Source organism: Nocardia sp. JCM 34519.1 (genome assembly GCF_020361265.1).
Taxonomy (GTDB): Bacteria; Actinomycetota; Actinomycetes; order Mycobacteriales; family Mycobacteriaceae; genus Nocardia; species Nocardia arthritidis_A.
In genome coordinates this window covers 1-56,399 of sequence record NZ_JAIRBR010000009.1, presented here as the reverse complement: position 1 = coordinate 56,399, position 56,399 = coordinate 1, and the positions used below count along the sequence as shown (strand labels likewise).

The following is a 56,399-nucleotide window of genomic DNA, read 5'->3' as shown; positions in this document are numbered from 1 at the left end:
GTAATCCGGCCCGCGATAGCGGCCGACCCGGCCGCCCGGATGGTCGGCGCGCTCGAACACCGTCACCCGGCGGCCGGCGCCGGTGAGATAGAGCGCGGCGGACAGCCCGGACAGCCCGGCGCCGACGACGACAACGTGATCCGCCGGTCCCGCGACGGTTTTCATGCGGCACTCCGAATCATGCTGCGGTGTGAAGGAATTGATTTATTCGGCGGAATCCTGCGCCGGCGCCTGCGCGTACACCAGGCTGTCGAACACCGATGCCGCGGTTCGCCTGCGCCGCTTGGGCATACCGATCGCGCGGCGCGTCGGGAAGGCGCCGCCGATCACCACCCGGCGCTCGAACGCCGCCATCTGGCCCGCGTTCTGCTCGTCCTCCGCGGGCGGACATGCTCCGACTACGACCACCCGGTCGCTCGGTCCTACAACGGCCCTCATGCGGCCCTCCTTGTCGCGGCCAGTGCCATGGCTCGCAATCGTTCCTTGGCGGCCGGGGTAGCCGAGCTGGCTTCCATTGCGGCCAAACCTTTTTCGGTGAGTTCGGAAATGCGCAGCTCCACCTCGTCGACCGCGCCGAGGTCGACGAGCACCGCGCGCAGGCGCTCGACCTGCTCCTGATTCAAATCGGTGCCGATACTGGTCCGCAGCAGCGTCGCCGCGGCCGGATCGCGCGCGTCGGCGCGGCGCAGCGCTTCCGCGAGCAGAACGGTGCGCTTGCCCTCGCGCAGATCGTCACCTGACGGTTTTCCGGTGACCTCCGGATCCCCGAAGACGCCGAGCAGGTCATCGCGTAGCTGGAACGCGATGCCGATATCGGTGCCGAAGGTGCGGTAGGCGGCGATCAAATCCGCGTTCGCGTCGGCGATCGCGGCACCGAGGTGCAGCGGGCGTTCGACGGTGTACGCGGCGGTTTTGTAGCGGTTGATGCGCAGTGCGGCCTCGACCGATTCGTCGCCGCCCGCCTCGCCGAATATGTCGAGCAGCTGCCCGCCCAGCACCTCGGTGCGCATCGCCGCCCACACCCGGGCGAACCGGCCGAGCGCCGCCGGATCCAGCCCGGCGGTGTGCAGCATATCGTCGGCCCAGGCCAGCGCCAGATCGCCGACCAGGATGCCGACGCTGGTGCCGTAGTGCGCCGCGGTGCCGGTGAGCCGGCGTTCCCGGTGCCGCCGCTCGAAATCGACGTGCACGGTGGGGAATCCGCGACGGGTGCGCGAGGAATCGATGATGTCGTCGTGGATCAGCGCACACGCCTGCACCAGTTCCAGTGCGGCACAGGCGGTGAGCACCGACTGCGCCTGCGGACTCGCCGGATCGCCGCCCGCACCGAGCCAGCCTGTCCAGGCGAAGGCGGGCCGGGTGCGCTTGCCGCCGCGCAGCACGAACATCTCGAGTTCGGCGGCCGCTTCCTCGAACACCGGGCCGAGCTCGCGCACGAGCTCGCGCCTGGTGCTGAAGAAGGCGGTGAGCGCGTCCTCGACGGCGGCCACGAATTCCGGGGTGCCCGGAATCGGCCCCGGGGCTGCGGGGCCGGTCGTAGGGATCCGAGTCGGTGTTTCGGGTCCGGCGGACAGGGGAGCCTCCATGATCGTATGGCTGTCGGCGGCGCGCGACGTTCCAAAGGTGCGGATGTTTTGGGTAGGGCGAAAGACTGCCCGCTCGAAGGATACGCGTACCACGCGGACGGCTCGACGGTGCGCCGACCTGTTCCCACTACACTGGTTTGGTGACATTCGACAACGTGCGGGGACGTGCGACCCCAGGCCTGCCGTCCACGGCGCGGCCGAACGTCTCCCACACGCCCTCGGTGGTGCAGAGCCTGCGCACCCATGCGAGCCGGTCCGTGCCGTTCTCGGTGGAATTCAACCCGCCGCGCGACGCGGCGGGCGAGGCGCGGCTGTGGCGCGCGGTGCGCCAGTTCGAACGCATGCATCCGGCGTTCGTCTCGATGACATACGGCGCGGGCGGGTCCACCAGCGACCGCACCGTCCGGGTCACCGGTGAGCTCGCGCAGGAGACCACCCTGCTACCGGTGGCGCATCTCACCGCGGTCGGGCACAGCGTCGCGGAGTTGCGTTCGCTGGTGGGCGGTTACGCCGACTGCGGCATCCGCAACGTGCTGGTGCTGCGCGGCGATCCGCCCGGCGATCCGCTCGGCGAGTGGCGCAAACATCCGGAGGGTGTCGCCTACGCCGAGGAACTGGTGCGGATCGTGCGCGATCTCGGCGACTTCCATGTCGGTGTCGCCTCGTTCCCCCAGGGCCATCACCGTTCGCCGGACCTGGATCACGACACCAGGTACCTGGCCGCGAAACTCCGCGCGGGTGCGGAGTATTCGATCACCCAGATGTTCTTCGAGGTGGACCACTATCTGCGGCTGCGCGACCGGATCGCCGCATTCGATCCGGTGGAGGGCGCCAAGCCGATCATTCCGGAGCTGATGCCGATCACCTCGCTGCGCACCGTATCGCGCGCCGAGGAGCTGTGCGGGCGACCGCTGCCCGCGGCCGTGATGGAGCGGCTACACCGCGCGGCGGGCGACGATCCGGAGGCGAATCAGGCCGCGGTGCGCGAGGTCGGCATCGAGATCGCGACCGAAATGGGTCAGCGCCTGATCGCCGAGGGCGCACCCTGCCTGCACTTCATCACATTGAACTTCGCCAAGGCGACCAGCGAGGTGCTGACCAACCTCGGCTACGGAGTCACCGCCGCCCCACTCAGCGCCTGACGGGACTTTTGGAGCGCAATCGTTTTCGAAGTTTCGCCCGGCGGTGCGTTGAGGTGGCCGAAACCGTCGCGGGTGTTGTGGTCTCGGCACTGGCGTTCCCGCATAGGCTTTCGGTTCCCGCATTGGTATCAGCTTCCCGCGCTTGCGATTGCGAACGCGGGAAGCTGATTGGTTTGCGGGAGTTCGGGTTATGCGGCGCGGGCGGCGCGCAGGCCCCAGGCGTCGGCGAGGAGGCGGTGGGATTCCAGGCGGTCCGCGTGGCGGTGGGTGACGCTGGTGACCAGGAGTTCGTCTGCGGCGGTGACTCGCTGGAGTGCGGCTAGGCGCTCGACGACGGTGGTGGGGGAGCCGACGAACTGGGTGGCCAGGCGGTCGTCGACTAGTCGCAGCTGTTCCGGGGTGAGCGGTGCGGCCGTATCGGGGTCGAGGTATTCCGATGCGCCCGCGCCGGTGCGGATGCTGTGCACCCAGTGGCCGTAGCTGGAGGCGAGGTGCCGCGCGGTCGAATCGTCCTGCGCTACAACCACATCCGCTGATACCACGACATACGGACGATCCAGTCGCGCGGAGGGCTGGAAGGCGGCGCGGTAGGCGTCCACCGCGTCGAGCGCGGTGCCCGGCGATACGTGATACGCCGCGGCGAACGGCAGCCCGAGACGCCCGGCGAGTTCGGCGCTCTCGCCCGCCGAACTGCCGAACAGCCACAGTTCGACCTGTGCGCCCTCACCCGGAACCGCATGCAGCGCAATGTCATTCGTCGCGACGTAACTGCCGTCGAGCAGGGCGCGCACCTCGTCGAGTTGCTCGGCGAAATCGAGCGATTGCGCGCCCGGCTGCTGCAGGGCCTCCAGCGAGGCGATGAATTTGGATCGGTCCGTGATACGCGCCGGATCGAATGGCGGCGGCACCACGACACCGTCCCGGACCCTGGTGCGCCCGGTATCCGCAACGGGCCGAGCGGCTTTCGGACGGCCGCCCTCCGCGCCGAACTGGGTGCGCCGGTGCCCCGACCGGCCGAGGCCGAGATCGAGTCGCCCCGGATACAACGCATCGATGGTGCCGAACGCCTCGACGATGGACGCGGAGGTGTGATGGCCGACCTGCACCGCGGCCGAACCGACCCGGATCCGCGAGGTGGCCGCCGCGACCAGACCGATCAGCGTGATCGATGACGAACTGGCCACCGCGACGAAATGATGTTCGGCCAGCCAATAGCGGCGGTAACCCCACTGCTCGGCGTGCCGCGCCAGATCGATGGTGTTGCGAATCGCCTCTCGCGCGGTGGATCCCGCGCTGATCGGCGACAGATCGAGGATGGATAGCGGAACGGTCATGCCTGCGGCCCCCGCGGATTCCGCTCGCCCGCCTCGATCGCGACCCGCAGCCGGTTCTCCGGGGGCGCCAGCGGGCAGGTCGCGAAATCGGTGAAGGCGCAGGGCAGATTGGCGGCCCGGTTGAAGTCGAGCAGTACGGTGCCGTCCGCCTCCGGCGCGCCGATCGCCAGCGACCGCGCCGCGGGATAGGTGGTGACCCCGCTCGTCGCATCGGTGAACAGCAGCCGCAGATCGTCGACGGGACCGAAGGCGAGCACCCGCTCGCTGGTCCCACCGACCGTGAAAACGACGGTGCCCGAGGCGATGTGGTGATGTTCCAACCCGTCGACGACGGCGCCGGTGGTCACCGTATGCGCCTCGGCGAACGGTTCGAAGCGCCCGCGGATCACCCAGCGCGGGTCCGGCGCGTACGCCGGAATACCGTCGAAGGTGAGCAGGCCGGGCGCGGCCGGATCGTGCACCCGCACCGCGTGGCGGCCGGTGCGGCGGATCACCTCCAGCACCCGATTCTCGTGCAGCACACTGAGTCCCGGCGCGCCCTCGGCGGGCTGGATGATGCGCACGCCCGCGATGCCGACGCCGTCGTACTCCAGCCGGTCGGCGGGGCGGGCGGTGATGAACACCTTGTCATCGGTGACCCACCAGGTGCCCGGCACATCGGGCAGCTGTTCCGGTCGATCGGTGAGCCAATGCAATCCGGTGAGGCTCAGGAAGCCGAGCGGGTCGCGCAGCTGATCCTCGCGCGCATGATGCCAATTCGCCCACTCGGTCTCGAAAAGTGTTGTGGTGCTTGCGGTCATGACGCTCGTGCTCCTTCGTGGACGGATTCGCGGTGGTGGGGATGCGGTAGGCCGAGGTGGTCGCGCAGCGTGCTGCCGGTGTATTCGGTGCGGAAGCTGCCGCGCTCCTGCAGTTCCGGGACGACGCGGTCGACGAATTCGTCCAGCCCGCCCGGGGTGAGGTGCGGCACCAGGATGAAACCGTCGCTGGCGTCGGACTGGACGTAGTCGTCGATCTGCGCGGCCACCTGGGCCGGGGTGCCGATGAACTGCTGGCGCGCGGTGACCTCGATGATCAGCTCACGGATGGACAGGTTTTCGGCCGCCGCCTTGGCCCGCCACGCCTCGGCGACCGCGCGCGGATCCTTGGCGTGCCGGACCCGGCCCCTGGTGATGTTCACATTGTCCTCGGGCTCCAGCTCGGGCAGCGGGCCGTCCGGGTCGTAGCCGGAAAGGTCACGCCCCCAGACCTGTTCGAGGAAGGCGAGCGCGGTCTGCGGACCCACCTGCTGCAACCGGATGTGCCGCGCCCGCTCCTGCGCCTCCTCGGCGGTGTCGCCGAGGACGAAGGTGGCGGCGGGCAGGATCTTCAAATCGTCGGCGCGGCGGCCGTATTTGGCGAGGCGGCCCTTCATATCGGCGTAGAAGCGCTGGCCGGCCTCGAGGGTGCCGTGGCCGGTGAAGATGGCATCGGCGGTGGCGGCGCCGAATTCGCGGCCGTCATCGGAATCGCCCGCCTGCAGCAGCACCGGATGTCCCTGCGGGCTCGGCGGCAGCACGAAGCGTCCGGCGATATCGAATTGCGAACTGTGGTAACGGGTTTCGGGTATCTCCCGGGCGAAGACGCCGCGCTCGCGGTCGACGACGAGCGCGTCGGTGGGCCAACTGTCCCACAGCGTGCGCGCGGCATCCACGATTTCGGCGGCCCGGCGGTAGCGCTGGTCGTGCGCGAGATAGCCGCCGCGGCGGAAGTTCTCCCCGGTGAACGCGTCGGACGAGGTGACGACATTCCACGCGGCGCGCCCGCCGGACAGGTGATCGAGCGAGGCGAATTGCTTTGCCACCTCGAATGGTTCGTTGAAGGTGCTGTTGATGGTGCCCGCGAGACCGAGCTTGTCGGTGACCCCGGCCAGCGCGTTCAGCACGGTGAAGGTGTCCGGCCTGCCGACCACGTCGAGATCGTGGATGCGGCCGCGATGTTCGCGCAGGCGCAATCCCTCGGCCAGGAAGAAGAAGTCGAACAGTCCGCGTTCGGCGGTGCGGGCCAGATGTACGAAGGATTCGAAATCGATCTGGCTGCCGGATTCCGGATCGCTCCACACGGTGGTGTTGTTCACGCCGGGGAAATGGGCGGCCAGGTGCACGGTTTTACGCGGTTTCGCGGTCACGACAGAGCTCCTCGCTGGCTGGTCGCGTAGCGGCTGACCGGTCGGGGTAGGCCGAGCCGGGTACGCAGGGTATTGGCGGACAAGGGTTTCCGGGCCAGCGCGGGCAGATGGTGCAGCGCGGCGGCGAGTGCGAGCGGGCGCAGCGTCACGCCGTCGACCGGTACGGCCGCGAGCAACTCGCCGAGCTCGGCGGGGGTTCCTATGTGCCGCAAGGTATTCGGGACGGGCTCGGCCGTCCACCGGTCGAGTTCGGCGACCTCGGCCCGCGCCTGTCCGGCCGTTTCGGCGAGGTGGACGTCGAGGTCGAGTAGCACTTGGACGGTGTCGGGGTCGCGGCCCGCGGCCGACAGCGCCGTGCGCAGCGCCGCGCGCCAGGTGCGGGCGTCGTCGAGATCCGTTGCGGCGATGCGGATCAGATCCGCCCGGTGCACCGCGACCCCGGTGCTGTGCGGTCCCTCGGCGCGGATCGCGACGATCGACTGCCCCTGCGGGGAGCGCGGGGTGATGGACGGACCCTTCACCGAGAAGTTGTCTCCGGCGAAGTCGATGTAGTGCAGCCGGTCCCGGTCGATGAAACGGCCGGTGGACAGCTCGCGGATCTCCGCGTCGTCCTCCCAGCTGTCCCAGAGCCGGGTGACCACCTCGATCGCCTCGTCGGCCTCGTGCCACAGTGCGGGCTCGTCCTGAACGCCCTTGCGGCCGAAGGCCTTCGCCTGCTCCGCACCCGCCGAGACGGTGACCTCCCACCCCGCCCGGCCCAGCGTCGCGAAATCCAGGCTCTGGATGGCCTTGGCGAGATGGAACGGCTCGGTGTGCGTCACCGGCGCCTGTGGCAGCAGCCCGATGTGGTCGGTGGCGGCCGCGACTCGCGCCGCGATCGCCACCGCGTCGAGCCTGCCCTTGGCGACGTCGGACCCGCCGGGCTGCAACCCGAACGAATCGGGCAGGAAAACCGCGTCGACGCCCGCGTTTTCGGCGGCGGTGACCGCGGCGACCCAGTAGCCGCCGGTGAACAGATCCTCGGCGCGCGAATCGGCGCGGCGCCAGGATGCCGGATGGCCGCCGGTCCCGGCGAGCTCCACCGCCAGGAATAGATCGGAATCTGCCATCAGTAGCGTCCTTTCCAAGGGAGTTCGGCCTCGCCGGGATGACCCCAGACGAGCTGTCGCAGCGCGGCGGGGTCGGCGGACCCGGCGAGATCGGGTGCGAACAGCGCCGCGCGCTGCCACAGCGCCAGGCCGGAGGCGTCCGCACGTCCGGATCGAGCCGAACGCCAACGGTTCCGGATGCGGGCGAGCAGTGAATTCGGCATCAGGAAGGTCCTTTCGCGACGACGGGGACGGCCGCGAGCAGTTCCCGCGTGTACGGGTGGCCGGGCCGGTCGAAAATGTCGGCCGTGCGCCCGGATTCGACGATCCGGCCGTGCCGCATGACCGCGACACGGTCGCTGATCCGGCGCACCACCGCCAGATCGTGCGAGATGAACAGGTAGCTCAGCGCCAGTTCGCGCTGTAGCCGGTCGAGCAGGTCGAGGATCTGCGCCTGGACCGAGGCGTCGAGGGCGGAGACCGGTTCGTCGAGCACCAGCAGGTCCGGCCGCAGCGCGAGCGCCCGCGCGATGGCGACGCGCTGACGTTGCCCGCCGGACAGTTCCGCAGGTCGCCGCGCCGCGAATTCGCTTGGCAACGCAACCTGTTCGAGCAAGTCGCGCACGCGCGCCCGCCGAGCCGTCCGATCGCCCACCCGGTAGGCGCGCAGCGGCTCGGCGATGATCGTCTCGACCCGCCAGCGCGGATCCAGTGCGGCGTAGGGATTCTGCTGCACCACCTGGAACCGGCGGCGCAGTTGACGCAGCCGCGCGCCGCGCAGCCGGGTCAGATCCCGGCCGTCGAAGCCGACGCTGCCCGCGTCGGGGTCGGTGAGCCGCAACGCGATTCGCGCCGTCGTCGATTTACCGGACCCGGACTCGCCCACCAGCGCCAAGGTTTCGCCGCGATCCAGCTCGAGGCCGATGCCGTCCACCGCGGTAACCGCTCTCGCGTGGTAACGCTTGTGCACGTCCCGAAGAGTGAGCAGGGGTGCGGCCGAGCGGTCGCGCGCCGGGCGATACCCGCCGGGCGCGAGCCCGGGCGAGGCCGCGAGCAGCCGCCTGGTGTACGGATGCCGAGGTTCGGCGAGAACCTGTGCGGTCGGCCCGGATTCGACGATCTCACCCTTGTTCAGGACGATCAGCCGGTCGGCCCGCTCGGCGGCGACGGCCAGATCGTGCGTGATGAGCAGGACCGCCGCGCCGCGGGTGCCGGTCTGCTCGGTGAGCCGGTCCAGTACGCGGCGGGCGACGGTGGCGTCGAGTGCGCTGGTGGGTTCGTCGGCGATCACCAGATCGGGCGAGCAGGCGAGGGCGGCCGCGATGAGCGCGCGCTGGCGCTGCCCGCCCGACAGCTCGTGCGGATACTGCGCGGCCCGCAGCTCCGGCCGGTCCAGTCCGGCGTCGGCGAGCAGTTCGAGCGCGCGCAGCCGAGCCGTTCGCTTGTCCGCGCGCCGGTGCACCAGCAGCGCCTCCGCCACCTGATCGCCGACGCGCCGAACGGGATTCAGTGACAGTCCAGGATCCTGCGGCACGAATCCGATGCGGGCGCCGCGCAGTTCGCGCATGGCGCGCTCGGATCCGGTGTCGACCACCGTGCCGTCGAAGGTGATTGTGCCGCCGTGGATTTCGGCATTAGACCCGAGCAGGCCGAGCACCGACTGGGCGAGTGTCGACTTGCCGGAACCGGATTCGCCGATCAGCGCGACGATCTCACCGCGCGCCAGCGTCATGGATACGCCGGTGAGCGCGGGCACCGGACCTCGGTCGGTGTGATAGCGGACCTCGAGTCGCTCGATCCGCAGCAGCGCAGGGTCGGGCGCGTCGGTCCGAGATCCGCTGTGGTGCTGTGCGGCCGATGTACTCGCAGGCCCGCTCACGGCGGATGCGTCGCCTGCGAGCGGCTCGATGGCCGCTGCTTCGATCGCGAGTTCGCTCATGACGGCCCGCTCCTTCCCGCTGCGCGGCCCAGGCGCTGGGCGGCCAGCACGACCGCGACGATCACCAGGCCGGGCAGTGCGGTCAGCCACCATGCTGTCGCCAGGTAGTTCCGGCCATCCGAGATCAGCGACCCCCATTCGGGCGTCGGCGGTTTGGCGCCGTAGCCGAGGAAGCTCAGTGCCGATACCGAGAGCACCGCCATGCCGAATTCGACGGCGGCCAAGGCGAGTACGGGCTGATACGAGTTCGGCAGCACATGCCGGAAAAGCACCGCGTACCAGCGCACTCCCGACGCGTGCGCGGCCTCGACGAACGGCGCCTGGCGCACCCGCAACACCTCCGATCGCATCACCCGCGCGAAATTGGCGATCAGTGAAATGCCAACGGCGAGAGCGACTTTCCCGGTACCGAAGCCGAGCGCTGTCACCAGCGCCAGCGACAGCAGCAGCTGCGGAATGGACAGCAGCACGTCGACGAACCGCATGATGACGGAATCGACGACGCCGCCGATCGCGCCGGACAGCAACCCCAGGAACGACCCGGCCACCAGCGCGAGGCCGACAGCGGTGAGCGTCGCGGTGAGCGAAAGCCCCGCTCCGTGCACCATGCGTGTGTAGAGATCGCGCCCGAGATTGTCCGTGCCGAACCAGTGCCGCGCGCTGGGCGCCTGGAACTTCTCCCGCGGCACGCCGACCAGCGGGTCGCCCCCGGCGAAGAACGAAGGGAACAGCGCCCAGCCGACCGCGAGCAGAGCCACCGCCCCTGCCAGGGCGGGACCTACCTTGGCGCGCAACGGCTTCCGGCCCAGCGCCGGTCGACGCAGGCTCGGCAGTGCGATGCGCGGCCGCTCGTCGAGCACGTCAACCATGCGAGCGCACCTCCTCGGTCGCCGCCGGGAATGTGCCCGCGGCCCTGCGGAACCGGCCGCCGATGCGCGGATCCAGCAGCGGGTAGGCCAGGTCCACCACGAGATTCACCGTGACGAACACCGCCGCGGTGAGCAGCACGATGCCCTGCACCACCGGAATGTCCTGGGCGAGCACGGCGGTCTGGGTGAGCCGCCCGACGCCGTACCTGGCGAAAACCGTCTCCACCACAACGGATCCCGCGAGCACATTGCCGACCAGCACGCCCGCGATGGTGAGCGCGGGCACGCCGGCCGGACGCAGCACATGCCTGCGCTGCACCCATCGTCGCGATCCGCCCTTGGCCAGCGCCACTTCGGTGAACGGTTGCCGCCACGTGGTTTCCAGCCCGGCGGTGAGCACCTGTGCGATCACCGCGCCGATCGGGATGGCGAGCGTGATCGCGGGCAGTACGGTCGCGGCGAGACCGTGTCCGCCGAATGCGGGCGCGAGCCGCAGCCGGAACGAGAACACCTGCAGTAGCAGCAGTCCGGTCCAGAAGGTCGGCACCGCGACACCGAGGGATGGCAGCGCCTTCAGCGCTTCGCGCGGCAACGGCCACCGGATCCGGTCGGCGAACAGCGCCAGTGCGACACCGCCGACGATCGCGAAAAGCAATGCCAGCCCGGTCAATTCGAGGGTCGACGGGAGCGCCTCGCCGATGGCGGCGGATACCGGCTGCCCGGTGGTGATGGAGTGCCCGAGATCGCCGCGCAGCGCGTGGCCGAGCGCGCTCGTGTACTGCTCCCAGAGCGGGCGGTCCAGACCGTAGCGGGCCTGCAGTTCGGCGATCGCGGCCTTATCCACCGGGGTGCCCGCCCCGCCGCCCTGCGCGGCGATGGAGATCGGATCCGACGGCAGCAGGTAGAGGACGGCGAACGAGACGGTGAACGCCGCCCACAGCACCCAGATCGCCTGCGAGACACGCAGTGTCACATATTGCACCATGGTCAGCGCCCGCTCAGCCAGGTGTCGAAGAACTGCAGCCGCGCCGAGGCCTCGAACTTGACGTCCCGCGCGTTCGGGCCCGCGCCGATGGCCTGCGACAGTTCGACGGTCGGGATCCAGAGCCCGTTGTCGAGGATCTGTCGCTGGGCGGTGTGGATCCGGTCGGTGCGTGCGGCCGGATCCACTGCGCCGAGCTGTTCGTCCAGCGCGTCGTCCAGCGCCGGAATGCGCTCGCGCGCATTGAGATTGCGGTCCAAGCCGAAGGTGGTGCGCAGGATGTCGCCGTCGGCTCTTGTCGAGTTGTAGTAGGCGGAGTCGAAGTCCTGTCTGTTCTCTCGGGCGATGCTCTCCGGCGCGGAAACGAGATCCAGCTTCAGCTCGATACCCACCTGCCGCAGCTGCTGCTGCACCAGCTCGATAATCGCCTGATTGCCCGCGAACACCTGACTGAACAGCACCGAGAATGACAGGCGCACACCGTTTTTCGCGCGAATGCCGTCACCGCCGGGCAGCCAGCCCGCGCCGTCGAGTATCCGGCGGGTCGCGGCCGGATCGTAGGCGAGGACGGCGGACAGATCCTGGTATCCGGGCGTGGTACTGGCCAAAGAACTTGTCGCCGGTTTGAATTGGGGACCGAGCACGGTATCCACCAGCTGTTTGCGATCGATCGCCGAAAGCAGTGCCTGTCGCACCGCCGGATCGCGCAGCGGCCCGCGGGTGACGTTGGTCTGGAAGCCGAACGGCACACCGGGATTGGCGGTGGTCAGCAGACGGCCACCCGCGGCCTCCAGCTGCGGGGCGTCCTGCGGCAGCGCGTCGCTGATCGCGTCCAGCTGTCCGGAGGCGAGGCTGCCGGTGCGCACCCCCGACTCGGGCACCACGGTGAATTCGATCCGGTCCAGATACGCCTCACCCTGATGCGCGAAAACCGCCGACCCCCAGTGGTATCCGGCGCGCTTGGCCAGGGTCACCGAGGCGTCCTGGCGATATCCGGCATAGGTGAACGGTCCGCTGCCGATATTGTCGCCGAGGCAGCGCTGTTCGGCCGGTTTCGCGGTGGTCGCGTCGGCCAGGATGCCCAGCTGCGGGGTCGAACTCGCCTGGAGGAACTGGGCATTCGGCTTGCTGAAGGACACCTGCGCGGTCAGCCGGTCGACCACCGTTGTGCCCGCGTAGTTCGTGAGGTAGCTGGCGGCGAGCGCCGCCTTCGCCCCGCCGAGCCGGATGATCGAATCGAAAGTGTTCTTCACCGAATCCGCGGTGAGCGGCGTGCCGTCGCTGAAGGTGACGCCGTCGGCGAGATGGAAGGTGAAGGTTTGGGCCGACGGCCCGACCTCCCAGCTGCGGGCCAGCCATGGCTTCAGCTCGCCGGTCTTCGGATCCTGATCGGTCAGCGAATCGACGATTTGCCTTGTCACATAGATGGTTTGGTTGGTGCCGCTCTGCGCGGGATCCGAGCAGGTCGGCGCCTGTGACAGCCCATAGCGCAGGGTGCCGCCGGGTTTGGGCGGCCCCGCGTCGGCTCCGGGCGCGGCCGGACTGCCGCCGCACCCGGCCACCGTCGCCGAGGTGACGAAAGCGCCTGCGAGAGCGATGATTCGGTGACGCGCACGGATCATGAGACGGCTCCGGCCAATTCGGCGCCCGCCAGCGGCCTGCTGGGGATGCGGCGACGCAGCTCCGGCGCCACCTCGGCCTGGAACAGTTCGAGGCTGCTCCGGTAGCGATCCTCGGTGCGGCCGTCGCGCTCGGCGGACAGGTGGATCACCTCGTGGCCGAACCGATCGTGGTAGCGGCCGACCTTGTCGATCACCTGTTCCGGACTGCCGACGAGTGCCGAACTGTGCGTGACGAAGTCGTCCAGCGTCTCGAAGACGATCGGCAGCCCGTGTGCGCGCGCCAGCGCCAGTTTCGACTCGAAGATCGGGCGGTAGACGGCGAGCGCCTCCTGCGAGGTGCGGGCCACGTGGAAGCCGGCGGTGCCCGCGCCGACCAGTGCGTCGGCGGGGTCGTGCCCGTAGTGTTCCCACCGCTCCCGGTAGTGGCGCACCAGCTCGGCGTACGGCTCGATCGGATTGGTGACGTTCGCCGAGAACAGCGGATCACCGTGCCGCGCGGCCAGTTCCACCGAATCCCGGCTGGTGGCGCTGCCGTGCCAGATCCGGATCTTCGGTTGCAGCGGCCGCGGTAATGCCTTGGCGCGCCGCAATTCCGGCCGGAACCGCCCCGACCAGGTCACCTCGGCGCTGTCCCACAGCCGCCGGAACAGTTCGTAGCCTTCGCGATTGCGGTCCCACTGGTCCTCGGTGGTGACGTGGTACAGCTGGGCCTGGGCCGCGCCGTTGCCCTTGCCGATGATGAGCTCGAGCCGCCCGCCCGCGAGGTTGTCCAGCGTCGAGTAATCCTCGAAGGCGCGCACCGGATCCAGCAGGCTCAGCGTGGTGACCGCGGTGAACAGGGTGATCCGCGAGGTCACCGCGGCGATATGGGACAGGATCACCGGCGGCGCGGCGGAGAGGAACGGATCCTCGTGCCGCTCACCGACGGCGAATCCGTCGTAGCCGAATTCTTCTGCCAGCCTTGCCTGTTCGATGACGGCGCGGAGCTTTTCCGTGGTACCGGGCAACTCGCCGGTCACCGGATCGGGTACCCGGGTGACGAGGGTGAACAGCAGGAACTTCATGCGAGGGCCCTTATGGATAACAGCTTTTCGAACGGGTGCGGGCCGATTTCCTCGGCAGGAACGGACGGGTCGTACAGCGGGGTGTAACCCGCGGCGCGATACAGCGCGACGGCCTCCGGCTGGCGCGGCCCGGTGGTCAGGTAGATCCGCCGATAGCCGCGCCGCGCGATCTCGGCCTCCAGCCGCTCGAGCACGAAGCGCCCGAGTCCCTGCCTGCGTCGTTCGCGCGCGGTCCAGATCCGTTTCAGCTCGGCGGTTTCCGCGTCGTAGCGCTGGAAGGCGCCGCCCGCGACAGCCGTGCCGTCATGGGTGACCACCAGCAGTGCGCCGTGCGGCGGTGCGAACGCCTCGATGGGGTGCTCCACCAGCGCCGCATACTGCTCGCCCGCACTGCGCCCGTAGCGGCTGCTGTACTCCACGGCGAGTTCGGCCAGCAGCGGCGCGGCGAGCGGATCGTCCTGCGGCACCGTGTGCACCCGCAGGTCGTCTCTCGAAAGTTGTTGAGTCATCACTGTTTCTTGGGTAGGCCGGGCGGGTTGATCCTGGACGCGGGCAGCGCTTCGCTCTGCAATCCCCACCGGTCGATGACCTTCTGGTAGAGACCCTGCTGGATGGCGTAATCGATGGCCTTGTGGATCGGGCCGATCAGTCCGTTGTCCTTCTTGGTGAGCACCGCGATTTCGCCCTGCATCGCATCGCCCGCACCGGAAAAGGTGGCCAGCACCTTGGTTTCCTTGGAAACCGTCGAGTGATAGATCGCGGCCGGATTCGGGCCGATGTATCCGTCGATCCGCTGCGAGGCCAGCGCCAGGTAGTAGTCGCTGGTCTGCTTGTAGTAGGCGATATCGATCGGCGGCAGACCTTCCGCGACGTTCTGCTGGTTCCATTTGACCAGCAGCTCCTCCTGATTCGTCCCGGTGCCGACGCCGATTCGCCTGCCCGCCAGGCTCTTGCGGTCCTTGTAGTCGAGTGTGCTCTGCTTGGGCACCTCCAGCGCGACGGTGTCCTTGCGATAGGTGGCGAAGTCGTACTTCTCCTTGCGTTCCTCGGTCACCGTGACGTTGGAGATGAACGCATCCGATGCGCCGGAATCGATGCCGACGAAGTTCTGCGTCCAATCGGCCACCTGCGGTTGCGGTTTCAGGCCGAGGATGTCGGCGATCAGTACGGCGAAATCGACCTCGGAGCCGATGACGGTCTTGTCGTCGGTGGCGTAGAAACGCAGCGGCGGCGCGGTGCCGGACGAACCGGTGATGTTGAGCGTTCCGCGATCCCGGATCGCCTGCGGCACTTCGGCGGCGATCGCATCCACCCGCTGCGCGTGCACCCGTCCCGGCTGGGCGGCGGACAGATCGAAGGTGACCGAGCCCGCGGTCTGCGTTTTGGTGTCCGCGTCGGGATCGTCGGCGCAGCCGGTGATCAGCACGGAGATCGCGGCGGCGACACCGATCAGGGCGGGGAGTTTCATGTGGTACCTGTTCATCGATCAGCGGACACGGGACAAAAAGGCTTGGGTGCGTGGATGTTCCGGGCGGTCGAGCACCGCATCGGGCGGGCCCTGCTCGACGATCGCGCCGTCGTCGAGGAAGACGACCGTGTCGGCGACCTCGCGGGCGAATCCGATCTCGTGGGTGACGATCACCAGCGCGGTGCCGTGATGGGCCAGTCCGCGGATGACCTCGAGCACCTCGCCGACCAGCTCCGGGTCGAGCGCGGAAGTCGGCTCGTCGAAAAGGATTACCGGCGGCCGCAGCGCGAGCGCCCTGGCGATGGCCACCCGCTGCTGCTGCCCGCCGGACAGCGTGCGCGGGTAGGCGTCGGCCAATTCGCCGATGCCGACCCGATCCAGCAGTTCGCGGGCCTGCGCCTCGACCTCGGCACGCGGCCGTCCCTGCGCGGAAATCGGTGCCAGCGCGACATTTTCGAGCGCGGTGAGATGCGGGAAGAGGTTGAACTGCTGGAAGACGAACCCGATCCGGGAGCGCTGCCTGCGCACCTCGCGATCGGAGAGCGCGTGTAACTTGTTGCCGCGCAGCCGGTATCCGATCAGTTCGCCGTCGATGCGCACGGTGCCCGCGTCCAGCGGCTCCAGGTGGTTGAGCACCCGCAGGAGGGTGGACTTGCCCGAACCGGACGGCCCGATCACCGCGACCACCTCACCGGGGCGGACCGTGAGATCGATACCGCGCAGAACCTGGTGTGCCCCATACGATTTGTGGATTCCGCGCACCTCGACCGCGGGTATCCGCGCGCCGGTCACCGGGTCGCCCCGCGCGGCACGGCCGAAATGGCGGCGATATCCTGGAATTTGCGCCGCAGCCGCTGCAGCGGCGTCGGCGGCGGGGTGCGGTGCGCACCCTTGGCGAAGTGCCGCTCGATGTAGTACTGCGCGATCGACAGCAGCGTGGTGAGCACGATGTACCAGACGGTGGCCACCATGAGCAGCGGCACCACCCGCCCGTTGCGCCCGTAGATCACCTGCACCTGGTAGAAGAGTTCGGCGATGGCCATCACCGAGACGATCGAGGTGCCCTTGAACAGGCTGATCACCTCGTTCGCGGCATTCGGCAGGACCGAGCGCATGGCCTGCGGCAGCACGATGGTGCGGAATTGGCGCAGGCGCGGAAGGCCGAGCGCCGCAGCGGCTTCCAGCTGGCCCGAGTCGACCGAGAGGAATCCGGCCCGGATGATCTCGGCCGAGTACGCGGCCTGATGCAGCGCCAACCCGAGCACCGCCGCGCTGAACCCGCTGATCACCCCGTTCACCTCGAAGCTGAAAAATGAAGGGCCGAACGGGATTCCGACCGAGAGCCGGTGATACAGGTAGGCGATGTTGAACCAGAACAGCAGCTGCACGATCAGCGGTATCGACCGGAACGCCCAGACGTAGACCCAGGCGATCACCCGCAGCACCGGATTGTCCGAGAGCCGGGCCACCGCCAACGCGATGCCCAGCAGGAAGCCGAGCACCGTGCCGAGCGCGGTCAGTTCCAGCGTCACCTTCAGCGCAAGCAGCACCGAGCGGGCGGTGAAGTATTTCGCGAAAGTCGGCCAGTCCCAACCGGGATTGGTGATCAGGCCGTGCGCGAACTGGGCGACCAGCAGCAGCGCGACGGCGCTGCCGACCCAGCGCCACGGATGCCTGGTGCGCGCGACCGTCGGCGCGTCCGGCCGGTCGGGCGCCTCGGGTCTGCCGTCGGATTCCCCCAATTGCGCGGGGGCGGCGGACACTGTCATTCGGATCCTCCATCGTTCCTGGCGGAAGCACCCGCACCCGGTGAGCCGGGGGGTTGCTGCGACGTCGGCGAGCCAGGTCTCTCGATCGCTCTGGATGGTTTACCGACCCCCGGTACGGTGGCAGGGTCGAGCCCAATGATGATGCGCGGCAACGCAACCCCCGGACAACGGTAGGAATCACGATGAATCTGGCCCTTGTCCGGACCACACGCCTGCCCGATGATGTGGCAGGCTCGGCCACTCTGTGGGCGGCGACGCGCCGTCGGTAATAGCGGCCGGCTACCGCGGGCGGCGGTACGGTGTGCCTCGATCGCGCCGACGATGAGGAGCTCAACAGTGACCGTGTTGCGCCGTTGTCTCGCCCTTGCCGCCGTGCTGGCCGCGCCGCTGATCGCGCTGCCCAGCGCCGCCGCGGACCCGGCCGTCGTGCCGGATGCACGTCAGGAAGCGGCCGCGCCGGGCGATCTGCTGGCCGCCTACCAGGCGTCCATGGACCGGCTGCGCGCCTTCGGCATGGACCCGTTCATCTATCCCACCGCCGCCGCCTTCTGCACCAGCGGCAGCGTGCTCGGCATGTCCCCGGCTGTCGGCGTCGCCATGCCCGGCCCGTGGCCGAAGACAACGCTCACCGTGCCCGGCCTCGACCTGTCCGCGGCCAAGGCGGGCCAAACCCTTTTCACCTTCGTGCCGTACGGCATCGGCCGCGACTCCGCGCATCCGGAGGGGATGCGGGTGGCCTGGATCAACCTCGGCAACGGTCGCAGCGGCATCGCCGATATGGGTCCGCTGTCCGATATCTTCCGCGGCATGGTCCCGGCCTCGGTGCCCGCCACCGTTCGGCCCGCCGCCGAACGCGCCGTCCGCGACTTCTTCTTCGCGGCCCTGCCCGCGGGCGGCGTTCGAGCGGTCCCGGTCGACACCGGCTCCGGCACCGTCCTGGCGGCCATGTTCGGCACCGTCGACAACGGCGGCGTGCCGTGCTTCTTCCTGCCGACGGTCGGCGTGGTCGCCGTGCCGTGACCGTCGTCAGCGGGGTTGGTTCAGCTGATCCATCTTGCTCACCAGCCACCGGCCGTCGGACTGCTTCTCCACCGTGACGATGGCGTTGATCTGCTGCGTCGGCTGCACGCCGGTCGCGTTGGTCACCGTCTGGGCGATGCTGACCAGCACGGTTGCCCGATCACCGTCGAACGATTCGACACCGCAGTGTTTCGCCGCGAGCGTGCTGCTCGTTTTGGCCTGCGTCATCGTGTCCTGCAGCGCCTTGGCGGCGTCCGCGAACGTCTGGCGGAACTCACCCGTCGTCGCCTTTTGCACCGCGGCGAGATACGCGTCGAGCTTGGTGTAGTCGTATGTGCTGATCGTGGTGGCGAAATCACATGTCGCGGTGCGTGCCGCAGCCTCACCCGCGGCCCGCGCGCGCAACTGGCCGGCCGCGCGGTCCGCCGAATCGCGTTTGCTCGAGCTCTGCGCCGAAAGCACGACTCCGACCACCACCGCGCCGATGGCGACGACCACCGCCACCGCGGTGGCGACGATCCAACCGATCGGCCGCTTACCCGCCCCCGGCGTCTGCGGATAGCCGGGCATCGGGAACTGACCGTAACCCGGCTGCCCGAATCCGGCCGCCTGCGGACCATATCCGGGCGCACCCGGCCAATTCCCGGCCGCGGGGGCGGGCGGTTGCGGAATCGATTGCGGCGGTTGGTTGTTGCCGCCCGCCCACGGCGGCGTCGCGGGCGGCCCCTGGTCCGCCTGCGCGGCATTCGGATCGGATCCGATCCCGCCCGGATTCTCCGGTGTCGACATTGTTTCCCCTCCCGCGAAGTCCAAAGTTCGCCCATGATATCCACGACCTCCGGCATCGGGTCACCGGCCACGACCCCTCGGCGAGTCGCCTCCCCGACGGTGGTCCTCCATTTGCACCGGAGTCGCCATCGCCGGCCGAGCGTCCTCGCCCGCATCGAAAACCCGTTGGTCCAACGGCTTTTTACTGATTGGCTCGACGATATGGATTGGGTGCGCGAGTTCTACTCGACAACCGGCGACTGGTGGGCCGAGGCCGATGCCAGGATCACCGATCGCGACCTGCGTCGCGTCCGCCTTCTGCGCGAATACGGCGCCGCATCGGGCCGGATCCTCGAACTCGGATCCGGATACGGCACCACCGCGCTGGCGACGGCGCGGGCCGGATACGCGGTGACCGCGATCGAGATCAGCGACCGCGCCGACCACACCGACACCTCCGCCCCGGGCCCTGGATCGCTGACGATCCACAAAGCCGACTTCTACACCGTCGATCTCGACGGACCGTTCGACAGCGTCTGCTACTGGAACGGCTTCGGTGTCGGATCCGACACCGACCAGCGCGGGCTGCTCGCACGCCTTGCGGGGGAGTGGTTGCGCCCCAACGGAAAAGCGCTTATCGATGTGTTCAACCCGTTCGTTTGGGCCGCCTGGGACGGTGACGAGGAGGAGCGGAAACCGGATCCCGCCGCCGGTTACCGCCACGAACTGCGCGAGCTCACGCAATTCGATCCGGTCACCTGCACCGCCACCGATACCTGGTGGGAGCCCGCCGATCCGGAGCGCAGGATCAGTCAGCGGCTGCGCTGCTACACGCCCGCCGATTTCGAATTATTGCTCGGCGGAACGGGTTTGACACTGACCGCGATCGTGATCGGCGACCGAGTGCTGCCGCCGGGTCCGCATCCGAGCCTGCGCGCGCTCCTGCACGAGGAGCACGAATATCTCGCGGTGTGCCGAAGGAGCTGATCCGCCGCGAATCTCGACCGTGCCGGGATGTTCCAGGGCGCTGCCGGTAATCGCCGCAGCACGGGAATCGGCGGCATTGGGCGGATAGCGAGATCAGGAGGGGAGCTGACGGCCCTTCCAGCGCAACCGGCCCTGGCGACGGGCTTGCCGGGAGCGGATCCACAGCCGCAGATAGGCGGCGATCGAGAGTGGATGCGCCAGTGCGGCGAGTACGTCGGCGCGGGTGGGGGCGGCCGCGGATTCGGTGGTGCGGGCCAGGATTCGGCTCGTCACCGCCGCGGCGTAGCCGACGGTTCCGGCGCGCCGCACCGAGCCGCGCCCGAACAGCATTGCCAGCGGCGGTGTCCAATACGCAAGGGCGGCAACAAATCCGACGGCGATACCGCCGAATGCCGTTCCGCCGTAGGCGGACCACAACCAGCGCGTGTACCCGTCATCCACTTCCGCCGCGCCGCGATACATCCGGGTGCGCGCCAAGCGTCCGGCCGCGACGAGTTCGGTGCGCAGGCCCGAACGCCGCAGTGCGCGTGCGATATCCAGATCCTCGGTCGGGCTGCCCGCCACCACGGCATGGCCGCCGACGGACCGATAGGCGGAGCCGTCGAACACCAGGAACTGCCCGCAGGCCACTGCGGTCGAGGGTCGTAAGCTCCGGTTGGCGAGCGCGATGGGCAGTGTCGACGCCCATGACCAGCACAGCAGCGGCTGCGCCAGCGCCTCGCTGAAGGAGCCGAATTCCTGTCGGGGCCAAGGGGATATCAGCGCGGCGCCGCTGCGGCGCAACGCGCCAGCCGCACTCGCGACGGCGCCGGGCGCCAGCCGGACGTCGGCGTCCAGAAAAATCAGCACCGAGGTATCGGCCGCGGCGGCCAGCCGGGCGCACGCCGCGGCCTTACCGGTCCAGCCGGGTGGGGGCTCGCCGCCGGCGCGAATCACGGTGAACCGCACGTCATCTCCGATGGCGGCGACGGCGGCGTCCGAGGTGCCGTCGGTGGACCCGTCGTCGAGGATCAGCACCCGCATGCGCGCGACGCCGACCTGCGCGCGCAGATCGGCGATCAAGCCGGGCAGCCGGGTCGCCTCGTCGCGCGCCGGAACGCACACGGTGATGGGTTCGATCACGGCGGCCGCCGCACCGGACAACCGCCGCACGCCGAGCCGATTACCAAGTGCCACCGCACAACCGGCGAGCGCGATGCCCGCGCCCGCCCGGACGGCCGCGCCGATCACCGGGTGGCGCTCAGCGCCGGGCGCGCTCGCGCCACCACCGCGACAGCGAGATCCGCACCTTCGGATAACCCTGCGGCGGTGCGGGATTGCGATCCATATAGGCCACCGCCGCGACCACGGCGGCGACCGCGAGCGTGATACCGCCGACGATGCCCGCCCATCCGGCAAACGAGCGGGTGTTGGGGTCGGCGTAGCTCACCTCGGCGCGCAGCGTCGACACATCACCGGGCGGCAGCTTCCACGACACGGTGGAATCGTCGTCGCGATTGCCGTTGGTCTTGGCCACCCGGGCCGGGAAGGCGATGGTGAACTGCACGTCCGACCCTTGCGGCGGAACGGATTTCAGGTCCACCCGGCCGTTCATGCTGACCAGATCGCCGGTGCGCTGGAATTGCAGGTTGAACATGCCCTGCGTCTGATCGGAGAGCCCGCCCAGCTGCTGCACCTCGCCGAAGGACAGATCCTCGAAGAACACCTGACTGCCCACGTAGCCGTCCTGCGCGTACTTCTCCACCCGGACCTTCGTCGCGATCGGGTCGGGCGCCTTCAGCTGCGGGCCCTTGTCATCGGGGTTGGCGGGCACCACGGCGGCGACGATCCGGCCGGACACCCGGTCGTTGGAGGAGACGCCCATCGACACCTGCACCCGCAGGCAGCCCGCGAGCACGGGTGCCAGCAATACCGCGAGCAGCAGCGCCGCCGCGACGCGTACGCGCCTGCGCGGCATCCGTTTCACCGGGGCATCGGGCATGGTCGTGAGATCAGGGCTCGGCTGCACGGCTCACATCGTGCCAGGCCGGTCGCCCGGACTGCCACACGACACCGCCGTGCCCGCGCCGGATTCCGGCCGACAGCAGCGGAATCCCGAGGATGCCCAGCCCGATACCGCCGTACCAGGCGGAATACGGCAGTCCGAGGAATGCGCCGTGCGCGAGCGCCGAACCGAGCCAGGTCCACAGGAATACCGCGACCGGCACACCCGGCGTCCCGGCCGGACGCGGCGAAACCTGCTCGAGCAGGCTCAGCAAACCGGCCATCACCAGCGCGACCGCCAACCAGCCCAGATAGTTTGTGTACGGAATCTGCGCGATACCCGGCAGCCCGGGCGCACTCGCGCACCAGGTCCACTGCCCGTCCGCGACCATCTGCGGATCCAGGAACAGATCCCACCCGACCGCGCCGATCGCCGTGAGCCCGATGCGGACCGCCCGCCGCTGCGCCAGCAGCCCGGCCACCACCCACACCGGATACAGCCCGCCGGTCCACGCCAGCGGCACCAGCAGCGGCACCCCGGCCAGCGCGGGGCCGATCCGCCCAACCGCGTAGTCGTAGCATCCGAACGGGAAACCGGTTGCCGTGCCGAGTATTTCGGCCAGCAGTCCGAGTCCGGAAACGATCGTCAGCAGGCCTGCGGCATAACGAATGCCGCGGACGCCCCAGGCATGTGCCAAAGCCGTTGCCGCCGAAAGCAATACCACGATTACGGTGATTCGGTCCCGGGCAGCCCCGTGCGCCAGCGGGTACATGATCTGCGCCGCGACCCAGGCCGCCGCAAGCAAGATCGGCGCGACCCCGGCGAGCGATCTCGGCCGGAGCGGCTCCGGCTCGGCCGCCGCCGACCGATCGCCGCCCGTCGATGATGGCGGGCCGGACCGGTCGGAACCGAATGTCTCGCTCATCGCCTGCGCAACAACGGGATCCGGCCCTTGCGTCGATCACGCAGCACCAATCGCGCCGCCGTTCGCCCGCTCGCACCGGACACCCCGCCACCCGGATGCGTCGACGCCCCGGTCAGATACAGCCCCGGCGCACCGGGCACCCGCTGCCCGGCCAGCTCCGGCAGCGGCCGCCACAGCATCATCTGATCCAGCGACATCTCCACATGCATCACATTGCCGCCGCGCAGCCCGAGTTCGCGTTCCAGATCGACCGGCGTCTGCACGAACCGCTGCCGTACCGAATCCGCGAAACCCGGTGCGTACGAATCGACCTCGGCGACGATCCGGTCCGCCTCCCGCTCGGCGTGCCCGGCCCAGTCGCCGCCGTCGGCCAGCCGGTACGGATGCCACTGCGCCCACAGCGAGAGCTGATGTTCCCCGTCGGGGGCGATGCTCGGGTCGAGCGCGCTGAAGCTCATCGCGAGCACCACCGGGCGCGGCGGCAACTCCCCGGCCAGCGCCGCGCCGTGCGCCAGCCGCAGCTGCCGCCGATCGTCGACGAGCAGTTGCAGCCCGCGTGCCGATTCGTCCGGCGAACTTCCCGGATACCTGGGCAATTCGGTGGTCGCCGCGCGCACCACCATGCCGATGCCGGGGCCGATCCGGATCCGCCGCCGCCAGTCGTCGAGTGTGTTCGCGTCGAATCCGCCGTCCCGCAACATATCCAGTGTCGCCAGGATGTGTGCGCCCGCGATCACCGTGTCCGCGAACAGGTTTCGGCCCGACACCGTGGTCACCCGCCAGCCTTCGCCGTCCCGCCGCAGCGCCGTCACCGCATCGCCCGCGGTGACCGTGCCGCCGTCCGCGCGCAGCCGCGCGACGAGAGCCGTTGTGAGCGTGCCGCTTCCGCCGACCGCCCGGCCCGGCGGGAGGGTGTGCATCAGCGCCGCGAAACCCACCATCGGCGCGGTGCCCGGCTCCGACATCGGCGGGCCGGATTGCGCGCCGAACCAGGCGAGCGCGGCCTTCAAGCGTTCGCTCCGGAACCAGCTGTCCAGCAACGCATCACCGGACTGTAGGAACTCACGGGAAAGCGCGCCGCCGTCGCCGCGCCCGCGCGCGCCCGCCGCGCTGCGCGGATCCAGTCCCCAGAACGAGCGCAGCAGATGCCCACCGGTCGGTGCGCCACCGAACGCCCGCATCACCCTGGCGCTGCGTGGCCCCCACACCCCGACGAACCGGCGATAGGCGTCGGCATCCGCCGCGCCGCAGGCGGTCTCGATCGATGCACAGGTCCTGGCCAGGTCACGATGGAAGACGATGGCCGCCGCGTCACCGGTGCCCGGCGCGAAACCCCAAGGGTCGCAATCGATGTACCGCAACCCGAAATTCGCGAGCTCGAGCTCCTCGATGATCCCGGTGTGCCGGATCATCAGATGCGCCGACGACCCGCGATCCACCAGATGACCCGGAAACCGCTCGACAGTCGACACCGCACCGCCGAGCACCGTATCGCGCTCCAGCACCTCGACCCGCTCGCCCGCACGCGCCAAATAGCAAGCGGCGACGAGCGCGTTGTGCCCGGAGCCGATGACGAGCACGCTCACGACTGCGCCTCGCTGGCGCTCGGCTCGCTCACTATCCCGCCTCCAGCGGCAGCCGCCGCCCGAGAATGGCGAACGGCCGGTTATCCCCGGCGAATACGAAATTCCGGATGACATCACCGAATCCGGCCCGCCGGTACAACCGCCACGCGCGATTGTCCTCGCGGTCCACCTCCGGGGTGGAAAGCAATACCGCGCGTTCCTGGCGCTCCCGCAGCAGTTTGGTCAACAGCGTTCCGCCGATGCCGCGACCCTGTGCGGCCGGATGCACATGTAGTTCGGTCAATTCGAAATAGTCCGAAAGTAGTTCGCGCGCGGACTGTTCCGGCCAACCGGAGCGGCGCATGCCGCTGTGTACCTGCTGATGCCACCACTGATGCGGCGCGCCGCGGTACCCGTACGCGATGGCGACGATCGGCGCCCTGCGCAGATCGATCCGCCCGGAGTCGTCGGGGACGACGGCCGCGACCGCCTGCCATCCCGGACGGGTGGTGTGTTCGGTCCACATCGGCGCGCGGTGCTGTTCGGTACCCCGCGGATAGTCCATGGCCGCGACATAGACGGCCAGCGCGTCGTGCAACCTGGAACGTAAGGCGGCGACGGAGAGGTCGACGACGGCTGGGGCTGGGGTGTGATTCGGCTTGACGGCGGTCATATCTCTCGTCGGCCGCGCAGGCGCGGAAGTTTGTCGGTGGTCGTCTCTATATTCAAGCTCAATTCAAACGTTCGAATACCTGTTCGGTCCGCGCGGTGCGGCATTGCGGCGCAAAGGGACCGGGGTGCGGCGAATGCGGAGGAACGGCTGATGTCTGGTCGCAACGGTCATCCGGGGCAACCCGGCCGCGCGAGCAAGCTGCTCGAGCGGGCCGACGGCATGCTCATGCAGGCGGCGGGGGAGCGGGATCCGCGCGAGCGTTTCCGCTCCGCGTATCTCGCGGCGCTGCGCGGTGCGGGTGCGGTGCTCGCGTTCACGGGCGCCGATGCGGCGCCGCGGGCGCGCTCGCGCAACGCGTGGGTGCTGATGCAGCGCGCCGCACCGGAATTCGTCATGTGGGCGGACTATTTCAGCGCGCATTCGGAGTTGCGGGCCGCACTGGAGGCCGGGCTGGACCGGCATGTCGATGATCACACCGCCGACGAGTTCGCCTCGCGGGTCGGCGCATTCCTCCACGATGTGGAAGACCTGCTGGCCACCGCCTCCCGCCTGCGTCCGGCGCCCGGTCTGTCCGGCGGCATGACCGCTTAGTTATCACCGAGTAGGTGTCTTCTTGTGGTACGGCTCTGATCGAACTCGTATCATTGGTGGCAGATGGCCCGAAAAGTCGGCCGTCTGTCGTCTACCCGGAGGCGACAGCCACGTCCTAGTGCCGGGGGAGGTACCGTGCCACTCTCCGAGCACGAGCAGCGCATGCTCGAACAGATCGAGAGCGCGCTCTATGCTGAGGATCCGAAGTTCGCCTCGTCCGTCCGCGGCGGACGTCTTCGTTCGACCTCGAGTCGTCGCAGACTCCAGGCCGCGGCCTTGTTCGTCCTCGGCCTTTTCCTACTCGTCGCCGGCATCGCCGCACCAGTGAAGCCCGGCGGCTTTCCGATCATCAGCCTGATCGGTTTCATCGTCATGTTCGGTGCGGGCGTGCTGCTGTTGCTCGGCAGCACGAAGGGTATGACGCGGAGCAACCGCTCAGGCGACGCGCAGTCCGGCGGGCCGAGCGGTGGCGGATCGAGCGGGCCTGGGCGACAGCGCAAGTCCGGTGGTTTCTCCGAACGCATGGAGGATCGTTTCCGGCGGCGGTTCGAACAGGAATAACCCGACCGTAGCCTGACGACGGCAATACACGACGGCGGCGCCGTACCGAATTTCGGTGCGGCGCCGCCGCTTTTGCTTGTCTGTCAGGTCCCCTACCGGGCGATCTTCCCAACGCTCCCCACATTGCCCCACAAACCTCCGTCATGGACCCTTCATGATCGGCCGAATGGGGTCGACCAGGCCGTTTGCTGGCAGTTTTCGGGCGATCGTGTCGAGGCGGCGCGCGTGTCGGCAGAACACGGAAAAAGTTCTCCCACCCCGTGATAGCTGGGATGACCTGGGAAATTGCGGACGCGGGGAGCCAGATCACCCGTGGTTTCGATTGAAAGTGGGGGAAAGTGGGGTAATGTGGAGCGCGCACTACAGGAGAGGCCGTACCAGCTGAGGTGATCCAGTAGGGAGGTTCCGGGGTGTTTCTCGGTACCTACACACCGAAGTTGGACGACAAAGGGCGACTGACGTTGCCTGCGAAGTTTCGAGACGATCTGGCGGGAGGGTTGATGGTCACGAAGAGTCAAGACCACAGCCTTGCCGTGTATCCGAAAGAGGAGTTCACCGCGCTCGCCCGGCGGGCAGCGGCGGCGTCTCGAAGCAACCCACAGGCGCGTGCGTTCGTCCGCGCACTCGCGGCCGGAACCGATGAGCAGCGTCCGGATACCCAAGGCCGGATCACCTTGTCGCCCGACCATCGGCGCTACGCCAACCTGAGCAGGGATTGCGTGGTGATCGGTGCGGTCGACTACCTCGAAATATGGGATAAGCAGGCGTGGGAGTCCTACCTCGCCGAGCATGAGGAGGATTACGCGCAAGCGAGAGACGAGTCGCTGGGCGGAATCTTCTAGCCCCGAGCGAGGCGAGTGCCACGCGGCCTCTGCCCGGACGCGGACCCTGACGTACTTCCCCGACGCCAGGTGCCGTATTCGGTCAGAGACCACGCGGCACTCGCCATTCGATCGGCTTTCGAAAGCTTAAGTCTGACAAGGCGACCGCTAGCAAGCGTGGATCCGGGAGGTCGAGGTGAATCATGAGCAGCCCGGCCCCCGCCATGTTCCGGTGCTACTCACCCGAGCCGACGCGCTGCTCGGCCCCGCGCTGAGCGAACCCGGCGCGGTCTACCTCGACGCCACACTCGGACTCGGCGGACACGCCGAATATTTTTTGCGCACCTATCCGCACCTACGCCTGGTCGGTCTGGACCGCGATACGTCGGCGCTGGAGCTGGCGCGGGCCAGGCTCGCACCGTATGCCGACCGAATCACGTTGGTGCACACCAGATATGACGGCATAGCCGCGGCGCTCGGCGAGGCCGGGCTGCCCGCGAAAGGTGCGGTGTCGGGAATTCTGATGGATCTCGGTGTGTCCTCGATGCAGCTGGACGAGGCCGACCGGGGCTTCGCCTACTCGGTGGACGCGCCGCTCGATATGCGGATGGATCCGACCACCGGGCCGACGGCCGCCGACGTGCTCAATACCTACAGCCACGGCGACCTGGCCCGGGTGCTGAAAACCTATGGGGAGGAACGGTTCGCGGGCAAGATCGCCAGCGAAGTACTGCGCAGGCGCGCCCGCAAACCCTTCACCACCAGCGCCGAACTGGTGGAGCTGCTCTACGACACCATCCCCGCCGCGGCCAGGCGCACCGGCGGACATCCGGCCAAACGGACCTTTCAGGCACTGCGGGTGGAGGTCAACGGCGAACTCGACTCGCTGCGGGCCGCGCTGCCCGCGGCGCTGGACGCGCTGCGCGTCGGCGGGCGGATCGTGGTCATGTCCTATCAGTCGCTGGAGGACCGGGTGGTCAAACAGGAGCTGGCGACGCGGTCGGCATCCAGGACACCGGCCGGCCTGCCGGTCGAATTGCCCGGTATGGGACCGGAATTCCGGATGCTGACCCGCGGCGCGGAGAAGGCGACGGAGGCGGAGATCGAGGAGAACCCGCGCGCGGCGCCGGTACGTATGCGCGCCGCCGAGCGGGTGGAGGTGAGCCGATGATCTCGCATATCGGCTCAGGTGGATGCGGATGTCCCGCGCAGACACAGCAGGAGGGGAGAGGATGAGCATGCGGACGCGCGCGGTGGCCGCGCCGGGTCGGGTCGCCCGGCGTGCGCAGGATGCCGAGCGAGTGAAATCCGGTGCGGCACAACGGGCCTACGCCCGCCGCCGGAGCCGGGCGGAACAGCGGTCGGATGCGCCGGTACTGCCATCGCGCAAGATGGCGGAGATGACGGCGGGGCGGATCCCGTTCGTCGCGGCGATCATCGCGCTGCTCGGCTGCGGACTCGCGTTGACACTGCTGCTCACCACCAGGGCCGCCGAGGACAGCTATCAGCTGAGCGACGCCAGACAGACCAACCGCACGCTCGCCGATGAGCGGGCCGCATTGCAGCGTGAGGTGGAGGCCGCCGATTCCGCACCCGAATTGGCCGCCAGGGCAAGGGAACTGGGCATGATCCCGGCGAAGGATCCGGCCCGGCTGGTGGTCGGCCCCGACGGCTCGATCACCGTGATCGGCAAGCCGGCGCCCGCACAGGGCACACCGGTGCCGCCGCTGAACGTCTCGCCGAGCGAGCCCGCCGGGCCGCAGGCGGGCAACGCGCAGGCGCGCGGCGAACGGGTGGTTCCGGTGCCGACGACCACGAAGCCGCCGACGCCCGCCCCCGCGCAGCCCGCCGACCCCGCCGCGAATGCCGCTGCGGTACCGGGTGTTCAACCCGGCCCGGCACCGGCGAATCCGGCAGCAGCACCGGTCAATCCGGCCCAACCGCCCGCGAGTCCGGCGCCTCCGCCGCCGAATTCGGCTCCGGAACAGGCCGCGAATCCGGCCCCATCGCCGAATCCCGCTCAGCCCCCGGCCAATCCGCCTCAGCCTCCGGCCAATCCCGCTCAACCGGCGAATCAGGCGCCACCGCCGAATCCGGCTCCGCCGCCCGTGCCCGCGGAAACCCCGCAGCCGGAAGTGCTTCCGAACCCGCAGCCCACCGGGGGTACGCCGCAGTGACCAGACAGACGTCCACACGCAGGCAGAGCAGGCCCGCGCCGCAGCAGCGACGCGGGCCCGCGCCGTCCAGGAAGCCGAGAGCGTCCGCGAGTCAGGCCGCCCCGGAGCGCCCGCTGCGGCTTCGGCTCGGCTTCGGCCGCATCGTGATGCTGGTCGCCCTGCTCGTCGTCGCGCTCCAATTGCTGTGGATCCAAAGCATTTCCGCGCCGTCCCTATCCGCACAGGCGGCCAGCCAGCGCACCACACGCGAGCCCGATTACGCGACCCGTGGTCCGATCACCGACCGCAATGGCAAATCGCTCGCCTTCTCGATCGCCGCGAAGGAGCTGACCTTCCTGCCGGTCGCGGTCCGCAAGCAGCTCGCGGCCGCGAAGGAGAAGAGCGACAAGGCGCCCGATCCGGACGAGCGGCTGAAGGCCATCGCGAAGGGTGTGCACGACAAGCTCGGTAAATCGGGTCCGTCGGAGTCGGATCTGCTGACCAAGCTGCGCAGCGACAAACAGTTCGTCAGCCTGGCGCAGAACGTCGAGCCGAGGATCGCCGCGGATATTCGCGCCGACTTCCCGGAGGTCGGCGCCGACACCCATTACCAGCGGGAGCATCCCGGCGGTTCACTCGCGGCCAATGTCATCGGCACGACCGGCTGGGACGGTCACGGTCAAATCGGTCTGGAGGCCTCGCTGGATTCGACGCTCGCGGGCACCGACGGCTCGCTGACCTATGACCGCGGCTCCGACGGCGCCGTGATTCCCGGCAGCTGGCGCGACCGGCAGTTGGCCGTCAACGGATCCGGTGTCGAGCTGACCCTGGACTCGGACCTGCAGTACTACGTCCAGCAGCAGGTGCAGCAGGCGAAGGAATTATCCGGGGCCAACGGTGTTTCGGCGGTCGTTCTCGACGCCAAGACCGCGCAGGTGCTGGCCATGGCGAACGACAATACGTTCAATCCGTCACTGCCGCCGAAGGATTGGGCGGCGGCCGATATGGGCAATCCGGCGGTGCAGGAGGTCTTCGAGCCGGGTTCGGTGAACAAGATCGTCACGGCAGCGGCCTCCATCGAATACGGGCTCACGAATCCCGATGAGGTGCTTCAGGTTCCGGGTGAGATCCAGATGTCGGGTGTCACCGTGCACGACGCGTGGCCGCACGGCACCGCGCCGTACACCACCACCGGTATCTTCGGTAAGTCGTCCAATGTCGGCACGCTGATGCTGGCGCAGCGGGTCGGCGAGGAGCGGTTCGCCGATATGCTGCACCGCTTCGGCCTCGGCCAGCGCACCGGTGTCGGCCTGCCCGGTGAGAGCGCGGGCGTGGTGCCGCCGCGCGGGCAGTGGTCCGGCGGCACCTTCGCGAACCTGCCCATCGGACAAGGGTTTTCGCTGACCACCCTGCAGATGGCCGGGATGTATCAGGCCATCGCCAACGACGGCGTGCGCATCCCGCCGCGGATCGTGAAGGCCAAGACGGCGCCCGACGGCACCCGCACCGAGGAACAGCAGCCGGAGGGTGTGCGGGTGGTGAGCCCGCAGACCGCCGCGACGCTGCGCACCATGTTCCAGGCCGTCACCCAGCGAGATCCGATGAACTCCAACCAGAACGGCACGGGTTGGCCCGCCGCGATCGAGGGTTATCAGATCGCCGGGAAAACCGGTACCGCGCAGAAGGTCGATCCGAGCTGCCACTGCTATTCGACCTCGGCGTTCTACATCACGTTCGCGGGCATGGCCCCGGCCGACAACCCGCGGTACGTCATCGGTCTCATGATGGACAATCCGGTGCGCAGTTCGGACGGCAGCGGCGGCCAGTCGGCCGCACCCCTGTTCCACAACATCGCCTCCTGGGCGTTGCAGCGCGACCGCGTTCCACCGTCGCCGACGCCGTCGAAGCGATTCGTCCTCCAGGCCGGATGAGCGCGTTTCCGAATTGTTTTCAGGCACTGGCACCCCTGCGTCTCCCGCCCCGGCGCCCCGCGTGGCGGTCCCGCTCTCGGCCGACCGCCATCGTAGGGTTGGGCGTGCGGGATTGATGCCGGGGACCGCGTGGTCGAGCAGTGGGCCCGCGCCGGTAACCTGACACCTCGATCACCGCCGCCGAGAGGAGCCTGGTTTCTGTGCAGTTCGGTCAATCGCGTGCGTTGCGCCCGGCGCATCCGCCCGCGACCCCGCTGACGACGCTGGCCTCCGCCATCTCCGCGCGGATGCGCGGCGCGGCGGACGCCGCACCGGTTTCGGTGACCGGTATCGAGCAGCGATCGGACGCGGTGCTGCCCGGCGACCTGTTCGCGGCCATGCCGGGCGCGCGGGCACATGGCGCGGCGTACGCGCGGGACGCGGTCGAGCGGGGCGCCGTCGCGGTGCTGACCGATCCGGCCGGGGCCGAGCTGGCGGGCGAATTGCCCGTTCCGGTGCTGGTGGTCGACGACCCGCGCGCGGTGCTCGGCGAGCTGTCCGCCACGATCTTCGGCCGCCCGTCGGACCGGCTGCGCATCATCGGCATCACCGGCACCTCCGGCAAGACCACCACCTCCTATCTGGTGGAGGCCGGGCTCGCGGCCGCCGGACTCGCCACCGCGCTGATCGGCACCATCGAGACCCGGATCGGCGGGCAGCGGGTGCCGAGCGCGCTCACCACACCGGAAGCGCCGCAGTTGCACGCGATGTTCGCGGTGATGGTCGAACAGGGCGTCGACGCGGTGGTGATGGAGGTGTCCAGTCACGCGCTGGCGCTGGGCCGGGTGGACGGGGTGCGGTTCGCGGTGGGCGCGTTCACCAACCTGTCCCAGGACCACCTGGATTTCCATGCCGATTTCGAGGACTACTTCGCCGCCAAACGCAAACTGTTCGAGGCGGATTCGCCGATCGCCGCGCGCACCGCGGTGATCTGCGTCGACGACGAGTGGGGCGTGCGCCTCGCTGAGTCGCTGGAACGGCCGATCACGGTGTCCACCAACGGTTCCGGTGTTTGGAGCGTCTCCGGGCCGATCGAGGCGCACGGCGGCGCACAGGAATTCACCGCCGCGGGCCCGAACGGCACGGTGCCCGTTCGCCTTCGGCTGCCGGGCCGCTACAACGTCGCGAACGGTCTGCTCGCGGTGGCGGTCTGCGCCGCGGCCGGCGTGGATCCGGCGACCGCCGCGTCCGCGCTGGCCCACGTCGACGTGCCGGGCCGGATGCAGCGGGTGGAACGCGGGCAGGACTTCCTGGCCATCGTCGACTACGCGCACAAACCAGCCGCGCTGGAATCGGTGATCGCGACGCTGCGCGAACACCTCGCCGCCGACACCGCCGGGCGGCTCGCCGTCGTGGTCGGCGCGGGCGGCGACCGGGACGCGGGCAAGCGGGCGCTGATGGGCGCGGCCGCGGCGACCGGTACCGAACTGCTGATCGTCACCGACGACAATCCGCGCGGCGAGGATCCCGCGGTCATCCGGGCCGCGGTACGCGAAGGCGCGCAACAGGTTCCGGCCGCCGATCGGGCCGAGGTGCGCGAGCTCGGCGACCGGGCGGCCGCCATCGCCGCCGCCGTCGAGTGGGCCGGGCCCGGCGACGCGGTCCTCATCGCGGGCAAGGGCCACGAGCCGGGGCAGGAGATCCGGGGCGTGAAGCATCCGTTCGACGATCGCGACGTGCTCGCCGCCGCCATCGACCGGCGACTCGGCCGGACCACCCAGCCGGGCCAGACCACCCATCCGGGGGAGTCCAATCAGTCACTAGAACAGGGTCCGCAGGGGTCGGACACGAAGGACTTGACGGTTTCATGATCGAGATGACACTGCGGGAGATCGCGGAGGTCGTCGGCGGCACGCTGCACGACGTCCCCGACCCGGAGGTGACGGTGCCGGGCGCGGTCGAATTCGATTCGCGCCGAATCGGTTCCGGTGATCTGTTCCTGGCGTTGCCCGGTGCGAAGGCGGACGGCCACGATTACGCGCGGGCCGCCGTCGCGGCGGGTGCGGTCGCGGTGCTCGCGGCCAGGCCGGTGGGCGTGCCCGCCATCGTGGTCGCCCCGAATCCGGGTGCGGTGCCCGCGAGTTCCGTTGCGCTGGCCGGTGATTCGGACGGTTCCGGCGCCGCGGTGCTCGCCGCCCTGGCCACCCTGGCCCGGGTCAGCGTCGAAAGGCTCACCGCCGCGGGCGGTCTCACGGTGGTCGGGGTCACCGGTTCGTCCGGTAAGACCTCGACCAAGGATCTGCTCGCCGCGGTGCTCTCGCCGCTCGGGCCGGTGGTCGCGCCGCCCGGTTCGTTCAACAACGAGCTGGGGCATCCGTGGACGGCGTTGCGCGCCAACGCCGATACCCGATTCCTGGTGTTGGAGCTCTCGGCCCGCGGCCCCGGCCACATCGCCGCGCTGAGCCGGGTGGTGCCGCCGGGCATCGGCGTCGTGCTCAACGTCGGCACCGCGCACCTAGGCGAGTTCGGCAGCCGCGAGGCCATCGCCAAGACCAAAGGCGAACTGGTGGAAGCACTTCCGTCGTCCGGGCTGGCCGTGCTCAACGCCGACGACCCGCAGGTGGCCGCGATGGCCGAGCGGACCCGCGCCAGGGTGGTGACGGTCGGCCAGGCCGCCGGCGCCGAGATCCGGGCCACCGATATCCGTCTCGACGCCGAGGCGCGCGCCGAATTCACCATGCACACCCCCAAGGGCAGCATCGGAATCCGGTTGGCCGTGCACGGCGAACATCAGGTGGGCAACGCGCTGTCGGCCGCCGCGGTCGCCATGGAATGCGGCGCGGATCTGGAGACCATCGCGACGGCGCTGTCCGGCGCGCACGCGGTCTCGGAACGGCGGATGGATGTGCGCACCACCGCATCCGGCGTCACCGTCGTCAACGACTCGTACAACGCGAATCCGGATTCGGTGCGCGCGGCGCTCAAGGCGCTGGTCACCATGTCGCGGGCGGGTGCGGCGCCGCGCCGGAGCTGGGCGGTGCTCGGCGAAATGGCCGAACTGGGCGAGGAATCCGTCATCGAACACGATCGGATCGGACGGCTGGCCGTGCGGCTGGACGTGGACCGGCTCGTCGTCGTCGGCACCGGAAGGCCGTCCCGCGCGATGCACCAGGGAGCGGTGATGGAAGGCTCATGGGGCGAGGAATCGGTCCTCGTCCCCGATATCGGCGCGGCCATCGCGCTGCTCGACGCCTCCGTCGAGCCGGGTGACGTGGTGCTGGTCAAGGCATCCAAGTCGGTCGGCCTCTGGGAGGTCGCCGAACATCTGACCGGTGGAGAGGCGGTTAAATGAGGCAGATCCTGTTCGCGGCGGCCATCGCGCTCGCCGTCTCGATCCTGCTCACGCCCCTGCTGATCAAGATGTTCGCCAAACAGGGCTTCGGACAAGAGATCCGGGTGGACGGCCCGGCCTCGCACCAGGCCAAGCGCGGCACGCCGACCATGGGCGGCGTCGCCATCGTGATCGGCATGTGGGCCGGATATCTGGGCTCGCACCTGATCGGCATCGGCTATCACGCCGAGGGACCGTCCGCATCGGCCCTGCTGGTACTCGGCCTGGCGACCTTCCTCGGTGCCGTCGGCTTCGTCGACGATTTCATCAAGATCCGCAAGCAGCGCAATCTGGGCCTCACCGCGGCGGGCAAATACCTCGGGCAGTTGAGTGCGGCCGTCGTATTCGGCGTGCTGGCACTGCGATTCCGCGGCGAGAACGGTTTGACGCCCGCGAGCCAGCACCTGTCCTACGTCCGCGATATCACCACGGTGTCGATGGGCGTGATCATCTTCCTGTGCTTCGTCTGCTTCGTGGTGGTGGCCTGGTCCAACGCGGTGAACCTGACCGACGGCCTGGACGGTTTGGCCGCGGGCTCGATGAGCCTGGTGCTCGGCGGCTACGTGATCATCACGTTCTGGCAGTACTACCACGCCTGCTCCACCAAGCCGGAGGCCGGCTGCTACAACGTGCGCGACCCGCTGGACCTGGCGCTGGTCTGCGCGGCGGGCGCGGCGGCCTGCGTCGGGTTCCTATGGTGGAACGCGGCCCCGGCCAAGATCTTCATGGGCGATACCGGTTCGCTCGCGTTGGGCGGTCTGCTGGCCGGACTGTCCATCACCAGCCGGACCGAACTGCTGATGATCGTGATCGGCGCGCTGTTCGTCGCCGAGGCGGCGTCGGTGGTGTTGCAGGTGGTGGTATTCCGCACCACCCGCAACCGGTTGTTCAAGATGGCGCCGTTCCATCATCACTTCGAACTCAGCAAGTGGGCGGAGACGACCGTGATCATCCGGTTCTGGCTGTTGGCCGGGATCGCGTCTGCGGTCGGGCTCGGCCTGTTCTACAGCCAATACCTTTCCGCGGTCGGGTGAAGCATAACGATGGTCGAACATTCTCCGAGGGCCCTGCGATCACCGGGGCCCATGCTCGAATTCCTGCGCGGCCGTGACGTTCTCGTCGCGGGCTGGGGCGTATCCGGTCGGTCGCTGATCGAACCGCTGCGCGATATCGGCGCGCGCCCGGTGGTCACCGACGCGGGTGCGGCCGCGCTGTCCGAGGCCGCCGGTCTCGGTTTGGACGTGGCCACCTCGGTGTCGCTGGAATCCACCGATTGGAGCCGGTTCGCGCTGGTCATCACCAGCCCCGGCTGGCGGCCGGATTCGCCGGTGCTGGCCGCCGCGGTCGCCGAGGGCACCCCGGTGTGGGGCGATGTCGAATTCGCCTGGTGGGTCGACCAGGCCAGGATCTACGGCCCGGTGCGCAAGTGGCTGGTGGTGACCGGAACCAACGGTAAGACCACCACCACCTCGATGGTGCATTCGATCCTGCGCGCGGCCGGTATCGCCAGCGTCGCGTGCGGCAATATCGGGCTGCCGATCCTGGACGCGCTGCGCCGCAATCCGGGCCCGCAGGTGCTCGCGGTGGAGCTGTCGTCGTTCCAATTGCATTGGGCCCCTTCGGTGCGGCCCGAGGCGGGCGTCGTGTTGAACGTGGCCGAGGACCACCTCGACTGGCACGGCAGCCTCGACGCCTACGCCGCCGCGAAGGCCAGGGCGTTGACGGGCCGCATCGGCGTCGTCGGCCTCGACGATCCGGTGGCCGCCTCGCTGGCCCGCCGCTCGAAGGCGCGACGGACCGTCGGCTTCCGGGTCGGCGTCCCCGCCGACGGCGAATTGGGCGTCGTGGACGGAAAGCTGCTGGACCGCGCCTTCACCAAGGCCGCGATCCTCGCCGAGGCGGGCGATATCAGCCCGCAGGGTCCCGCCGGTGTGGCCGACGCGCTGGCCGCCGCCGCGCTCACCAGGGCAATCGATGTCGCGCCGCAGTTCGTGCGCGAGGGTTTGATCGAGCACAAGGTCGGCCCGCACCGGTCGGCGTTCGTGCGCGAGGTGGCCGGCGTCGAATTCATCGACGACTCCAAGGCCACCAACCCGCATGCCGCGCGCTCGGCGATCCTGGCGCACCAGCAGGTGGTGTGGTTGGCGGGCGGGCAGTTGAAGGGCGCGAGCATCGAGGATTTGATCGAAGAGGTCGCCGAACGCTTGGTCGCCGCGGTGCTGATCGGGGCCGACGCGCCGGTGATCGCCGCCGCGTTGGCGCGACACGCGCCCGAGGTCCCCGTCGTCGAGGTCGACTCGGGAGACGATGCACTGATGCGTGACTCGACTGCCGACAAGGCCGATGCCGTCATGGCCCGAGCCGTCAAGGTCGCGGCCGGGTTCGCCCGGCGCGGTGACACCGTGCTGCTGGCCCCCGCGGCCGCGTCGTTGGATATGTTCGCCGATTACACGCATCGCGGGCGCAGCTTCGCCGCCGCGGTCGACGCTTTGGAAGACGGTGACATCGGGCGGCGGCTATGACGGAGCGGCGGAAGCGGCAGGTGGGTACTCGGTTCGGGGCTTGGCTGGCGCGGCCGCTGGCGTCCTTCCATCTGGTCGTCACCATCGCGACCCTGCTCACCGTGCTCGGTCTGGTGATGGTGCTTTCGGCGTCCAGCGTCGAGGCGGTGCACGAGGGTGAATCGGCGTATTCGCTGTTCCTCCAACAGGCCATGTTCGCGGCGATCGGGTGCGTACTCTTCTACCTGGCGTTGCGGGTGTCGCTGAAACGGTTGCGGCAGTGGTCTTTTCCGGTGTTCGCGATGTCGGTGCTCGCGCTGGTGCTGGTGCTGATCCCGGGCATCGGCACCAAGGTGCAGGGTGCGCGGCGCTGGTTCGTGCTCGGCCCGATATCGGTGCAGCCGTCGGAGATCGTGAAGGTGGCGCTGGTGGTGTGGGGTGCGCATCTGCTCGCCTCGCGCCGGTCCGAGCAGGCGAGCCTGCGCGAGATCCTGGTGCCGCTGGTGCCCGCGGGTCTGCTGGTGTGTGTGCTCGTCATGTGGCAGCCCAATCTGTCCACCACCATCGCGCTCGGCATCGTGCTTTCGGCGCTGCTGTGGTTCGGCGGGCTGCCGGTTCGGTTGTTCGTGACCATCGCGGCCTCCGGTTTCATCGCCGCGGGCGTGCTCGCGCTCTCGGCCGGATACCGATCCGACCGCATGCGCGCGTTCTTCAATCCGGGTGACGATCCGCAGGGCATCAATTACCAAGCGCGCCAGGCGCTTTACTCACTGGCCGACGGCGGGATCCTCGGCCGCGGCCTCGGTCAGAGCCGGGCCAAGTGGAGCTATCTGCCCAACGCGCACAACGACTTCATCTTCGCCATCATCGGCGAGGAGCTCGGCTTCCTCGGCTGCGCGGTGGTGCTCGGACTGTTCGCGCTGTTCGTATACACCGGTCTGCGGATCGCCAGCCGCTCGGTGGATCCGTTCCTGCGGTTGCTCACCGCCACCGCGACCACCTGGATCACCGGCCAGGCGCTGATCAATATCGGGTACGTGGTGAACCTGCTCCCGGTGACCGGCCTGCAGCTGCCGCTGGTGTCGGCGGGTGGCTCCTCGCTGGCCATCACGCTGCTCATGTTCGGCATCATCGCCAATGCCGCCCGGCACGAACCGGAGGCGGTGGCCGCGCTGCACGCGGGTCAGGACGGCCGGGTCAGCCGATTGCTGAGATTGCCGAAACCCGAGGTATATTCGCCCGCCCGGGCCGATGCGGCCCGGGCCCGCTCGGCGGCGAAGGCCAGGGCCAACTCGAATGCCAAGGCCGCCAACGCCAGGGCGCGGGCGGCCGCGTCGCAGCGCGCGCGGCAGGCGGCGCTACCGTCGAGGAGAATCGAGCGTGGCCCGGAGCCGGGCCGCCGGGTTCCGGAGAGCCGGGGCACCAGTTCGGCCCGGGCGACCAGGGCATGGGAGCCGAACTATCCGATGCCACATGCGAGAGAACGGGGTAGATCCAGGTGAGTGACCGCGGTACCGGAGCGCGAGAGGGCAGCGCCGCCGAGCCGACCCGGCCGACTCTGTCGGTGATCGTCGCGGGCGGTGGTACCGCGGGTCATATCGAACCCGCGCTCGCCGTCGCCGACGCGCTGCGCAAGCTGGACCCCGCGATCCGGGTGACCGCGCTCGGCACCCAGCGGGGACTGGAGACCAAGATCATTCCGGAGCGCGGATATCCGCTGGAGCTGATTCCGCCGGTTCCGTTGCCCCGCAAGCCGACCGCCGACCTGCTGCGCCTGCCCGGCCGGGTGCGCGCGTCGGTGGCCCGCACCCGCGCGGTGCTCGACGCCGTACAGGCCGATGTGATCATCGGATTCGGCGGATACGTCGCACTGCCCGCGTACCTGGCCGCGGGCGCCGGTGTGCTCGGCCGCAGGCGCCGGGTGCCGGTGATCGTGCACGAGGCCAATGCGAAGGCGGGTATCGCCAACAGGATCGGTGCCAGGCGGGCCGCCAGAGTGCTTGCCGCGGTACCGGATTCGGGATTGCCGCGGGCCGAGGTGATCGGCATTCCGGTGCGCGAATCCATCACCTCGCTCGACCGCCCGGCCCTGCGCGCGGAGGCCCGCGCGCATTTCGGCCTACCGGCCGACGGCCCGGTGCTGCTGGTCACCGGCGGTTCACAGGGTGCGCGCAGCCTCAACGAGGCGATATCCGGTGCCGCGCCACAGCTTTTGGCCGCGGGCATCTCGGTGCTGCACGCGCACGGGCCGAAGAACAGTTTGACCGTCGATCCGGGTGATGGGCCCGCGCGCTACGTCGCGGTGCCGTATCTTTCCCGGATGGATCTGGCCCTGGCCGCCGCCGACGCGACCGTGTGCCGTTCCGGCGCGATGACCGTCGCCGAGGTGTCGGCGGTCGGGCTGCCCGCGTTCTATGTACCGCTGCCGCACGGTAACGGCGAGCAGGAGTTCAACGCCGCACCCGTCGTCCGCAAGGGCGGTGGCAGAATTGTTCCCGATTCGGAGCTGACCCCGAAATACGTGATCGACGAGGTGATCCCGCTGCTCATGGACTCAGCACGGCTGATCGAGATGGGTCGCGCCGCGGCAGGCGCAGGCCACCGCGACGCCGCGGACGCGGTCGCGCGCATCGCCGTGGAGGTCGCGGGCCGGTGAGTGCTGGGTTCGACAACGCCGGACCGGACAGCGACGGCGTCGCGCGCGACAAACGTTCCGAGCTGCCGCCCGCGCTGCGGCGGGTGCATATGGTCGGCATCGGCGGCGCCGGAATGTCCGGTATCGCGCGGATTCTGCTGTCCCGCGGCGGCGCGGTCTCCGGTTCGGACGCCAAGGAGAGCCGCGGTGTGCTCGCGCTGCGGGCCCGCGGCGCCCAGGTCCGCATCGGTCACGACGCCAGCGCGCTCGACCTGCTGCCCGGCGGCCCGACCGCGGTGGTGACCACCTACGCCGCCATCCCGAAGACGAATCCCGAACTGGTGGAGGCGAATCGGCGCGATATCCCGGTGCTGCTGCGCCCGGCGGTGCTGGCCTCGCTGATGCAGGGGCACCGCACCCTGCTGGTGTCGGGTACGCACGGCAAGACCTCGACCACCTCGATGCTGATCGTCGCGTTGCAGCATTGCGGCTCCGATCCGTCGTTCGCGGTGGGCGGCGAGTTGAACGAGGCGGGCACCAACGCCCACCACGGCACCGGCGATATCTTCGTGGCCGAGGCCGACGAGAGCGACGGCTCGCTGCTGCAGTACGACCCGGATGTCGCGGTGGTCACCAATATCGAATCCGACCACCTGGACTTCTTCGGATCCGCCGAGGCGTACACCCAGGTGTTCGACGATTTCGCGGACCGGCTCGGCTCGGGCGGGCTGCTGGTGGTCTGCCTCGACGACCCGGGTTCGCGCGCGTTGGCCGAACGCGTCGGCCCGCGCCTGGCCGCGAAGGGCGTGCGGGTGCTCGGCTACGGCTCCGGCGAACTCGCCGACGCGCCGGTTCCGGTCGGCGTTCGCCTGCACAGCTGGGAGCCGAGGGATGTCGGCGGCGTCGCGCAGTTCCAGCTGAGCGATGAGCCGGGGCCGCGTTCGCTGCGGCTGTCGGTGCCCGGCAGGCATATGGCGCTGAACGCACTCGCCGCACTGCTCGCGGCCCGCGCGTCGGGTGCGGATGTCGACGAGATCGTGCAGGGGCTGGAGGGTTTCGGCGGCGTGCACCGGCGCTTCCAGTTCACCGGGCGGGAGAACGGCGTGCGCGTCTTCGACGATTACGCCCACCATCCCACCGAGGTGCGCGCGGTGCTCAGCGCCGCGGCGGAGCTGGTCCAGCAGGAGGCGCGTGACGGCGCGCGGTCCCGGCAGGGCCGGGTCATCGTCGTCTTCCAGCCGCATCTCTACAGCCGCACCGCCACCTTCGCCGCGGATTTCGGCGCCGCGCTCAGCCTGGCCGACGAGGTGGTCGTGCTCGACGTCTACGGCGCGCGGGAGGAGCCGCTGCCGGGGGTGAACGGCGCGCTGGTGGCCCAGGCGGTCACCAAACCCGTGCATTACCAACCGGATATGTCGCGGGTGGGCCGTCAGGTCGCCGCGCTCGCGCTGCCCGGCGATGTGGTGATCACCATGGGCGCCGGCGATGTGACGATGCTCGGCAGCCAGATCCTCGACGGTCTCAGGGCGCGTCCGCGCGGCGTGAACTCAGGGCCCGGCGGAGGTGGCGGAGCGTGAGCGCCGCCGATTCAGCCCCGCGGCGCGAGCGTCAGGACCGGAGGCGGCAGCGGAGCGTGACCACGCAGGGACGCGCCGCCGATTCAGCACAGTACGGGCGGTGAGCGCGCGATGGCACCCGCGTTCACCCGCCGCATCCGCCCGCTGAGCGGGTTGAGCCCGAGGGCGGTGCGGCGCGTCCGGCTGTGGGGTGCGATCGCGGTGGTCGTGTTGATCGCGCTCGCGGCGGTCGCCTGGTTCACCCCGGTGCTGTCGGTGCGCACGGTCGAGATCGACGGCGCGGTAGCGGTTTCCGAGGATCAGGTGCGCGAGCTGCTCGAAATCCCCGAGGGCCGTTCGATGTTGCGGATCGATACCGAGGCGATGGCCCGGCGGGTCGCCGCGCTGCCCAAGGTGCGGTCGGTGCGGGTGCGGCGGGAGTTCCCGTCGACGGTGCAGGTGACGGTGGTCGAACGCGTTCCGGTGCTGTACTTCGACAGCCCGCAGGGCGCCCACCTGGTGGACGCGCAGAGCGTGGAGTACTCGATCGAGGCGCCGCCGATCGGCGTGCCCAAGCTGATCACCCCCCATCCGGGCGCGAGCGATCCGGTGACCGATGCGGCGGTCGCGGTGCTCGCGGTGCTGCCGTCGTCGCTCGGCATCCAGGTGAGCGAGGTTGTGGCACGGTCGATTTCGGATATTTCGCTGAACCTGAAGGACGGTCGCACGGTGGTGTGGGGCGGCGCGAACGACGGACAGCGCAAGGCGGCGGTGGTGGTTCCCCTGTTGACGCGCGAAGGAACCGTATTCGACGTTTCGAGTCCGAATCTGGTCACGGTAAAGTGATCGATACTCATTGTGCCCAGGGAATTTTCGGCGGATCGCCGCCGCGGAAACGCCGGGCCAGGGGGGCAACCGTCCTACGATACGGTGTGTTGCGCGGCGAGACGAGAGGGATCACACAAGATTCTGTCACTCGTTTCGGCGCGCCTGCACGCGGATCGCGGCGGCTGCGAATAGCGTTCCGCACCAGTCGGATACTTGACATAACACTAACCCTATGGTTGAGGTTTAGGGTTTGCCCGGGAGGCGGATCGCTGCGATGAAGCCGTCCCGAGCAGACGATGTCTCGAATCCGCAAACGACAGGCTTTAGATCGAAGGAAGGCGAGAGCCCATGACGCCCCCGCACAACTACCTTGCAGTGATCAAGGTCGTCGGTATCGGCGGCGGCGGCGTGAACGCCGTCAACCGGATGATCGAACAGGGACTCAAGGGAGTCGAGTTCATCGCCGTCAACACCGACGCGCAGGCGCTGCTGATGAGCGATGCCGACGTCAAACTCGACGTCGGCCGTGAGCTCACCCGCGGTCTCGGCGCCGGTGCCGATCCCGAGGTCGGCCGCAAGGCCGCCGAAGACCACAAGGACGAGATCGAGGAGGTGCTCAAGGGCGCCGACATGGTCTTCGTCACCGCCGGTGAGGGCGGCGGCACCGGCACCGGCGGCGCGCCGGTGGTGGCCAGCATCGCCCGCAAACTCGGCGCGCTCACCATCGGCGTTGTCACCCGGCCGTTTTCGTTCGAGGGCAAGCGCAGGGGCAACCAGGCCGAGGTCGGGATAAACCTGCTGCGCGAATCCTGCGACACCCTCATCGTCATCCCGAACGACCGGCTGCTGCAGCTCGGCGACGCCGCGGTGAGCCTGATGGACGCGTTCCGCTCCGCGGACGAGGTGCTGCTCAACGGTGTCCAGGGCATTACCGACCTGATCACCACCCCCGGCCTGATCAACGTCGACTTCGCCGACGTCAAGAGCGTGATGTCCGGTGCGGGCAGCGCGCTGATGGGCATCGGCTCGGCGCGCGGTGAGGGCCGCTCGGTGAAAGCGGCGGAGGCGGCGATCAATTCGCCGCTGCTCGAGGCGTCGATGGACGGTGCGCACGGCGTGCTGCTCTCGATCGCGGGCGGTTCGGATCTCGGCCTGTTCGAGATCAACGAGGCCGCCTCGCTGGTGCAGGAGGCCGCGCATATCGAGGCCAACATCATCTTCGGCACCGTGATCGACGATTCGCTCGGCGACGAGGTGCGGGTCACCGTCATCGCCGCGGGTTTCGACGGCGGCGGCCCGGCCCGGCGCACCTTCGACACCACCACCCGCAGCCACATCGGCTCCGGCCGGGCGGGTGAGATCTCTGCGGGCCGGTCCAGCGAGGTCGCCGCGCGCACCGAAACCGGTACCGGCACCACGTCCGGCACCACTCGCGGCATCCCGAGCTACCGGGAGTCCGAGCGGGCCCGCCTCGCCGAGCCGACGGTCTCCGGCAACAGCCGCTCGCATATCGAACCCCCCGACGCCGGCGACGATGACGACGATGTCGACGTCCCGTCGTTCATGCGCCGCGGTTAGGTTCGATAGCTAGCTATCGGCACCGGCCCTCCGGTGCCCTGGGATCCAAAAGGTGTGGTGCATCCCGGCTTTCACCGGGGTGAGGAGCAGTTGTGGAGCGCGGAGCGGGGGAGTCCGAGCTCCACAGGTGACAGGTGATTTCGTAAGCACATGGGTAACTCCATGTGCTCACGAACGGCTACCTTGCGGTTGGTGTCGTTGTCAAGAGCGGGTCGTGTCGAATGTCGTTGGCCCTGCTGGCCCCTGAACTGCGGATACGTTGTAGTCTCGCCTGATTCGAGCTGCGCTATCAACTATTAGCGTTGGCGTCGTTGGTTGACGTCAGTCATTAAATGGCGGGATTAATGGCAATCAGCCACGGTCAGCCAGCAATCGCAGGGACAGGGCGGGCGGGGCCGGATGGTCCACGGTCACGCTGCACACGGTGCATCCGGTGCGCGCCTAGCCGTCGGACCTGGGCAGGGGCTTCTGAAGTCAGTAGCGCCCGAAAGCGAGGGCGACGTTGTGCCCGCCGAATCCGAAGGAGTTCTTGATCGCATAGTCGATGCGGCTCTGCTTGGGCTTGCCGGTGACGATGTCGAGATCGATTCCCGGGTCCTGATTTTCAAGGTTCAGGGTTGGCGGGATGATTTCGTCACGGATGCTGAGAACGGTCAGAACCGATTCGAGTGCGCCAGCCGCACCGATCGAGTGACCGAGCGCCGATTTCGGTGCATAGATCCGTGGGTGATTGCCCAGCGCCTGGTTGATCGCGTTGGCCTCGGCGCTGTCTCCAATGAGGGTCGCGTCGCCGTGTGCGTTGACGTGGCTGATGTCGTTTCTGGACAGCCCGGCGGTCTGCATGGCCCTGGTTATCGCGCGTGCTACGTGGGTGCCGGTCGGGTCGGGTGCGACCAGGTGGTAGCCGTCGGAGGTGATGCCGGTGCCGAGCAGCCGGGCGTGGATGGTCGCGCCGCGGGCTTTGGCGTGGTTCTCGGTTTCGACGATCATAAGAGCCCCGGCCTCGCCCAGGACGAGGCCGTCACGGTGGGTGTCGAACGGCCGTGAGGCCGCCTTCGGGTCGTCGTTACGGGAACTCATGACGCCCGTCACGGAGAACATCGCCACCGCTAAGGGATCGATGCACGCCTCGACGCCGCCGGTGACCACCATGTCCGCCTCGCCCATGATGATCATTTGCCATGCTCTCGCAATGGCTTCCGCACCCGAGGCGCAAGCCGACAACGGCGTGACAACGCCTGCTTTGGCGTGCAACTCGAGCCCGACCACGGCCGATGGCCCGTTCGGCATCAGCATTTGCGCCGTCAATGGCGATACCCGCCGGTAGCCGTGCTCGGCCATCAACTCGCGAGCGTGCAGGGGCACCTCACCGCCACCATTTCCGGTGCCGATGGCGACGGCGAGTCGTTCGGTGTCGACGTCCGGGCTGCCCGCATTCGTCCACACCTGGCGCCCGAGGACCGTCGCCATCTGCTGCGCACTCGCGAGCCGACGCAATTCCACCCGGGGCAGCACGGTTTCCGGCCGTACCTTCAACCGCCCAGCGATCCGTACCGGCAGCGCGTAGTCATGCACCCAGGGCTGGTCGAGCGGGCCGATACCGGACTCGCCGGCCAGCAGCCCTGCCCAAGTGCCGTCGACGTCGCCAGCGATCGACGTCGACGCCGCCACAGCTGTCACTACGACGTCGGGGAACCGGCCATCGACCGCGAACGGATTCCGCACCCGCATGTCACCTTCCAATCGGCGCGCCGGAGAGAGCTGCCGCTTCGAGCCGATCCCCCGAGTGCCCAAACGAGGGGGAATATGCCTCAATGCCTATTCGCCACATCAGGACTTACGGATGGGGGTTCTTGACGCGCAGACTAATTGTGGCCATTAGCCTTTGGGATGGCCGGAAATGCCGATTACGCAGCGGTTGCGGTGAGGTGGACTTTCTTCTCGGTCTCAGCGTGATTGCCTGTGCGGGGCGGGGCCGCGGAGTTTTTCGCTGATGCGTTGCGGGCGGTTGTGGCCCGCGCGGTGCCACCAGGTGGTGGCTTCGGTGAGTTGGCCGCGGTAGCGCAGGCGGATGGCGAGGTTGTGCATGGCGTTGGTGTGGCCGAGTTCGGCGGCGTGCCGGTACCAGGTGAGCGCTTCGTCGAAGCGGCGGGATTTGTCGAGCATGAGGGCGAGGTTGTACATGGCGTCGATGTCGCCGCCCTCGGCGGCACGCTGCCACCAGTACTCGGCATCGGCGTCTTCGTGGATTCGATGCAGCAGATCTGCCAGGTTGCCCATGGCTGCGGTGTTGCCTCGTTGGGCCGCGTCGAGGTACAGCGGGTGTGCTGCGCGGAGTTTTCCCTGAGTGCACAGTAGGTTGGCGAGGTTGTTCATCGCGCCGGGGTGTCCGTGCAACGCCGCAGTGCGCCAGGCGTTTTCGGCCTCGGCGAGGTCGCCTCGTTTAGCGGCACGCTGACCGCTGGCGAAGACTTCCTCGGTGGCGCTGTCCGGGGTGGCGAGCGGGTCGATGACCAGCGGGACCACGGCGTTATCTGATCTGGTCCGGTAGCCGGGCGGGGTGAACAGGCGCAGATTGCCGGTGATGTTGACACTGCGTCGCACGGGACGGGGGTGGCCGTTGCGGTGCAGGATCTGGTCGATGTCGCCGTAGAGCTGGTCGAGGGTGAGTCCGATGCTGCTGGTGGCGGCCGTGAGGAGGGCGTCGGTGAACGCGGTGTGGCGGTGGCCTTCGGGCGCGAGAGATGGTTCGTTGCGAGGGGAGGAAGCGATCGTGTAGGTGCCGTTGATGTCGATTTGGCCGTTGACGACGGTGGCGGGGGCGCTCATGGCTTCGAAAGCTCGTCCGGAGAAGCAGCAATCCAGGATCAGGATGCGGGCACGGGCACGGGCGGTGGCGAGTTCGTCGCGCAGCGCGGCGAAGGGTATGGAACTCCATTCGGGGTGGTCGGGGTCGCTGCCGGTCAAGGCTAGGTGCAGGCGTCCGCGCCGGTCCAGCAGGCCGTGTCCGGCGTAGTACACCACCAGCACCTCCTCGGCCTGGTCGGCGGCGTTGGCAAGGAGTTCACCGACCTGCGGAGGTGTGTCGGGATCGATCAGCGCGGCGCAGTCCTCACCGCGGAGCGCCGCACCCGTCGGTGCGGTGAACAGTCGGGTGAGGTCGTGGATGTTGTTGGCGGCGGCGCGGATATCGGTGATGGCGGGGTGGGTGTATCTGCTCACTCCGATGAGGGCGGCGCGCCAGCCGGTGCGCGTCGACGCGGGGGTCATTGGGGTTTGTTCGACTGGTCGAGCAGTGTCTGCAGTGCCTGGGTGATTTCGGGGGTTTTGACGCGTTTGGCGTCGAGGGTGAGCTCGGTGTGGTCGAGGGTCAGGGTTACCGCGATGTCGGACCGCCGGTGGGCGAACCATGCAGTCAGCGATTGCGCCAGCGCGGACCCAATGCCGCGCGCACCGAGAGCCACGACGAGCACCTCGGCCAGGTCGCCCATCTGGCCAGGGCGAATCGGTTTCCTCGGCATGCTGACCCGGCCGCGCAACTCGTCATCGGCGTTGAACCACTCGAGGAGCCCGAACAGCTCGTCGGCGTTACCATCGGTGCGGATTGTCAACTCGCCGTTAGGTTTTGGCATGCCAAGCATCCTTGTCTCGTCATTTTTGCTGGTTCGCGTGGCGCGCCGCAGCGAGGCTGCGGCGGTAATCCTCGGCCTCGGCGTGGTCGTCGAACAACAGGAGTTCTCCGGCTAGCTCCTGCATGTGTTCGCGCACCTCAGCAGGAGTGACCCGGAAGAATTCACGGCGGGAGTTGACCTGGTTGACACGCTTGTCGGCCAGACGGCGATGCAATTCTTCTTCGATACCGGCGGCGTCGGAGTCGAAGTGCATGGCGTGCACGTCGTATTTGAATGGCACCGACGAGTTGCTCAGATCGCTGACGCGGTCGTACGGGTCGATCCGGCGGGTCATGCCGATCTGGACCATATTCTCGCCGAATGCGCCGATATTCGAGATGACGTACACATAACCAGCGCGGAGATTGCCCGCCCGGTCCGCGAGGGCGGTTTTCTTCTGCTCGATGTCCGCGAGTTTGTCCTGCAGATCGTGAGCCTTGGCGGAGTCGGTATCTCCGGCGGCTTCGAGTGCAGCGAGGGCCGATGCGTATTGCTGACGCTGTTTCTCGAGTCTCTGTTGCTCGCGTTCGATCTCCTGCTGCGCCTTGCGGTCCTCGCGCAGGCGGTCACGTGCGTCGCGTTCGGCTTCCTTCTGCCGGGCGAGCTTCTCCAGATAGTCGGCGGTCAATTCCAGCTCGCGGCGCCGGAGCTGGTGATACCGGGGCGTGATACGCAACTTCATGGTCTTGCCGAGTCGTTCGATGGTGGTAGCCAACCGGTCGAGACGTTCCAGCGCGGTGTCCAACTTGTGCGGTTTGAGACTCCGGACGAGGTAGTCGGCCTCGGCGTTGTAGGCGCGCAGCATCAGCTTCGACGTCTCCCGAATCATTTTGCGGCCCTGGGCGACCGAGCCGTTGACCTCCCAGCTCGACGCGGCCTCGATCGCGCCTCCGTCGCGCGCCGCAGCGTACTTGATTTCACCCTGCAACTTTTCGAGCGCGGCACGGTAGGAGACCACATCTGAGAGTGGGTGGCGGTATCGGTAGATACCGATTTCCTGGAGGACCTGTTCCTCTTCAGCGTTGATCACCTGCGTGCGTACGCTGTTCAGTTCCCCTTGGGCGTTGGTCACTTCTGTTCGCACGCTGTCCAGGCGCGCCTGCTCCGCAGTGACCTGCACAGCGAGTTGCTCACGGTAGCGCTGAAGTTCGGCGACCTCGAGGCCGCCAATGCTGGACAACTCGGCTCGAAGCCGCTGGATCTCTGTCAAAGCAGCGGCCAGATCCTGAGATTGGCGTTTCGCGTAGGCACGAACGCCGAACATCGGCACCTTCGAAACCGCAGGCACACCCTGCGGGGGATGTGCGGTGCCGCCGGTCGCTGGCGCGGGCATCAGGTCGCCGATCCAATCCGTACCGTTCCAGTATCTGCGAAAGCCTGGATTCTGTGGGTCGGGATACCAATCCGGCGGCGCGGTGTTCATGATCTTCCCCCTTGGTGCAGTCGCGCATTCGAGAATGCCACCACCTCGTAACGCTGGTGGGTAAAATGCGCAATTCAAACGTGGTCGAGCTCAGCGCTACGGTGCAGTTTTTGTGCGATGGTCTCGTTGGACGAAGGCGTGACGACAGTATCGTTTTCGTCGACCTCGATGACGTATCGGCCAGCGGCCGGGTGGTTGTTGTGGATGTCGATCCAGCTCAGGTAGCTGGGTGGATGCGGGCGCGTGTTTCGTAGGTGGCGTTCGATGCGCAAGTGTCCTTCGGCGGTCCGTGGTGCTCGCAATAGCAGCCGGATGCGTTCTTCAACCGGATGCTTTCCGTGCACGTTCCGTAGCCACGAACTGGGTGGTTCCTGGCCGCGCACGCGCGGGGTGTAGCCGATCATCTGTCCGGCGGTTCCAGCCGGTGCGGGCGGCATCGTGGCGGCTATATGGGTGCCAAGGTCGGCGGGGCGTGTGACAACCAGTTTGAGGTTTCCGCCGAAATCCGCTGTCACGCCGGACTTCTGGAACAGGATCACCCCAAGGCGGCCTGCTGCTGCGGCGAGTGATCGGACCCGTTTGTGTGAGGCGTGGGATCGGCCGGTGCAGATGATCCGCACCTCTGGGTCGGCGAGGACCCGCAGCGGTCCGATCAGATCTGCATTGCCTCGACGTGGATATCGTCTGCTGATCTCTGCCACCTGACGTGCGTATTCGTCTTGGGTTGGCGGGGATTCGATGATGCTGATCGGATAGGGGTATTCGTCTAGTCCGGTTTCGGCCCACACCCATGCGAATTCGTCCGGCGTGAAGTCCCAGACCGTTTGCGTTTTCACCGGTTGGTGTCTGCCTGTCCCTGCCGATCGTTCCTCGCCGGGCCGCCTTCAGGACTGCGGTCGTCGTGAAGCCCTGCAAGGCGCAGAAGTTCGGCCATTTGGTCTGCTGACATCGGGTTGTCGTCGGCCACTGGTGTGTGCTCAAGTTCTGGGGGCACGATATCGGGGTCAGGTATCGGCTCGGAATGAGTGGCCGCGCTTGATGGTGATTCGGTGCCGCCTGGGGCGTCGTCGACGTAGTGCGGTATCTGCAAATCAACCGGAGGCGAAGGAGCTGGGCTAGCAGTGGGTATGTATTGGTCTGCGGCGCTTGCGGTTTCGGCCCTGAGACCGGTGCTGGTGACGTCTAGATCGTCGCCAATCACTCCGATCGATGGTCCGAGTCCGTCGGTCCAGTCCGGATGTACTTGCCTGAGATAGTCGGGTGCGCGATGCTCGGTTTCGTTGTTGTCTTCTTTTCGACGGGCGGCACCAGGCGCCAGCGAGCCGGTCTGACCGGCCGCAGTAGTCGGCGCACCGCGTGTTGCGATACCAGGGGTGACGATCCCCGGTGGCGTCGTGCCCGGAAGTCCCGGCCGAAGTGTGCCGGGTGAACCTGGACCGGGATTCGAACGATTCGGAGTACTCGGGTTCGCCGGAGGTGGCGATTTCGGGTTGAGCGCGGGGCTGCCGGGCGAGGTCGTGGTGCCGGGGTTCAGTCCTGCGGGCGTGGTGGAGGTGGCAGCCGGGTCGGTCTTTGTTCCCGATGACAGGTTGTCGGGGGCTGTACGGCTGGTGGGGTTGGTCGCGCTGGATGGATCGGTTGCGGTGGGTTGGGTCTTCGATGGGTCGGCATTGGGATCGGTCGGGTCTTGTTTCGGCGAGCCCGAATTATCCTCGGGCGGATGGTTATTCGGGTCGTTGCCGCGTCTGGACACGGTGTCGCCGGGCTTCCCGCTAATGCTGCTGTCGGGCGCGTCACCACCATTTGAAACCTGGGGTACAGCCATGTAGGCGGGAACGCCGGTCCCTGCGGGTGGGAAGGCCGGGGTGTAGATGCTGTTGACGGCGCGGATTGCGGCTTGGCGTGCCTGCTCGCGAGCGGTACTGGCTTGATCGTCGGCTGCGGGGTTGACCAGGCCGGGGAGGATCGATTCAGCGGGATTGTCCGGGTCGGGTGTGGTGACAACAGTTGGCGGTGGCTGAACGGCGGTCTTGAGGGCCTCTGCGGACCAGGAGAGCGTGTCGAGTCGGTCGGTAACCGAACTGAATACCTGGCCGATCTGATTGGCGGCATGGGTGAACTGCTCGGAGGCGGCTTTGGCCGCGTCGCCACTCGCGCCTTGCCAGAGCCCGTTGCCGAAGATTCGGTTCAATCCGATCAGATTGAACGTAGAGAGGTTGACGAGGTCGGAGTAGGTGTCGAACCACGTTCGCCGCAGGCTTTGCAAGCCCGCGGCGTCCATGCCGCCAGGGCCGTGCACGGCTTGGTAGATGGCCTCGTGCGTCATGCTCTCGAAGTGTTCGACAGTCCGCACATAATCCGGATCCGTTCCGGCACCTAGGTCGGTGAGGCTCTGGTCCTGGCGTTGCACCCGTCCCTGAGCTTCGCTGGCCTTCTGCTGTGCGGCCTGCATCTTTTGCTGGTCGAGCAGATCTTGGAGCGAAGGAACCGGCAATGAAGGCTTATCGTTGTCACCCATCTCGTGCCCCCCGAAGCTGCGTGTCTCGTGTTCGGCAGGTTTCAAAGCCTAACAGTCGAGTTCTGCGGTGCGCACCGATGCGAAAACCCTCGACCCCCTATGTGCGGTTATCGCGGGATCGGATGCGGTTGTCCCTGCTAGGAGATGCCCGGTACGGTAATCCGATCGACCGTTTGCCGCCCATACGGGCGGAGTTTTCGCTTCGAGGGGGAATATCGTGAGCCCGGATCCGACGCCACCACCAGTTGCGCAGCCACCGACCGCGACATCCCAGCCCCCTGCCCCAACGGCGTCGCCGCCCCCAGGCCCCGCGCCGACAGCTCCCGTCGCTCCGCATCTCGGGCCGGCGTTGGGTGTGCAACCTGAACAACTGCAGGATATTTCGAAGAAGTGGCATCAGGCCGCCGACGACATCGACAAGTACGTGTGGTCGGCTCTATCGGCAGCTGCAGGTGAGGGCAGCGACGTACTGACAGCGATTCGTGACAGTGCCGATCCAGCAAAACAAGCGATGAGATCGATCTCAACGCGGTTCCAGACGATGGCGGACCTGGTGGATAAATTCAGGGCGAACGTCATCGACAAAGACGCCGAAATCGCTGGCGAATTCGGAAAGCTGAGCCCTCGCTGATGAGACCAACCATTCCGCAACTGATGGGCTGGCAGCTGGAAAATCTGAAAGCAGCCGGTGTGACCGCGCGTCAGAACGCGGAAGCTCTCTTCCAGGCGTTGAATGATTGCTCACGTGTGGTCACCGATGCTCGCGACTGGCACGGGCAAACAAGAGATGCGGCGCTCAAACGGACTGACGAAGAGATAGACCACGGTCACGAAGTCCGCAACCTGCTGTTGCAGTTCGCCGACGATGCGGCTGATGCCTACCAGGATTTCCTGCCTGCGGTGAAATATGTGATAACCCAGGCGGCTGCGGCGGTGGCGGACGGTTGCAGGATCGGCGAGCAAGGTTCGGTGACCCATCCTGATACGAATAACAAAGACAAACAAGCGGCAGCCGGTGTCTATCAGCTGAATATCTCAAGCGGGCTCAATGAAATCGAGCGAATTGACAACACCTACGGTCAACGCCTGCGAGAAGTGCAGGCCAGCTTGGCGGCCATCCGTGACGGACAGCCGACGGTGACATTCCCCAGGTGGCCCGAGGGACACCTGACACCTCACCAGGCGGTGGATCGCCTGTCGACTCTACCCGCCAGTGTTGTCGCTGAAACTATGGCGAAAATGAGTCCTGCCGACATCCAGCAGATGGTGATCGCCGACCCGGCGAAGATGGGCAACCTGAACGGCGTGCCGTTCGATGTTCGAATCGCCGCAAACCGGCTCAATATCGAGAACGCTCTCGCAGGAGAGCGGGCCAAGCCCGAGAAAGAGCAGGACAAAGGTAAGATCGATCGCCTGAAAGGATTGCTTGATCCAATCCCTGACCCGACCAAGTCCAAGAGAGTGCCGAATATAGATCCGATCACCGGGAAAGAGAAGGACCCGAAAACGGGCGAGCTATCCACGTCGGACAAGAAGCCGTACTACAACATAGAGAAAGCCGACGGCACCAATCCATTCGACGCCGCAATGGTGGACCGCAAGTTCATCGCATTCGATCCGAACGGTAACGGGCGGATGATCGAAATGTTCGGCGACCTGAAACCGGGCGTGAAGGGTACCGGGGTGTACGTACCTGGCACTGGTACCGATCTGTGGGGATCTCGGGATAACGAGACGGCCGCTTGGAACCTTTCTCAACAGACAAAAGGCCCCACCTTCCTCTACATGGAAGGCGACTTCCCGCATGGCCTCGGCAAGGACGGTGCGATGGATCCGAAGTATGCCGCGGATATGGCGCCGCGGCTGGTCGACTTCGGCAAGGAGATCGATCGCGAGGTCTCCCAGCATGCGCCTGGAACTCCCGTCACCTACGTAGGCCACTCATATGGCGGTTCGATCGTCGGAACGGCCGAGCAGTTGGGATTGCGGGCCGACCGAGTTCTGCATGCTTCCTCGGCGGGCTCCGGGATCTACGACACCGAGTGGAACGATCCCAATCCGAACGTGAAGCGGTACTCGATGACCGCTCCGGGCGATTTGATTCATGTGGCGCAGGATGCACCGCGTCGATTGCCCGTGGAGATTCCGGACAACCCTGTTATTCCCAGCCGCAATCCGCACGGTGGCCTCCCGGAAGGTACCGACCCGGACAGGATTCCCGGCGTCACCCGGCTCGACACTGGGTACTACGGGGACCACAACCACGACGGTAAGCAAGAGGTGATCTTCGGAAAGGATGGACACGGAAACTACTGGAACGACCCGGATTCCACCGCGTTCCGTAACATCGTGGGCGTGATCGCGGGTACCGAGGTGACCGGTTACGTCGAGCGTGGCGTCGAAACCGACTACATCAGTGTGAAACCAGGCGACGACGGGAATCTGGGGGAAGAGGCCGCCACCGCAGCCGAGGCGGCAGCTTGGGAGCAAGCAGGCAAGAAACCATACGATAACCCACGCGTCACCAGTAACCCGAACCTCGGCCCGACGATGCCGGTCCGATGAAGCTACGCCGCACAGGGGCCATACCCCTCGCAATATGCGCACTCTTGCTGTCGAGCAGTTGTAGCCATGGCCCGCCGTCGAGTGGACCGACCAACAAAGACATTCTCGATTCGACCGGATTAACCGTCGCCGACGCCGAGATGGTCATGCTCGACAACATGGTCGCAATCTCGCCGCAGCCAGCCTTTTCGTATGCGACCCCGATCGATCGCGCCGGGTGCCAGGCAAACGCCTCGGGCGCGCGCAATGGTCCGCCCTGGCGGTTGTCTGCGATCAATACATTCAAATCGGTATCTTCGCAGGATGGTGAGGCCGTGCTGGCGAAGGTTGATGCCTTGGCCGCACGTGGATACACAATCCGAACCTCCGACGCGGCCAACCCTCGAAGCCGTCACTTCAAAGACAAGCGCGGCTTCGAGATCGGAGCGAGTTACGCACCCGGAGAAACAGGCACGGGCGATCTGATTGTGCAGGCATCCACTCCCTGCGCAGCCGAAAAAGAATCACTCGAGATCACACTTCGCGATGATGAAGCGAGCATACGGGCCGCCACACGAGTAATGCTCTCCGTCAACAGTTCCGGCGACTGGGACGCCCTCGACACCGTCGCCTGCAACCCGCTATCCGACAAGATTCGGAAGCTGCGCTACGGCTGGATGACGGTATCCCCGGACGGGACTATTACCCGTGACGAGAATCTGGTGGATGAGAGTCTGGAGACTGAGCGAAAGGCCAACTTCGCGGCACGCGGCTACGGCTGGATGGTCGATATCTCCAATGTCCAATGGACCGACATGAACGGCCAACAGGACCTTCTCACCCCAGTCGAGGCAACGGCTGAGATAACTGTTCGGTACGAACGGCACGCCCAAGGGCTCGACAGCAACAACACCGCACGGTACCGAGCCCGATACAGCTCATACCGGGAGGTCGACGCGAAATGGCACATCTGCGCTTGGGATCCGGTCTGAGCACGCCATCGACAATCTGGTTGATCTCGGGCATTGGCCAGGCTCAAGCCCGTTATTTGCCGTTGAGGGATTCCTCAATCGTCTTAGCTATCTCATCAATTCGCTGACATGGTGGCTCGTTGGTGAATGCGCCGTTGACACTCTTACCGACATCGATGGTCCCGTCAGGGCCGGTCATCGTTATGTAGCAAGCCTCGGCATTGTTCTTTTGATACGTGATCGCATCACGGCCGTTGATTTTTATAGCTCTAGCGTTAGCGCCTTCTCGGGCTCGAAATTCATCCAATGTGATGTTCGTCGAGGACACCGTCAAGTTGCTTGTAGTCAGGAGTTGTCCTCGTATTTGCTCTTTGTGTGCGAAGGTGCATCCAATGAACGCATATGAATCGTGGATTTGATCAGCTCGGGCGCGAGTGCTCGGGTCGAACCCGGCGCTCGAGACAGCGGCATCAGGCAGTTCTGAGCATGGGTCATGCTTCACATCGGTGCGTCCCGTACTCACCTGTGCGGGGGGCGGAGCGACCGAGACCGCCAAGCTCGGTCGAGTAGTTGCAGTTTCGGTCTGGGAGGGTTCTTTGGCCGAGCCGGCTCTATCGCATCCCGCGAGGACCGCTGTGGCTGCACAGAAAGATGCCACTGCCATTATTCGCATCGTAGTCATGCGCGGGCGTCACCCAATCCTGGGTCTTTTTCCGCAAAACGGAGCGCATCCGCGTGTATCTGGTCGGCCTCGGTGATCAGGTTGCCTGCGCGCAAATATGCCTCCTGTAATCGCATCGCGCCCTCGATCAGGTGATTTATAGCAATCATCCCTTCGGCCGCTTTGTTCGAGAAACCCGCCTGCAACTGCTGCGCCGACTCGAATCCACCGAACCCGCTAGCCTGCGTCGCCTTCTGCAATCTCTCGCGAGCTGCATGCAACCCGGTAATCATTCGGTCATACAACGCTACGGCCTCTCGTACGGCCGCCTCCTCGAAATGGATAGTCCCTGCTCGCGCCGCGTCGTTGAATGCCGCAATCTTGCCCTGACCGTAGTCGATATTCACCTTGGCCACGTCAACCCCCAGTCTCGGCTTCGTCACAGGCTATCAGCAGGAACGGCCGACGAGGTAGTAGCCACCGAAGGGGCGGACGATGCGGCCACGCGTCCTGTGCTGGTGCTCGTTCCGTGGGGTATTCGGTGTGGTGCTGCATGTAATGCTCGGTGAGGCACAACCCTGACGGGATGATCAATATCCACCTCACTACAGCCTCATTGCTGCGGCTGCGACGTAGCCCGGCCGTAGCAGTGAGGCAGACCTAGGCGACGTCACCCAGGTCACGTCACGCACTCGGTTCAAGCAGCCGCGAGCGAAAATTCCCCTGCTTGAATACCAGCGATGAAGGCATCCCACTCAGCTTTTGTAAAGGTCAAGGTAGCCTCCGCGGCCGAACGTACAACCGCGCCACCGTTCTCGGTGCGGTCGATCGAAGGAATGTCGGCATCTCGATCCACAGCCTCACCCGACACCGCAGCCAGGAATACCTGCCACGATGTAGCTGCAATGCTGATGACTGGTTGTGTCGTGGGATCGTTCGCAGCGTCGCGCAGGTATTTACTGTCACGCAGCAGCACATAATCTAACGTCGGCTGAATTTCGACCCGATCCGACATGTCTCGCGAGAATGAGGACTTAACCCAACCGAGGTTGACCCCTCTCTGCCAGACTCGGATGAGACCAGTTGGTCTGTTAGTTTGCTGAGGTTTGTGTAGGGCGAGATCGGGATTCG

General features: G+C 67.6%; 53 protein-coding genes (1 of these 53 running past the window's edge). 21 read left to right on the top strand and 32 right to left on the bottom strand.

Annotated features, from left to right (window positions below; genetic code table 11):
- The 3 genes in view from crtI to LGY53_RS22380 are tightly spaced (at most 39 nt apart) and all read right to left on the bottom strand, a layout consistent with a single transcriptional unit that may run on beyond the window.
- Nucleotides 1-165, bottom strand: partial view of a phytoene desaturase family protein gene (gene crtI / locus LGY53_RS22390; RefSeq protein ID WP_225728656.1) — the 5' end (the start) only. It extends 1,416 nt beyond the left edge of the window; only the first 165 of its 1,581 coding nucleotides appear in the window; the start codon lies at nt 163-165; its stop codon lies off the left edge, out of view.
- A gap of 39 nt (nt 166-204) precedes the next feature.
- On the bottom strand, nt 205-438 hold the full coding sequence (locus tag LGY53_RS22385; RefSeq protein WP_225728655.1) for a hypothetical protein: 234 nt from the start codon (nt 436-438) through the stop codon (nt 205-207).
- The gene (locus tag LGY53_RS22380; protein ID WP_225728654.1) at nt 435-1,586 is read right to left on the bottom strand and encodes a polyprenyl synthetase family protein; all 1,152 of its coding nucleotides are present in this window, start codon (nt 1,584-1,586) and stop codon (nt 435-437) included. The genes LGY53_RS22385 and LGY53_RS22380 overlap by 4 nt, the downstream gene beginning before the upstream one ends.
- A gap of 140 nt (nt 1,587-1,726) precedes the next feature.
- Between LGY53_RS22380 and LGY53_RS22375 the strand changes: the two genes are divergently transcribed.
- A complete protein-coding gene (locus tag LGY53_RS22375; RefSeq protein WP_374111218.1) occupies nt 1,727-2,728 on the top strand; it encodes a methylenetetrahydrofolate reductase in 1,002 nt (333 codons plus the stop codon).
- 188 nt (nt 2,729-2,916) lie between these two features.
- On the opposite strand, the gene LGY53_RS22370 is transcribed toward LGY53_RS22375, so the two are convergent.
- From LGY53_RS22370 to LGY53_RS22305, 14 genes are read right to left on the bottom strand one after another with little or no spacing between them, the layout of a single operon-like run.
- Complete coding sequence (locus tag LGY53_RS22370) at nt 2,917-4,062, bottom strand: LLM class flavin-dependent oxidoreductase (RefSeq protein ID WP_225728653.1); 1,146 nt, start codon at nt 4,060-4,062, stop codon at nt 2,917-2,919.
- On the bottom strand, nt 4,059-4,862 hold the full coding sequence (locus LGY53_RS22365) for a DUF1684 domain-containing protein (RefSeq protein ID WP_225728652.1): 804 nt from the start codon (nt 4,860-4,862) through the stop codon (nt 4,059-4,061). The genes LGY53_RS22370 and LGY53_RS22365 overlap by 4 nt, the downstream gene beginning before the upstream one ends.
- On the bottom strand, nt 4,859-6,229 hold the full coding sequence (locus LGY53_RS22360; protein ID WP_225728651.1) for an NtaA/DmoA family FMN-dependent monooxygenase: 1,371 nt from the start codon (nt 6,227-6,229) through the stop codon (nt 4,859-4,861). Before LGY53_RS22360 ends, LGY53_RS22365 begins: the two co-directional genes overlap by 4 nt.
- Complete coding sequence (locus LGY53_RS22355; protein ID WP_225728650.1) at nt 6,226-7,338, bottom strand: LLM class flavin-dependent oxidoreductase; 1,113 nt, start codon at nt 7,336-7,338, stop codon at nt 6,226-6,228. Before LGY53_RS22355 ends, LGY53_RS22360 begins: the two co-directional genes overlap by 4 nt.
- Entirely contained in the window at nt 7,338-7,541 is a 204-nt protein-coding gene (locus tag LGY53_RS22350) for a hypothetical protein (RefSeq protein WP_225728649.1), read from the bottom strand. The genes LGY53_RS22355 and LGY53_RS22350 overlap by 1 nt, the downstream gene beginning before the upstream one ends.
- Nucleotides 7,541-9,256: an ABC transporter ATP-binding protein gene (locus LGY53_RS22345; protein WP_225728648.1), complete on the bottom strand. Its 1,716-nt coding sequence runs from the start codon at nt 9,254-9,256 to the stop codon at nt 7,541-7,543. Before LGY53_RS22345 ends, LGY53_RS22350 begins: the two co-directional genes overlap by 1 nt.
- A complete protein-coding gene (locus LGY53_RS22340; RefSeq protein ID WP_225728647.1) occupies nt 9,253-10,125 on the bottom strand; it encodes an ABC transporter permease in 873 nt (290 codons plus the stop codon). The genes LGY53_RS22345 and LGY53_RS22340 overlap by 4 nt, the downstream gene beginning before the upstream one ends.
- Nucleotides 10,118-11,110, bottom strand: a complete 993-nt coding sequence (locus LGY53_RS22335) for an ABC transporter permease (RefSeq protein ID WP_225728646.1) — start codon at nt 11,108-11,110, stop codon at nt 10,118-10,120. Before LGY53_RS22335 ends, LGY53_RS22340 begins: the two co-directional genes overlap by 8 nt.
- Before the next feature lie 2 nt (nt 11,111-11,112).
- Entirely contained in the window at nt 11,113-12,729 is a 1,617-nt protein-coding gene (locus tag LGY53_RS22330) for an ABC transporter substrate-binding protein (protein WP_225728645.1), read from the bottom strand.
- Nucleotides 12,726-13,793 (bottom strand): LLM class flavin-dependent oxidoreductase, encoded by a 1,068-nt coding sequence (locus LGY53_RS22325; RefSeq protein ID WP_225728644.1) that lies wholly within the window; start codon nt 13,791-13,793, stop codon nt 12,726-12,728. Before LGY53_RS22325 ends, LGY53_RS22330 begins: the two co-directional genes overlap by 4 nt.
- Nucleotides 13,790-14,302 carry a GNAT family N-acetyltransferase gene (locus LGY53_RS22320; RefSeq protein ID WP_225728643.1) on the bottom strand — a complete coding sequence of 171 codons (513 nt, stop codon included), beginning with the start codon at nt 14,300-14,302 and terminating at the stop codon, nt 13,790-13,792. The genes LGY53_RS22325 and LGY53_RS22320 overlap by 4 nt, the downstream gene beginning before the upstream one ends.
- Nucleotides 14,302-15,261 (bottom strand): transporter substrate-binding domain-containing protein, encoded by a 960-nt coding sequence (locus LGY53_RS22315; protein ID WP_225728642.1) that lies wholly within the window; start codon nt 15,259-15,261, stop codon nt 14,302-14,304. Before LGY53_RS22315 ends, LGY53_RS22320 begins: the two co-directional genes overlap by 1 nt.
- An 18-nt stretch (nt 15,262-15,279) precedes the next feature.
- Nucleotides 15,280-16,053, bottom strand: coding sequence for an amino acid ABC transporter ATP-binding protein (locus tag LGY53_RS22310; RefSeq protein ID WP_308102959.1), 774 nt, complete (start codon nt 16,051-16,053; stop codon nt 15,280-15,282).
- Nucleotides 16,050-17,030 (bottom strand): amino acid ABC transporter permease, encoded by a 981-nt coding sequence (locus LGY53_RS22305; RefSeq protein WP_225728641.1) that lies wholly within the window; start codon nt 17,028-17,030, stop codon nt 16,050-16,052. Before LGY53_RS22305 ends, LGY53_RS22310 begins: the two co-directional genes overlap by 4 nt.
- A 336-nt stretch (nt 17,031-17,366) precedes the next feature.
- On the opposite strand from LGY53_RS22305, the gene LGY53_RS22300 reads away from it, so the two are divergent.
- Nucleotides 17,367-18,050, top strand: coding sequence for a hypothetical protein (locus LGY53_RS22300; protein ID WP_225728640.1), 684 nt, complete (start codon nt 17,367-17,369; stop codon nt 18,048-18,050).
- A 6-nt stretch (nt 18,051-18,056) separates the two neighbouring features.
- Here LGY53_RS22300 and LGY53_RS22295 read toward each other — a convergent pair whose 3' ends face one another.
- Nucleotides 18,057-18,839, bottom strand: coding sequence for a VirB8/TrbF family protein (locus tag LGY53_RS22295; RefSeq protein WP_225728639.1), 783 nt, complete (start codon nt 18,837-18,839; stop codon nt 18,057-18,059).
- Between the two features lie 201 nt (nt 18,840-19,040).
- On the opposite strand from LGY53_RS22295, the gene LGY53_RS22290 reads away from it, so the two are divergent.
- Nucleotides 19,041-19,805: a bifunctional 2-polyprenyl-6-hydroxyphenol methylase/3-demethylubiquinol 3-O-methyltransferase UbiG gene (locus tag LGY53_RS22290; RefSeq protein ID WP_225728638.1), complete on the top strand. Its 765-nt coding sequence runs from the start codon at nt 19,041-19,043 to the stop codon at nt 19,803-19,805.
- 93 nt (nt 19,806-19,898) lie between these two features.
- On the opposite strand, the gene LGY53_RS22285 is transcribed toward LGY53_RS22290, so the two are convergent.
- Genes LGY53_RS22285 through LGY53_RS22265 form a run of 5 tightly spaced genes read right to left on the bottom strand, consistent with a single transcriptional unit; the run spans nt 19,899 to nt 24,952 of the window.
- On the bottom strand, nt 19,899-21,032 hold the full coding sequence (locus LGY53_RS22285; RefSeq protein ID WP_225728886.1) for a glycosyltransferase family 2 protein: 1,134 nt from the start codon (nt 21,030-21,032) through the stop codon (nt 19,899-19,901).
- Between the two features lie 13 nt (nt 21,033-21,045).
- Entirely contained in the window at nt 21,046-21,762 is a 717-nt protein-coding gene (locus LGY53_RS22280) for a DUF3153 domain-containing protein (RefSeq protein ID WP_225728885.1), read from the bottom strand.
- Between the two features lie 34 nt (nt 21,763-21,796).
- A complete protein-coding gene (locus LGY53_RS22275; protein ID WP_374111217.1) occupies nt 21,797-22,714 on the bottom strand; it encodes a carotenoid biosynthesis protein in 918 nt (305 codons plus the stop codon).
- Nucleotides 22,711-24,300, bottom strand: coding sequence for an NAD(P)/FAD-dependent oxidoreductase (locus LGY53_RS22270; protein WP_225728637.1), 1,590 nt, complete (start codon nt 24,298-24,300; stop codon nt 22,711-22,713). Before LGY53_RS22270 ends, LGY53_RS22275 begins: the two co-directional genes overlap by 4 nt.
- A gap of 31 nt (nt 24,301-24,331) precedes the next feature.
- A complete protein-coding gene (locus LGY53_RS22265; protein ID WP_167473837.1) occupies nt 24,332-24,952 on the bottom strand; it encodes an N-acetyltransferase in 621 nt (206 codons plus the stop codon).
- Nucleotides 24,953-25,102: 150 nt separating this feature from the next.
- Between LGY53_RS22265 and LGY53_RS22260 the strand changes: the two genes are divergently transcribed.
- The 15 genes from LGY53_RS22260 to ftsZ all read left to right on the top strand — a co-directional run bounded on the left by LGY53_RS22260 (nt 25,103) and on the right by ftsZ (nt 43,480).
- Nucleotides 25,103-25,543 carry an SAV_6107 family HEPN domain-containing protein gene (locus LGY53_RS22260; protein ID WP_225728636.1) on the top strand — a complete coding sequence of 147 codons (441 nt, stop codon included), beginning with the start codon at nt 25,103-25,105 and terminating at the stop codon, nt 25,541-25,543.
- A 135-nt stretch (nt 25,544-25,678) separates the two neighbouring features.
- A complete protein-coding gene (locus LGY53_RS22255) occupies nt 25,679-26,104 on the top strand; it encodes a DUF3040 domain-containing protein (protein ID WP_225728635.1) in 426 nt (141 codons plus the stop codon).
- Between the two features lie 410 nt (nt 26,105-26,514).
- Nucleotides 26,515-26,946 (top strand): division/cell wall cluster transcriptional repressor MraZ, encoded by a 432-nt coding sequence (gene mraZ / locus LGY53_RS22250; protein WP_167473840.1) that lies wholly within the window; start codon nt 26,515-26,517, stop codon nt 26,944-26,946.
- A gap of 175 nt (nt 26,947-27,121) precedes the next feature.
- On the top strand, nt 27,122-28,096 hold the full coding sequence (gene rsmH / locus LGY53_RS22245; protein ID WP_225728634.1) for a 16S rRNA (cytosine(1402)-N(4))-methyltransferase RsmH: 975 nt from the start codon (nt 27,122-27,124) through the stop codon (nt 28,094-28,096).
- A 61-nt stretch (nt 28,097-28,157) separates the two neighbouring features.
- Nucleotides 28,158-29,102, top strand: coding sequence for a hypothetical protein (locus tag LGY53_RS22240; RefSeq protein WP_225728903.1), 945 nt, complete (start codon nt 28,158-28,160; stop codon nt 29,100-29,102).
- 146 nt (nt 29,103-29,248) lie between these two features.
- The gene (locus tag LGY53_RS22235) at nt 29,249-31,012 is read left to right on the top strand and encodes a penicillin-binding protein 2 (RefSeq protein ID WP_225728883.1); all 1,764 of its coding nucleotides are present in this window, start codon (nt 29,249-29,251) and stop codon (nt 31,010-31,012) included.
- Nucleotides 31,013-31,299: 287 nt separating this feature from the next.
- A complete protein-coding gene (locus LGY53_RS22230) occupies nt 31,300-32,862 on the top strand; it encodes a UDP-N-acetylmuramoyl-L-alanyl-D-glutamate--2,6-diaminopimelate ligase (protein WP_374111222.1) in 1,563 nt (520 codons plus the stop codon).
- The gene (gene murF, locus LGY53_RS22225; protein ID WP_225728632.1) at nt 32,859-34,343 is read left to right on the top strand and encodes a UDP-N-acetylmuramoyl-tripeptide--D-alanyl-D-alanine ligase; all 1,485 of its coding nucleotides are present in this window, start codon (nt 32,859-32,861) and stop codon (nt 34,341-34,343) included. Before LGY53_RS22230 ends, murF begins: the two co-directional genes overlap by 4 nt.
- A complete protein-coding gene (gene mraY / locus LGY53_RS22220; protein ID WP_225728631.1) occupies nt 34,340-35,416 on the top strand; it encodes a phospho-N-acetylmuramoyl-pentapeptide-transferase in 1,077 nt (358 codons plus the stop codon). Before murF ends, mraY begins: the two co-directional genes overlap by 4 nt.
- A gap of 51 nt (nt 35,417-35,467) precedes the next feature.
- Nucleotides 35,468-36,904, top strand: coding sequence for a UDP-N-acetylmuramoyl-L-alanine--D-glutamate ligase (gene murD / locus LGY53_RS22215; RefSeq protein ID WP_225728882.1), 1,437 nt, complete (start codon nt 35,468-35,470; stop codon nt 36,902-36,904).
- Nucleotides 36,901-38,385 (top strand): putative lipid II flippase FtsW, encoded by a 1,485-nt coding sequence (gene ftsW, locus LGY53_RS22210; RefSeq protein ID WP_225728630.1) that lies wholly within the window; start codon nt 36,901-36,903, stop codon nt 38,383-38,385. Before murD ends, ftsW begins: the two co-directional genes overlap by 4 nt.
- Entirely contained in the window at nt 38,382-39,539 is a 1,158-nt protein-coding gene (murG, locus tag LGY53_RS22205; RefSeq protein ID WP_225728629.1) for an undecaprenyldiphospho-muramoylpentapeptide beta-N-acetylglucosaminyltransferase, read from the top strand. The genes ftsW and murG overlap by 4 nt, the downstream gene beginning before the upstream one ends.
- Before the next feature lie 89 nt (nt 39,540-39,628).
- Nucleotides 39,629-41,095, top strand: a complete 1,467-nt coding sequence (murC, locus tag LGY53_RS22200; protein ID WP_225728881.1) for a UDP-N-acetylmuramate--L-alanine ligase — start codon at nt 39,629-39,631, stop codon at nt 41,093-41,095.
- A gap of 111 nt (nt 41,096-41,206) precedes the next feature.
- Entirely contained in the window at nt 41,207-41,920 is a 714-nt protein-coding gene (locus tag LGY53_RS22195) for a cell division protein FtsQ/DivIB (RefSeq protein ID WP_225728628.1), read from the top strand.
- A 330-nt stretch (nt 41,921-42,250) separates the two neighbouring features.
- Nucleotides 42,251-43,480 carry a cell division protein FtsZ gene (gene ftsZ, locus LGY53_RS22190; protein WP_225728627.1) on the top strand — a complete coding sequence of 410 codons (1,230 nt, stop codon included), beginning with the start codon at nt 42,251-42,253 and terminating at the stop codon, nt 43,478-43,480.
- Between the two features lie 474 nt (nt 43,481-43,954).
- Here the strand turns inward: ftsZ and LGY53_RS22185 are convergent, their stop codons facing one another.
- The 6 genes from LGY53_RS22185 to LGY53_RS22160 all read right to left on the bottom strand — a co-directional run bounded on the left by LGY53_RS22185 (nt 43,955) and on the right by LGY53_RS22160 (nt 51,092).
- Nucleotides 43,955-45,211, bottom strand: coding sequence for a KasA/KasB family beta-ketoacyl-ACP synthase (locus tag LGY53_RS22185; RefSeq protein WP_225728626.1), 1,257 nt, complete (start codon nt 45,209-45,211; stop codon nt 43,955-43,957).
- A gap of 216 nt (nt 45,212-45,427) precedes the next feature.
- On the bottom strand, nt 45,428-46,750 hold the full coding sequence (locus tag LGY53_RS22180) for a tetratricopeptide repeat protein (protein WP_225728625.1): 1,323 nt from the start codon (nt 46,748-46,750) through the stop codon (nt 45,428-45,430).
- Nucleotides 46,747-47,112 carry a hypothetical protein gene (locus tag LGY53_RS22175; protein ID WP_225728624.1) on the bottom strand — a complete coding sequence of 122 codons (366 nt, stop codon included), beginning with the start codon at nt 47,110-47,112 and terminating at the stop codon, nt 46,747-46,749. Before LGY53_RS22175 ends, LGY53_RS22180 begins: the two co-directional genes overlap by 4 nt.
- A 19-nt stretch (nt 47,113-47,131) precedes the next feature.
- Entirely contained in the window at nt 47,132-48,574 is a 1,443-nt protein-coding gene (locus LGY53_RS22170) for a DUF4041 domain-containing protein (RefSeq protein ID WP_225728623.1), read from the bottom strand.
- 74 nt (nt 48,575-48,648) lie between these two features.
- On the bottom strand, nt 48,649-49,410 hold the full coding sequence (locus LGY53_RS22165; RefSeq protein WP_225728622.1) for an ESX secretion-associated protein EspG: 762 nt from the start codon (nt 49,408-49,410) through the stop codon (nt 48,649-48,651).
- On the bottom strand, nt 49,407-51,092 hold the full coding sequence (locus LGY53_RS22160; protein WP_225728621.1) for a hypothetical protein: 1,686 nt from the start codon (nt 51,090-51,092) through the stop codon (nt 49,407-49,409). The genes LGY53_RS22165 and LGY53_RS22160 overlap by 4 nt, the downstream gene beginning before the upstream one ends.
- A gap of 355 nt (nt 51,093-51,447) precedes the next feature.
- On the opposite strand from LGY53_RS22160, the gene LGY53_RS22155 reads away from it, so the two are divergent.
- Genes LGY53_RS22155 through LGY53_RS22145 form a run of 3 tightly spaced genes read left to right on the top strand, consistent with a single transcriptional unit; the run spans nt 51,448 to nt 54,628 of the window.
- Nucleotides 51,448-51,723, top strand: coding sequence for a hypothetical protein (locus tag LGY53_RS22155; RefSeq protein WP_225728620.1), 276 nt, complete (start codon nt 51,448-51,450; stop codon nt 51,721-51,723).
- A gap of 23 nt (nt 51,724-51,746) precedes the next feature.
- The gene (locus tag LGY53_RS22150) at nt 51,747-53,657 is read left to right on the top strand and encodes an alpha/beta hydrolase (protein WP_225728619.1); all 1,911 of its coding nucleotides are present in this window, start codon (nt 51,747-51,749) and stop codon (nt 53,655-53,657) included.
- Between the two features lie 44 nt (nt 53,658-53,701).
- Nucleotides 53,702-54,628: a hypothetical protein gene (locus LGY53_RS22145; protein WP_225728618.1), complete on the top strand. Its 927-nt coding sequence runs from the start codon at nt 53,702-53,704 to the stop codon at nt 54,626-54,628.
- Between the two features lie 52 nt (nt 54,629-54,680).
- Here the strand turns inward: LGY53_RS22145 and LGY53_RS44465 are convergent, their stop codons facing one another.
- From LGY53_RS44465 to LGY53_RS22130, 3 genes are all read right to left on the bottom strand, one after another.
- Nucleotides 54,681-55,271, bottom strand: a complete 591-nt coding sequence (locus LGY53_RS44465; protein WP_225728617.1) for a DUF3558 domain-containing protein — start codon at nt 55,269-55,271, stop codon at nt 54,681-54,683.
- A gap of 14 nt (nt 55,272-55,285) precedes the next feature.
- Nucleotides 55,286-55,684, bottom strand: coding sequence for a hypothetical protein (locus LGY53_RS22135; protein ID WP_225728616.1), 399 nt, complete (start codon nt 55,682-55,684; stop codon nt 55,286-55,288).
- Between the two features lie 281 nt (nt 55,685-55,965).
- A partial coding sequence (locus tag LGY53_RS22130) for a DUF397 domain-containing protein (RefSeq protein WP_225728615.1) occupies nt 55,966-56,399 on the bottom strand: 434 nt, incomplete at its 5' end.

What these genes read in the sequence shown, in the direction of transcription:
- LGY53_RS22330 (WP_225728645.1), bottom strand. Translation starts at nt 12,729, where the DNA reads ATGATCCGTGCGCGTCACCGAATCATCGCTCTCGCAGGCGCTTTCGTC.
- LGY53_RS22160 (WP_225728621.1), bottom strand. Translation starts at nt 51,092, where the DNA reads ATGGGTGACAACGATAAGCCTTCATTGCCGGTTCCTTCGCTCCAAGAT.
- LGY53_RS22275 (WP_374111217.1), bottom strand. Translation starts at nt 22,714, where the DNA reads ATGAGCGAGACATTCGGTTCCGACCGGTCCGGCCCGCCATCATCGACG.
- LGY53_RS22365 (WP_225728652.1), bottom strand. Translation starts at nt 4,862, where the DNA reads ATGACCGCAAGCACCACAACACTTTTCGAGACCGAGTGGGCGAATTGG.
- LGY53_RS22325 (WP_225728644.1), bottom strand. Translation starts at nt 13,793, where the DNA reads ATGAAGTTCCTGCTGTTCACCCTCGTCACCCGGGTACCCGATCCGGTG.
- LGY53_RS44465 (WP_225728617.1), bottom strand. Translation starts at nt 55,271, where the DNA reads ATGGCAGTGGCATCTTTCTGTGCAGCCACAGCGGTCCTCGCGGGATGC.
- LGY53_RS22240 (WP_225728903.1), top strand. Translation starts at nt 28,158, where the DNA reads ATGAGCATGCGGACGCGCGCGGTGGCCGCGCCGGGTCGGGTCGCCCGG.
- LGY53_RS22150 (WP_225728619.1), top strand. Translation starts at nt 51,747, where the DNA reads ATGGGCTGGCAGCTGGAAAATCTGAAAGCAGCCGGTGTGACCGCGCGT.
- LGY53_RS22180 (WP_225728625.1), bottom strand. Translation starts at nt 46,750, where the DNA reads ATGACCCCCGCGTCGACGCGCACCGGCTGGCGCGCCGCCCTCATCGGA.
- LGY53_RS22295 (WP_225728639.1), bottom strand. Translation starts at nt 18,839, where the DNA reads ATGTCGACACCGGAGAATCCGGGCGGGATCGGATCCGATCCGAATGCC.
- LGY53_RS22290 (WP_225728638.1), top strand. Translation starts at nt 19,041, where the DNA reads ATGGATTGGGTGCGCGAGTTCTACTCGACAACCGGCGACTGGTGGGCC.
- murD (WP_225728882.1), top strand. Translation starts at nt 35,468, where the DNA reads ATGCTCGAATTCCTGCGCGGCCGTGACGTTCTCGTCGCGGGCTGGGGC.
- ftsZ (WP_225728627.1), top strand. Translation starts at nt 42,251, where the DNA reads ATGACGCCCCCGCACAACTACCTTGCAGTGATCAAGGTCGTCGGTATC.
- LGY53_RS22305 (WP_225728641.1), bottom strand. Translation starts at nt 17,030, where the DNA reads ATGACAGTGTCCGCCGCCCCCGCGCAATTGGGGGAATCCGACGGCAGA.
- LGY53_RS22320 (WP_225728643.1), bottom strand. Translation starts at nt 14,302, where the DNA reads ATGACTCAACAACTTTCGAGAGACGACCTGCGGGTGCACACGGTGCCG.
- LGY53_RS22345 (WP_225728648.1), bottom strand. Translation starts at nt 9,256, where the DNA reads ATGAGCGAACTCGCGATCGAAGCAGCGGCCATCGAGCCGCTCGCAGGC.
- ftsW (WP_225728630.1), top strand. Translation starts at nt 36,901, where the DNA reads ATGACGGAGCGGCGGAAGCGGCAGGTGGGTACTCGGTTCGGGGCTTGG.
- LGY53_RS22370 (WP_225728653.1), bottom strand. Translation starts at nt 4,062, where the DNA reads ATGACCGTTCCGCTATCCATCCTCGATCTGTCGCCGATCAGCGCGGGA.
- LGY53_RS22195 (WP_225728628.1), top strand. Translation starts at nt 41,207, where the DNA reads ATGGCACCCGCGTTCACCCGCCGCATCCGCCCGCTGAGCGGGTTGAGC.
- LGY53_RS22340 (WP_225728647.1), bottom strand. Translation starts at nt 10,125, where the DNA reads ATGGTTGACGTGCTCGACGAGCGGCCGCGCATCGCACTGCCGAGCCTG.
- LGY53_RS22350 (WP_225728649.1), bottom strand. Translation starts at nt 7,541, where the DNA reads ATGCCGAATTCACTGCTCGCCCGCATCCGGAACCGTTGGCGTTCGGCT.
- LGY53_RS22185 (WP_225728626.1), bottom strand. Translation starts at nt 45,211, where the DNA reads ATGCGGGTGCGGAATCCGTTCGCGGTCGATGGCCGGTTCCCCGACGTC.
- LGY53_RS22260 (WP_225728636.1), top strand. Translation starts at nt 25,103, where the DNA reads ATGTCTGGTCGCAACGGTCATCCGGGGCAACCCGGCCGCGCGAGCAAG.
- LGY53_RS22175 (WP_225728624.1), bottom strand. Translation starts at nt 47,112, where the DNA reads ATGCCAAAACCTAACGGCGAGTTGACAATCCGCACCGATGGTAACGCC.
- LGY53_RS22170 (WP_225728623.1), bottom strand. Translation starts at nt 48,574, where the DNA reads ATGAACACCGCGCCGCCGGATTGGTATCCCGACCCACAGAATCCAGGC.
- LGY53_RS22380 (WP_225728654.1), bottom strand. Translation starts at nt 1,586, where the DNA reads ATGGAGGCTCCCCTGTCCGCCGGACCCGAAACACCGACTCGGATCCCT.
- mraY (WP_225728631.1), top strand. Translation starts at nt 34,340, where the DNA reads ATGAGGCAGATCCTGTTCGCGGCGGCCATCGCGCTCGCCGTCTCGATC.
- LGY53_RS22235 (WP_225728883.1), top strand. Translation starts at nt 29,249, where the DNA reads ATGCTGGTCGCCCTGCTCGTCGTCGCGCTCCAATTGCTGTGGATCCAA.
- LGY53_RS22315 (WP_225728642.1), bottom strand. Translation starts at nt 15,261, where the DNA reads ATGAAACTCCCCGCCCTGATCGGTGTCGCCGCCGCGATCTCCGTGCTG.
- LGY53_RS22265 (WP_167473837.1), bottom strand. Translation starts at nt 24,952, where the DNA reads ATGACCGCCGTCAAGCCGAATCACACCCCAGCCCCAGCCGTCGTCGAC.
- LGY53_RS22385 (WP_225728655.1), bottom strand. Translation starts at nt 438, where the DNA reads ATGAGGGCCGTTGTAGGACCGAGCGACCGGGTGGTCGTAGTCGGAGCA.
- LGY53_RS22355 (WP_225728650.1), bottom strand. Translation starts at nt 7,338, where the DNA reads ATGGCAGATTCCGATCTATTCCTGGCGGTGGAGCTCGCCGGGACCGGC.
- LGY53_RS22230 (WP_374111222.1), top strand. Translation starts at nt 31,300, where the DNA reads ATGCGCGGCGCGGCGGACGCCGCACCGGTTTCGGTGACCGGTATCGAG.
- LGY53_RS22335 (WP_225728646.1), bottom strand. Translation starts at nt 11,110, where the DNA reads ATGGTGCAATATGTGACACTGCGTGTCTCGCAGGCGATCTGGGTGCTG.
- LGY53_RS22280 (WP_225728885.1), bottom strand. Translation starts at nt 21,762, where the DNA reads ATGCCGCGCAGGCGCGTACGCGTCGCGGCGGCGCTGCTGCTCGCGGTA.
- murF (WP_225728632.1), top strand. Translation starts at nt 32,859, where the DNA reads ATGATCGAGATGACACTGCGGGAGATCGCGGAGGTCGTCGGCGGCACG.
- murC (WP_225728881.1), top strand. Translation starts at nt 39,629, where the DNA reads ATGGTCGGCATCGGCGGCGCCGGAATGTCCGGTATCGCGCGGATTCTG.